48 protein-coding genes and 2 tRNA genes (1 of these 50 only partly in view) are annotated in these 57,671 nt (G+C 44.9%); 13 read left to right on the top strand and 37 right to left on the bottom strand.

The features are described from left to right. Positions 1-3 precede the first annotated feature (3 nt). From PL85_RS01580 to PL85_RS01485, 20 genes are all read right to left on the bottom strand, one after another. Entirely contained in the window at positions 4-1,893 is a 1,890-nt protein-coding gene (locus PL85_RS01580) for a hypothetical protein (RefSeq protein WP_013856699.1), read from the bottom strand. Positions 1,894-1,908: 15 nt separating this feature from the next. Then, on the bottom strand, positions 1,909-2,541 hold the full coding sequence (locus PL85_RS01575) for a protein kinase domain-containing protein (protein WP_029189805.1): 633 nt from the start codon (positions 2,539-2,541) through the stop codon (positions 1,909-1,911). Positions 2,542-2,549: 8 nt separating this feature from the next. Then, positions 2,550-6,002, bottom strand: coding sequence for a type VI secretion system membrane subunit TssM (gene tssM, locus PL85_RS01570; RefSeq protein WP_088732547.1), 3,453 nt, complete (start codon positions 6,000-6,002; stop codon positions 2,550-2,552). 1 nt (position 6,003) lies between these two features. Continuing rightward, positions 6,004-7,146 (bottom strand): type IVB secretion system protein IcmH/DotU, encoded by a 1,143-nt coding sequence (gene icmH, locus PL85_RS01565; RefSeq protein ID WP_013856696.1) that lies wholly within the window; start codon positions 7,144-7,146, stop codon positions 6,004-6,006. Positions 7,147-7,153: 7 nt separating this feature from the next. Next, on the bottom strand, positions 7,154-8,470 hold the full coding sequence (gene tssK / locus PL85_RS01560) for a type VI secretion system baseplate subunit TssK (RefSeq protein ID WP_019282547.1): 1,317 nt from the start codon (positions 8,468-8,470) through the stop codon (positions 7,154-7,156). Beyond that, positions 8,470-8,937: a type VI secretion system lipoprotein TssJ gene (gene tssJ / locus PL85_RS01555; protein ID WP_019282548.1), complete on the bottom strand. Its 468-nt coding sequence runs from the start codon at positions 8,935-8,937 to the stop codon at positions 8,470-8,472. Before tssJ ends, tssK begins: the two co-directional genes overlap by 1 nt. Beyond that, complete coding sequence (locus tag PL85_RS01550) at positions 8,937-9,884, bottom strand: type VI secretion system-associated FHA domain protein (RefSeq protein WP_029189804.1); 948 nt, start codon at positions 9,882-9,884, stop codon at positions 8,937-8,939. Before PL85_RS01550 ends, tssJ begins: the two co-directional genes overlap by 1 nt. Positions 9,885-9,917: 33 nt before the next feature. After that, positions 9,918-10,613: a substrate-binding periplasmic protein gene (locus PL85_RS01545; protein ID WP_013856692.1), complete on the bottom strand. Its 696-nt coding sequence runs from the start codon at positions 10,611-10,613 to the stop codon at positions 9,918-9,920. Positions 10,614-10,615: 2 nt separating this feature from the next. Beyond that, the gene (locus PL85_RS01540) at positions 10,616-11,749 is read right to left on the bottom strand and encodes an ABC transporter substrate binding protein (RefSeq protein ID WP_013856691.1); all 1,134 of its coding nucleotides are present in this window, start codon (positions 11,747-11,749) and stop codon (positions 10,616-10,618) included. Then, positions 11,746-13,941, bottom strand: coding sequence for an MFS transporter (locus PL85_RS01535; protein WP_115339857.1), 2,196 nt, complete (start codon positions 13,939-13,941; stop codon positions 11,746-11,748). The genes PL85_RS01540 and PL85_RS01535 overlap by 4 nt, the downstream gene beginning before the upstream one ends. A gap of 9 nt (positions 13,942-13,950) precedes the next feature. Continuing rightward, entirely contained in the window at positions 13,951-15,105 is a 1,155-nt protein-coding gene (locus tag PL85_RS01530) for a D-alanine--D-alanine ligase family protein (protein ID WP_013856689.1), read from the bottom strand. Positions 15,106-15,247: 142 nt separating this feature from the next. After that, positions 15,248-17,854, bottom strand: coding sequence for a type VI secretion system ATPase TssH (gene tssH / locus PL85_RS01525; protein ID WP_019282551.1), 2,607 nt, complete (start codon positions 17,852-17,854; stop codon positions 15,248-15,250). A gap of 8 nt (positions 17,855-17,862) precedes the next feature. Then, positions 17,863-18,846, bottom strand: coding sequence for a type VI secretion system baseplate subunit TssG (locus PL85_RS01520; RefSeq protein WP_019282552.1), 984 nt, complete (start codon positions 18,844-18,846; stop codon positions 17,863-17,865). Next, on the bottom strand, positions 18,828-20,609 hold the full coding sequence (gene tssF, locus PL85_RS01515; protein WP_069211972.1) for a type VI secretion system baseplate subunit TssF: 1,782 nt from the start codon (positions 20,607-20,609) through the stop codon (positions 18,828-18,830). Before tssF ends, PL85_RS01520 begins: the two co-directional genes overlap by 19 nt. Next, positions 20,602-21,018, bottom strand: a complete 417-nt coding sequence (tssE, locus tag PL85_RS01510; RefSeq protein ID WP_013856685.1) for a type VI secretion system baseplate subunit TssE — start codon at positions 21,016-21,018, stop codon at positions 20,602-20,604. Before tssE ends, tssF begins: the two co-directional genes overlap by 8 nt. Then, positions 21,015-22,370 carry a type VI secretion system contractile sheath domain-containing protein gene (locus PL85_RS01505; protein ID WP_013856684.1) on the bottom strand — a complete coding sequence of 452 codons (1,356 nt, stop codon included), beginning with the start codon at positions 22,368-22,370 and terminating at the stop codon, positions 21,015-21,017. The genes tssE and PL85_RS01505 overlap by 4 nt, the downstream gene beginning before the upstream one ends. 46 nt (positions 22,371-22,416) lie before the next feature. Further along, positions 22,417-23,898 carry a type VI secretion system contractile sheath large subunit gene (tssC, locus tag PL85_RS01500; protein WP_064625423.1) on the bottom strand — a complete coding sequence of 494 codons (1,482 nt, stop codon included), beginning with the start codon at positions 23,896-23,898 and terminating at the stop codon, positions 22,417-22,419. After that, positions 23,898-24,407 (bottom strand): type VI secretion system contractile sheath small subunit, encoded by a 510-nt coding sequence (gene tssB / locus PL85_RS01495; RefSeq protein ID WP_013856682.1) that lies wholly within the window; start codon positions 24,405-24,407, stop codon positions 23,898-23,900. The genes tssC and tssB overlap by 1 nt, the downstream gene beginning before the upstream one ends. A 69-nt stretch (positions 24,408-24,476) precedes the next feature. Continuing rightward, positions 24,477-25,007: an Hcp family type VI secretion system effector gene (locus tag PL85_RS01490; protein ID WP_013856681.1), complete on the bottom strand. Its 531-nt coding sequence runs from the start codon at positions 25,005-25,007 to the stop codon at positions 24,477-24,479. A 26-nt stretch (positions 25,008-25,033) separates the two neighbouring features. Continuing rightward, positions 25,034-26,425: a type VI secretion system protein TssA gene (locus tag PL85_RS01485; RefSeq protein ID WP_029189803.1), complete on the bottom strand. Its 1,392-nt coding sequence runs from the start codon at positions 26,423-26,425 to the stop codon at positions 25,034-25,036. 675 nt (positions 26,426-27,100) lie between these two features. On the opposite strand from PL85_RS01485, the gene PL85_RS01480 reads away from it, so the two are divergent. From PL85_RS01480 to PL85_RS01470, 3 genes are read left to right on the top strand one after another with little or no spacing between them, the layout of a single operon-like run. After that, positions 27,101-29,092, top strand: coding sequence for a type VI secretion system Vgr family protein (locus PL85_RS01480; protein WP_174223837.1), 1,992 nt, complete (start codon positions 27,101-27,103; stop codon positions 29,090-29,092). Continuing rightward, positions 29,092-29,655: a DUF6931 family protein gene (locus tag PL85_RS01475; protein WP_029189801.1), complete on the top strand. Its 564-nt coding sequence runs from the start codon at positions 29,092-29,094 to the stop codon at positions 29,653-29,655. The genes PL85_RS01480 and PL85_RS01475 overlap by 1 nt, the downstream gene beginning before the upstream one ends. 9 nt (positions 29,656-29,664) lie before the next feature. Further along, complete coding sequence (locus tag PL85_RS01470; RefSeq protein WP_013856676.1) at positions 29,665-29,961, top strand: PAAR domain-containing protein; 297 nt, start codon at positions 29,665-29,667, stop codon at positions 29,959-29,961. A 1,059-nt stretch (positions 29,962-31,020) separates the two neighbouring features. Here the strand turns inward: PL85_RS01470 and PL85_RS01465 are convergent. Genes PL85_RS01465 through PL85_RS01450 form a run of 4 tightly spaced genes read right to left on the bottom strand, consistent with a single transcriptional unit; the run spans position 31,021 to position 32,945 of the window. Then, the gene (locus PL85_RS01465; protein WP_019280941.1) at positions 31,021-31,161 is read right to left on the bottom strand and encodes a hypothetical protein; all 141 of its coding nucleotides are present in this window, start codon (positions 31,159-31,161) and stop codon (positions 31,021-31,023) included. Between the two features lie 8 nt (positions 31,162-31,169). After that, positions 31,170-31,508, bottom strand: a complete 339-nt coding sequence (locus PL85_RS01460; RefSeq protein WP_013856673.1) for a hypothetical protein — start codon at positions 31,506-31,508, stop codon at positions 31,170-31,172. Further along, positions 31,505-32,716, bottom strand: coding sequence for an Arm DNA-binding domain-containing protein (locus PL85_RS01455; protein WP_115339859.1), 1,212 nt, complete (start codon positions 32,714-32,716; stop codon positions 31,505-31,507). The genes PL85_RS01460 and PL85_RS01455 overlap by 4 nt, the downstream gene beginning before the upstream one ends. After that, the gene (locus PL85_RS01450; RefSeq protein WP_013856671.1) at positions 32,709-32,945 is read right to left on the bottom strand and encodes a hypothetical protein; all 237 of its coding nucleotides are present in this window, start codon (positions 32,943-32,945) and stop codon (positions 32,709-32,711) included. Before PL85_RS01450 ends, PL85_RS01455 begins: the two co-directional genes overlap by 8 nt. Before the next feature lie 100 nt (positions 32,946-33,045). Between PL85_RS01450 and PL85_RS01445 the strand changes: the two genes are divergently transcribed. After that, a complete protein-coding gene (locus tag PL85_RS01445; protein ID WP_013856670.1) occupies positions 33,046-33,264 on the top strand; it encodes a helix-turn-helix domain-containing protein in 219 nt (72 codons plus the stop codon). A 428-nt stretch (positions 33,265-33,692) separates the two neighbouring features. Here the strand turns inward: PL85_RS01445 and PL85_RS01440 are convergent. Both PL85_RS01440 and PL85_RS01435 read right to left on the bottom strand, forming a co-directional pair. Next, a tRNA-Val gene (locus PL85_RS01440) sits at positions 33,693-33,769 on the bottom strand. Between the two features lie 26 nt (positions 33,770-33,795). Further along, positions 33,796-33,872: transfer RNA gene (locus PL85_RS01435), tRNA-Val, on the bottom strand. A gap of 272 nt (positions 33,873-34,144) precedes the next feature. On the opposite strand from PL85_RS01435, the gene PL85_RS01430 reads away from it, so the two are divergent. Next, positions 34,145-35,197 carry a GGDEF domain-containing protein gene (locus PL85_RS01430; RefSeq protein WP_115339860.1) on the top strand — a complete coding sequence of 351 codons (1,053 nt, stop codon included), beginning with the start codon at positions 34,145-34,147 and terminating at the stop codon, positions 35,195-35,197. Here the strand turns inward: PL85_RS01430 and PL85_RS01425 are convergent. The 7 genes from PL85_RS01425 to PL85_RS01395 form a co-directional block, all read right to left on the bottom strand. Continuing rightward, positions 35,194-35,865, bottom strand: a complete 672-nt coding sequence (locus PL85_RS01425) for a DUF2726 domain-containing protein (RefSeq protein ID WP_010318614.1) — start codon at positions 35,863-35,865, stop codon at positions 35,194-35,196. The genes PL85_RS01430 and PL85_RS01425 overlap by 4 nt on opposite strands. Before the next feature lie 319 nt (positions 35,866-36,184). Next, entirely contained in the window at positions 36,185-42,226 is a 6,042-nt protein-coding gene (gene pulA, locus PL85_RS01420; RefSeq protein ID WP_115339861.1) for a pullulanase-type alpha-1,6-glucosidase, read from the bottom strand. A 390-nt stretch (positions 42,227-42,616) separates the two neighbouring features. Next, on the bottom strand, positions 42,617-43,435 hold the full coding sequence (locus PL85_RS01415) for a hypothetical protein (protein ID WP_019282558.1): 819 nt from the start codon (positions 43,433-43,435) through the stop codon (positions 42,617-42,619). Positions 43,436-43,595: 160 nt separating this feature from the next. Beyond that, positions 43,596-44,570 carry a chemotaxis protein gene (locus PL85_RS01410; protein ID WP_026027355.1) on the bottom strand — a complete coding sequence of 325 codons (975 nt, stop codon included), beginning with the start codon at positions 44,568-44,570 and terminating at the stop codon, positions 43,596-43,598. Between the two features lie 24 nt (positions 44,571-44,594). Then, on the bottom strand, positions 44,595-45,374 hold the full coding sequence (locus PL85_RS01405) for a substrate-binding periplasmic protein (protein WP_115339862.1): 780 nt from the start codon (positions 45,372-45,374) through the stop codon (positions 44,595-44,597). A 157-nt stretch (positions 45,375-45,531) separates the two neighbouring features. Then, positions 45,532-46,212 carry a response regulator gene (locus tag PL85_RS01400; protein WP_115339863.1) on the bottom strand — a complete coding sequence of 227 codons (681 nt, stop codon included), beginning with the start codon at positions 46,210-46,212 and terminating at the stop codon, positions 45,532-45,534. Continuing rightward, positions 46,209-47,828, bottom strand: coding sequence for an ATP-binding protein (locus PL85_RS01395; protein ID WP_115339864.1), 1,620 nt, complete (start codon positions 47,826-47,828; stop codon positions 46,209-46,211). Before PL85_RS01395 ends, PL85_RS01400 begins: the two co-directional genes overlap by 4 nt. A gap of 360 nt (positions 47,829-48,188) precedes the next feature. Here PL85_RS01395 and PL85_RS01390 point away from each other — a divergent pair, with 360 nt between their 5' ends. The 5 genes from PL85_RS01390 to PL85_RS01370 all read left to right on the top strand — a co-directional run bounded on the left by PL85_RS01390 (position 48,189) and on the right by PL85_RS01370 (position 53,278). After that, positions 48,189-48,443, top strand: coding sequence for a hypothetical protein (locus PL85_RS01390; protein ID WP_013856662.1), 255 nt, complete (start codon positions 48,189-48,191; stop codon positions 48,441-48,443). Between the two features lie 144 nt (positions 48,444-48,587). After that, the gene (locus PL85_RS01385; protein WP_064625433.1) at positions 48,588-50,024 is read left to right on the top strand and encodes a TolC family protein; all 1,437 of its coding nucleotides are present in this window, start codon (positions 48,588-48,590) and stop codon (positions 50,022-50,024) included. Then, positions 50,021-50,995 carry an HlyD family secretion protein gene (locus PL85_RS01380; RefSeq protein WP_017042989.1) on the top strand — a complete coding sequence of 325 codons (975 nt, stop codon included), beginning with the start codon at positions 50,021-50,023 and terminating at the stop codon, positions 50,993-50,995. Before PL85_RS01385 ends, PL85_RS01380 begins: the two co-directional genes overlap by 4 nt. 5 nt (positions 50,996-51,000) lie before the next feature. Beyond that, the gene (locus tag PL85_RS01375) at positions 51,001-52,149 is read left to right on the top strand and encodes an ABC transporter permease (RefSeq protein ID WP_115339865.1); all 1,149 of its coding nucleotides are present in this window, start codon (positions 51,001-51,003) and stop codon (positions 52,147-52,149) included. Beyond that, entirely contained in the window at positions 52,142-53,278 is a 1,137-nt protein-coding gene (locus tag PL85_RS01370) for an ABC transporter permease (RefSeq protein WP_013856658.1), read from the top strand. The genes PL85_RS01375 and PL85_RS01370 overlap by 8 nt, the downstream gene beginning before the upstream one ends. 4 nt (positions 53,279-53,282) lie before the next feature. Here PL85_RS01370 and PL85_RS01365 read toward each other — a convergent pair whose 3' ends face one another. Continuing rightward, positions 53,283-53,657, bottom strand: a complete 375-nt coding sequence (locus PL85_RS01365) for an ATP-binding protein (RefSeq protein WP_029388298.1) — start codon at positions 53,655-53,657, stop codon at positions 53,283-53,285. A 137-nt stretch (positions 53,658-53,794) separates the two neighbouring features. Between PL85_RS01365 and metA the strand changes: the two genes are divergently transcribed. Then, positions 53,795-54,736 (top strand): homoserine O-acetyltransferase MetA, encoded by a 942-nt coding sequence (gene metA / locus PL85_RS01360; RefSeq protein ID WP_013856656.1) that lies wholly within the window; start codon positions 53,795-53,797, stop codon positions 54,734-54,736. A gap of 145 nt (positions 54,737-54,881) precedes the next feature. Beyond that, on the top strand, positions 54,882-55,595 hold the full coding sequence (gene pilW, locus PL85_RS01355) for a type IV pilus biogenesis/stability protein PilW (RefSeq protein WP_064625441.1): 714 nt from the start codon (positions 54,882-54,884) through the stop codon (positions 55,593-55,595). A 22-nt stretch (positions 55,596-55,617) separates the two neighbouring features. Here pilW and PL85_RS01350 read toward each other — a convergent pair whose 3' ends face one another. The 3 genes from PL85_RS01350 to PL85_RS01340 form a co-directional block, all read right to left on the bottom strand. Then, positions 55,618-55,839 (bottom strand): hypothetical protein, encoded by a 222-nt coding sequence (locus PL85_RS01350; RefSeq protein WP_017042994.1) that lies wholly within the window; start codon positions 55,837-55,839, stop codon positions 55,618-55,620. A 62-nt stretch (positions 55,840-55,901) separates the two neighbouring features. Then, positions 55,902-56,936, bottom strand: coding sequence for a 23S rRNA (adenine(1618)-N(6))-methyltransferase RlmF (rlmF, locus tag PL85_RS01345; protein WP_115339866.1), 1,035 nt, complete (start codon positions 56,934-56,936; stop codon positions 55,902-55,904). Beyond that, entirely contained in the window at positions 56,936-57,439 is a 504-nt protein-coding gene (locus PL85_RS01340; RefSeq protein WP_094145566.1) for a M48 metallopeptidase family protein, read from the bottom strand. The genes rlmF and PL85_RS01340 overlap by 1 nt, the downstream gene beginning before the upstream one ends. Before the next feature lie 165 nt (positions 57,440-57,604). Here PL85_RS01340 and PL85_RS01335 point away from each other — a divergent pair, with 165 nt between their 5' ends. Beyond that, positions 57,605-57,671 carry the start of a glutaredoxin family protein gene (locus tag PL85_RS01335; protein WP_010318599.1) on the top strand. Its footprint extends 161 nt past the window's final position, so the window shows 67 of its 228 coding nt (coding positions 1-67); its start codon is at positions 57,605-57,607; the stop codon falls past the right edge of the window.

Here is a 57,671-nt window from a genome sequence, read left to right as displayed (position 1 = left end):
TGATTAAGGTTTGACCGCTAGTAACCCCATTGCTGGGTTCATAACATTCATTCCCGCTAAAGCCAGCCCACCAGAGAGTGACTTAGCTCCCCTCTTCGAAGCCGCTTTCTTCGCTTGCTTCATAAGCATGTTTTGCGATTGATTGAAGCGTGCTTGATTATCCATATCCACGGCCGCTTGAGTGATATCCTCAGGACTCATATTGATAGCATCAGTGACACCAAGCGTTTCTAGGTACTTATCCATAACATTTCTATCAGGGCTCGCGATACGGTCATGCATCGTAGTGACTTCGTCCTTAGTAGACATGTTTGTGAAGGTTGGAATACGCCAGAGCTCTTCCGCTAAGACTCGGTAGTCCGCTTCAATCATGTTCAACGAAGACATGATACTTTCTTCACAACGGCTCACTGCCACTTGGTTAACGTTTCTGTTGTATTTAATTCCCGTTTTGCGTTTTGTCTGCTTTGAACGCAGGTGCTTACCAAATGAATCCCACAGGAGCACTTTGAGTAACATCGGGTTAACCATAGTTCCAAACTCTACGCCGGTCCCTACCCCCATCGTTGCACCTGCACCCGCTTTAAATGTGAAGTCTCCAGAACCTTTAACAATGGCTTCCAAAGCAGCAGATGCGCCTAAACCAACCGATGCAGAACCAGTCACACAACCAGACAACATACTCATGCCGCGAGCTTTCAAGGTAAAGGTGCTTGTTCCACTCGCCTTAGCACCAACAAAGGCACTTGCACCAATTTTGGTTTTAATGACTTCATTTTCAGAAAACATGCTGGCACTGTTTATTGCACCTGTGAACTGAACTTTTGCTGTCGCACCAACAAACAGTTCTCCCTCGCTCTTTAGTGCCATAAAGTCAGCCACAGAAAGTTCATGGGAAACTGTTAACTTCATTCCCATTTCGGCAGCGAGCATCGCATCAATTTCTAAATCGATACCCGGTATAATTTGAGTTGTTACTACAGAATCATCAATGCTATAAGTTGCATTTCCTGTTACCTTATTAACCTCAAATTCAGATTTAACACTTTTCTCCTTGTTTCCACTAAAAAGCTCTCGGCTATGCCCAATGCCATCCAATGCGCCTTTATTGATCTTAGCACTAGCACTAAATTTGCTGCTCTCACGGGCCCCAATTTCAGCGGATGCTTTGATTTGGTTTTTCATTTTCCCGAAGTCCCAAGTTTTTTCAAACTCGACTTTTGCTTCGGCAAATAGTGCTTGTGAGGCTTCAAATGTCACTGAACCGTCTTCAAGGTTTACTTTGCCCTCAACAGAGCGGGTATTTCCTTTTTGGAACAGAGCATTAATAGCAGGCCAAAGTTCAGCATTACATTTGGCATGATTAAAGTAGGCATCTCGTAAAGCATTAACTTGCGCATCCAGAATTTCCACCTTGGCTTGGCCAAGCTCACCGGATGCTAAGATACTGCTATGAGAACGCTTCAAAACTTCATGCTTGTTATGCAGCATCTGGAAGAAAGTACGGTTAATCAATTTCGAACGGACAGATTCCGTTGGTGAGCGGTGTGGTTGAATCACCTTAACGACACTGCCAAACTTTTTCGTCACTCGTTCTACAAAAAACTGCCATACAGGATGCTTAGTCACTGCGCTAGCTTCGTAGGCGCTAGTGTTGTTTCCTGATTGGCGATACAATTCCGCCTCAACCTCAGAATAGATAACATCTATCGCTTTCTCTAAATAAGGCAAGGCTCTGTTAGAGTGCCTTCTCCCGCATGCGAGAGACAGTTTTTTCAACCATTGCTCAATTTCTATCGCGCATCCTAAGTTTGGGATTAATTTTCCATCCGTCCCTTTGATTGATGACACATCGAAGTCGAGATTGGCTGCAGCAAGCTGTTTTTTATTCATTAGCTTTCCTTCTATCTAAATCTCAAGGCTCAGGGCTTTTCGCCACTGGATAAGCGTTGAGTTTATTGAGTAGTCATGCGCATATGGCATGACCTGATCGATGATTTGAATCAGTGAAAACCAGTCATCCCCCGTTTCTACCAGACCTTCCCCACCCTTTTGATTTGGCGAAGCAAAAATAGGCGTTGCTTGCCAATCGGAGAGTGCTTCCCGAGAAGTTCCAGTCCGACAACTGGCACCGAAATCAATCAATCGAATATGTTGTAATTGAGGTACATAAAGCAGATTAGATGGCTTGATATCGCCATGTACCCATCCCTTGCTATGACAGTGTTTGAGCGCCTGAACCACGCTAGGCAAAAGCGAAGCAAATAAAGCCAAATCCTTAGGTTCAAACTCAATCAACGGTATCGCACTTTGATCAAACTCCAGCGTTAGCTGCAATTTGCTCCAGTCGACATCCACTACTTTTTGTATTTGAGCACCCTGACACTCTTGCAAAGCAACCCACTCTCTTTGCAGGCTCTCTGCAGCATCAAAATGCTTAGTGTAGTGGGTCAACTCGTTACTGATTTCGTGTGCACGAGAGTGAGTCGCCAAAACTTGGCAACGCACTCGCTCCTGCGGTTCAATCACTGCTTTCAACATCGACAACCTTAAAGCTGCTTAGGCAACGAGAATTGAACAAATAAAGATTTATCCAATGGTTGTTTGGAATCACGCAACGTGTAATCCAATACGATGTTGTTTTGGTTAATTTTGTAGTTGAGCTTACGAATCAAACGGCTCGATGTAGCGCTGCTCTTATTCGCAAAAAGAGCGCGCAACAACGCCCACTGACCGGTAAATGATTGTTGTGCGACTCGATTCTGACCGCTGTAGAATTCTGCACTCAAATAGCCATCCACTCCTGCGGTTGGCCAAGTTATCTCGCGCCACACTCTTGGACCATGTTTGTAGTCGTAAATCGTTTCAGCCTCTCGTAGGCGGAATTCCGTCACGTCAGTACTCATTGAGCTCGCTTTTACTTCAAGCCTTAACCCAAGATCATCTCCTGAAGAACCGAAGAAAATGCCACTCAGTTTTTGAACTAATTCAAGTTGCTTACGAGTGTTTGAGTTTATTGGTAGCGCTAGGCCGTCAACTTCGTTTAGCTTGAGCATGCCGTTATCCCAGTAAACAAACGGCTTCAAGGTTTCTTCTATGTAGCGAGCCACACGGCCACTTGGTTTAAAGAATTGAGAAAAGTCATCTAAGCTCACTTCTCCACGGCCATGTTGATCAAATGGGAATCGCCCTTCAATGGCAGACACATAAAACTGGTAAACTTGCTCATCCCACTGTGTATTTAGATACACCACGCTGCCATTCACCACTTGCTTCCAAACTTGTTCACTGAGACTCTTCGTCCAAGACGCGACGATGTTTGGAGCCTTGCTACCAGCTTGACGGAAGTTCACGATAGGGTCGCTACTACCTTGCGCATGGGCGATGGCATAAGCATGGAATGATTTACCGGGGTTTGAACTAGACAATGCGGCATCGAAAAACGAGTTAACTTCATCAACTTGAACGATCAACTGCTCCAGTGGTGTATCCTTGTCTTTACCATTCCCATTCACAAACCTAGAGAAAGGTAAAAATGCTTCATTTACGACGAATGAAGGTTGCAGCCTCAACAGGTTATCGCCAACTGCTCGGTTCACCTTGTCGGCTTTGTTCAACACCTTTTTCGCTTTCTTCAATCCTAGTTGACCGGCTGCACGCTTTTGTCCTTTCGTATCTGGTTGGTCTGCGACAGCCAATGTTGTGTTCACCACAACTGCATCCAATACATCAAGTAGTGGACTCGTAGCCGGAGAACGTGTGTTCCTTAGTGCATAGCTGAGTCCTGAAGCATCGCCAAACTGCTTGATTTGAATGTTGTTGACCAAGTCTTTCCAGTAGTAGATGTAATCGGCAAAATACAGACGTTGAACCTGTTTGCTCAGTTCTCTAAGCTCAATGACTGATGCGCCAGACATATCACCTTGAATCGCTTTAAACTCGCTCATCAAGCTTCTAAGCAGAGGCGACTTTGCCGTCAAATCAATTTGGCTATAGCCCTGCTTAGTAAAGATTTCTGGGATCAGATAGCCATGGAAATCATTAGTAAACTCAAACAAACTATCGAACTTCTCACCGAGCTGGCTTCGGAGATCCACTTGAGTACGGTACTCTGGCATCTCTTTAATACGCGCATAAATCAGTCGCTCTGGTGACAAGCCTTCAAGGTTGTTCGTTGCAACAGCTATCAGGTCTAGGTTCGGTTGTAGCTGCTTGTCGTACTGACTTTTAAACAGGTCTTCGATTAAAAGAGAAAAAGAGTAAAGCTCGTCCGGAGAAAGCTCACCTTGGTCTTTCAAGTTATCAAGTAAGTAAGTTTGTAGTTCCGCAAAGTTCAGTTGCTCTCGGTCAAACAACATCTGGTAGTAACGCAAAATCTCAAAGATTCGGCTTGGATTACCAAGGTTCACATAAACATACAGCTCGCTGCTGATCAGCTCTTCTAGCTTTGGCAGCATTATCTGGTGCAACTGTTTTTCATAAGCAGAGTAAACACTCTCGGCCGTATCTGTTTGCTTAATACTGACTTTCTCATGCCACGGTTTAGGTTGAACGCCCTCAGCAACCACGTCGCCGAGTTCTCTTAATACCGCCACAACCTCCGACATCGAATTGTCATTGCTCAGCTTTTGAACATCGTTTTGATAAAAACGAATTTGAGATAGAGCCGTTGTGCGCCAATCTTCATCAACATTCCAGTTTTCTTGTAACTTCAGACCTGCAATAGAAATCAGCCCAACCACGGAGACTAGAACAGCGGTTCGAAATACAAGATAACCCGCATGACGCCATTCATTAACACCGACGATATTCTTCTCCGGCAAGATGACCTTATTGAACAAACGTTGCGTAAAGAAACCACGACGATTTGGCTGCTGTTCAACTTGATTATTGGTGTTGAACTCAGCACGTTCGGCCACTACCTGTGTTAGTAAATCGTGCTCAATGCCTTTTTGTCCGGATGACATTAAATAAGCGCCGCGGATCCATACGGCTTCTCGGACACGGTTCTCGCGACCAATGTCGCTCAAAGACTCGTTGACGCGCTCTAGGAAAATTCTTAGCTGATAAGGCCAAGCGATAATAGAGCCCGACTTGTCACTGCTGACGTTTCTCAGTAACTCAAACTGCTGCCCCGCAATGGATTGAATCAACGCGTGGCTTTCTGCCTCAAACTGCTGTTTGTCATAACGACGTGAAACATCGCATTCAAAGGTAATACCAAAAGGATTTTCTGAGTCACATGCAGTGAAGCTCTCAAAGAAACCAGTGAAGTCTGCTATCGAGTCAGCTTTAGAGAAAGCGGCATAAACAGGCAAGTTTAAGCTAAGCTCTGCGCCCATCGACAACACAGCCTCCTGATAGATGCCTGAGAGCCTAGTGCGTTCTTTTTTGTCTCCTGTCATTAGGCGATCACACCCAATAACCGTCACAATGCCGTTCAGCCCTTGCCTCGGACGGTATTTAAGTAGTTGCTTCGCCAGTACCTGCCAAAGCGACTCGTCAATACCGTCGTTATCAAATATACGATGACCGACTTCTACAACGACTGCGTTATCGTTGCTCCAAAAACGCAGGTACTGTTCCGTATCACTTTCATCCAAGTAGCGCTCGTTAACTGGCTCAAAACCATTCTGTAGCAAAATGGCACTTTTCGCGTCTTTTTCACCACCTAGAACTAGGTACCAAGGCAGACTGTAAAGGCTTTCTAGCTTGTTACGAGCTTGTCCCTGTATCTTTTTCGTTGCGATACGAAACAGCTGCTGGATCACACGCGTGTCTTGTTTAAGCAGTACGTGTTGATCATGCTCTTCTTTCTCTGTTTGATTAAGCTTGCGCTGTTTCCACCACCAAACACATGTAAAGAAGACAATAACGACGGTGACAGCGAGCATTCCCCACTTTATCCAGACTGGTTGCTCTTCTGATGCTGTAAGCCAAAATGCGAGCGTCCCTAAAATGGCAGTAATCACCAAGAAAATAGAAAATATCTTTTTAAACATCTTATTTCAGCGCTCTTTTAATCGTGGCGTTCAAACCAAAGCGAACATTGAGTTCATTTTTCAACTTACGAATGGTGTTTAAGTCGTCACCTGCGTGAAGATAAAGCTCAACGCCATGTTCCATCTCACGAGTAAAAGACTCATAGCCTGCCTGTTTGAGTTCTGTCGATAAACGAAGTGCGTCGCTCGCCCGAGAAAATACCGCGAGAATGATCTCCCATTGCTGAGTGACCACTTTTCCTTTCATTCCAGTTTCTTCCTCTAGGCTTTCACTCTGTCGCCCCAAATCCGCATCGGAACTTAAGTACACTAAGTCACTGCTGTTTTTCTTCAGGTTGACGTCTGACATATCGATCGCGCTAAACTGTGCCAACAACGGCTGCACGCGGCTGTTGTACCAATATTCAGTAAAACCATACCCGGATGCCAGAACCAAACAAGCCAAGCCTAACGTTTTGCCCATACTGATCATTAGCCACGGGCGTTTACCTTCGATTAGCGTTGGTGTTTGCGGTACCGGAAAAGGACTTTCACTGCGATAGTGGCGAATGAGACCGTACGCACGAGCGGTAATATCATGCAATTGGCTCTCGTCTTCATGGCGAAAGCGCCCTTTGAAACCCAAAGCCAAAAGCACGTACTGAAGCTCAATAAAATCAACAAGTTTATTCGGCTGCTGGCTGGCCTTATCTAGCAACACAAAAAAGGCCTCTCCGCCATCGCGCTGTGAAAACACCTTGCTCAACAACGAATGATTTTCCCAACGAGCACGCTCTCCCCAAGCGGTGTACAGCACAGCTTCATCAAATGCCGCGCACAACACAAAGCAGCTTTTTTCAATCACGCTTGGGTGGTAATCCAAGTGCAAACCACGCAAACGAAACGCATCAATGGCGTACAAAAGTTTTTGACGAAAACGGTTGATGTCTCTCGGTGTGCCTTGACGCTTAATCGTCACTAAAATACCCAACAGTTCCGTGGCGGCATTCAATAAAGGGCTACCATAAATGGCAAGATCCTCAATCAATCGCTCTGTGCCTGAAGTATCCGCTTTGGGTGGCAACAGATGCTGCTTGTGAGCTGATTCGGTCGATGTCACTCGTCGAATTTGAACCGTCGGTTCTTCGTTAAATAATCCGCCCATCCGTTACCTACCTGATCACATGAAAATCGACGTGGAGATCATCAATTCTTTCATCAATATGAAGAGCGATCGCCTCATCACGTTTGATCAACGCTTGCCACAATTCAGACTTAGTATCGATTTCGAAGTAAGCGGCGTCATTCAAAGACTTCAACTCAGAAGGTGCATAAGGAAGATGGCGCAAAGGAACACCTGAAAGTGCATTACGCACTAAACCGGCAATATCACTGTTCCCTGCTAGCTTCGCAGCACGAGGAAACTCTTCACTGAGTCGAGTGGCACCGATAGACGAGGAAACGGCCAACACAAAACGGCCTTGATTGTATAGGCTGCGATCATCAACCAGTGTGCGCAGTAAGCGGCGGCTAACGAACAGCTGTTTGTCCCAGTTCAATGTTGATACGTTATCTATCTGAACCTCACGCAGTAACACCAGTAACTCAGAAAACACGGTCGAAAAAATGCTGTATAGCGCATCTTGGTTCCATGCAGGGAAAGACTTTGGCATCTTCCCTTCTAAACCCTGCATCTGCCCAGCCATCGAAACACACTCTAAATAAAGATGACGTGTCAGCAACGAGCCATCTAGACTCCATTGTTCAAGCTTTGGCATCCAAGCCCCCAGTACTTGCAGCCACAAGTAGTCACGCATCAACGACTGATAGCTTTTACTGCTGGACTCCGCTTGTAAACGAGTATGAATCGCTCGGGAACGGTATTGTACTTGTGCAAATAGATCAGCAACGTTATCGGTTAGGTAGTTAGATACGGAAAACTGCAAGCATTGGGGAACGAATGCTTGGTTCAACACAACAACACCTTCAGATTTGTGTTCACTGATTTCAGCAACGGATATCAACACAAAATCTTTTAGCTCATCCCCTTCCAAACGCAGCTGAATGTTCAACGTTGCTAGCTCTAATTGAACCGGGTCACTGTGCTCTCGGCTGGTATCGTAAACGGGGTGTTCTTGTGAAGAGTGTCTAAGACGCGCGTCTTCTCCCACATCAATAGTGCCCGGTCTTGAAACCGGAAGAGCCAGATACACTTTCTTATGACTGGTATTTTTCGGCACATCGAGCACGAGTGCTTGCTCAATTTCAAATGGTGTTCCATCTGGGAAAATGCCTTTAGCGCGACGCACCGAAACCTTACCAATGTTCAACATCGAACGGTCAAGCTCTAGCGAGGTCAATCCATAAGCATTAGGGCTAATTTGTCCGGCGAACTCACGAGTAAAATGTTCAACATAGCGCTCTTGCTGTTGAAAGTGCTGAGGGGAAAGGAACATCCCCTCACTCCACACGACTTTATTATTATCCATTATTCTTCTTCCCCTGACACAGACAGATTAATGCCATCAATTTCAATACTGATAACCGCTGAATTCACAATTAGCGGCTTATAAATCACCTTGTTTTTCGCCTCTCTGTAATCAGCAAAACCCGCAATCACACCGATGTACTTAACACCACTACCAAGTGGGATAATTTCCTGACGAGTTTCGCCCGGCAAAATGCTGGGTAGCTGGCGAGAAACGGCCAACTCGGCCTTTAAAACGCCTTGGTCATCATTATAAATTTGAATAAAATCAGAAATTTCAAACGCATTATTATTCGTCAATTGATAAATTCGGAGCTCTACCGGAGAAGGCTTACCCTCAACATTAGGGTTAATATTGGTCGCAGCTTTAATATCAACGACCAGTTTTGGCTCAACCATATCATAGCTCCATAAACTGCACCCTGACATAATAAGGACGATACACATTAGGCATAAACGACGTACCATTACTGATCCCCTTCGAAGTTTTTTTGCATACGCATTGCATCTCTGAAGTACGCTTGAAACTTAATTTGCCAATCGCGATTCTCTACTTGTCGGTTGAAATAGCGTTTGTACATATCCCAGTACTTCGGTTTACGAGACCAAAAACCGTTGCCCGACAAATCATCAAACATCGACTCCATCGCATTCGGTGAAATGTCAGACAACAACCTTGCCAATGCCATCTCTAATGCTTTGTCCGTACGTTCCTGTAAGCGCTGCCCATGATTCTTAAACTCAGTGATAGCAAACTGAGAGTGGTTCAGTGGTGACTCTTCTTGAGCGAAAGAGGAGGTCGCCATCACTTCATGGTTTGGAAATGACGTACGAAAATCACTGTCTTTCAGTGGGTCATCCTCAGCCGTCTGAAAATCAAGATTAAAGTGAGGCGCTAGTTCTTGCTTAACTGAGGCATCACTCGCAAATGGGTCATCCCCCACCACATCTGTCGTCGAGATGGTGAACCCAGGCGCTTCATCTACTTCAGGAATACTTTGAATAAAAGGTGTTGATTCAGTACTAAACGGATCATCACCTAATCGACAACTATCTGAGTGAGGCTGCTGGATTTGCGCTTTCGCTGTTTCAGGGAAGAAACAAGAAACCAGCAATCGGTAGCGGCCAATATCAAGAACATCACCATCACTTAGTGTAGATTGGTTACCCTTGCCCAAAGGCACATCAGATCCATTGATGTAAAGGCCATTGGTGCTGTTGTCCATGATTTGGTATCCACGCGAGGTCTTACGAATCATTGCATGGGTACTTGAAATCTCACGACTTGCGTCATTAAGTTGTAGCGTCGCGCCAAACGCACGCCCGATATCTCCGCCATCGTCTGGAAATGCTTGATTCCATTGGGCGATGCTTTCACCATCTGGAGAGCTAATAATTCTAATCGATAGAGGCATTTGACTGACCTTCAATAAATTCAATATTTGGAGTTAACGACACTGAGCAACCGCCTCGTTAAATTCATTAAGAAAGTTGGGGTATTTCTTTGTAAATGCTTTGGAGAAATACACGCCCAATGGATTCGATTTGACCCGTGTCCGAGAAATCGCTCGATAACTGATACCCATTTTTTTTATCGTCTCGTCAATGACAGCGTCATTGCCCAATACCGCTCCGACTTCCCCATTCAGCATCAACTCAATTAGGGCTTTTGGCGTCCTTGGTTTTTTGCTTACGCGGTAACCGTTTTTCTGTAGCCAAAACCAATTATTTGAGCCAAATAGTGCAGCGACTTCGACCTGAGACTTGAACATTGCGTTGTCTAACTCTGTTGAATCAGATAGAGAGAACCAACTCCAATTCTGTTGATCAAGTGGCGCAGAATAATCGGCATACTCATCACGCTTGCTGTTGAGAGACGCAAGAAAGAAACCATGCTGTGAGCCAACTTCTGTCATGAGCTGAGCTCTATCCCAGTTAGTCATCGTAAGCTGATACGGCTGGTCCATCACTCTCATGACACACTTCACTCGTTCTATCCCCGGCCCTTTCATTTCCCCATTTTCTTGGTACTGATAAGGAAACCATTCTTGGGTAGCGAGCAATAATCGCTCTGGACGCTGATAGGCCAAAGCAGGTTGGCTAAGCACGGTCAACATAACGGCAATGAAAATGACACGTATCATGGTTAATAGCTCTCCATGCTCATTCCAGCAGAACGCACTAGCTTGCCATCTTGCGAATAGATATCGCTGGCCATTTCAATCAATACAAACGGAAGCTGCGTATCAACGCGGCCTGCTTGTTTAAAGCTGATCGAGATGTCTGGTGGAGACAGCACTCCCACAGGCAGAGAGCCAGGATCTACGCCCTTTTTAAGTACTTCAATGCCGTAAAATGCCGCTTGGTGGGCGTTGTTTTCAAACCCTACGCCAACAGACATCAGCGCACTTTGTTGCGTGCCATTAACCGCATCAGGCACTGCAGTTAACAGAGGAAGCGGCTCTGAATGCAGGTTGATCTCATCAAGTCGGTTAAGAAGACTTGAACTACCCGTAAGCCAAAGCAAGGATTGACATAAATTACCATCGTTGACCTTCATCGATTCAATGGTGGTCTGCATAACGTGTTGAAGAGCAAGTTCAGGATTATTCTCGTCAACTTCGATAGGAAAGACTTTCACTCCTTGCTTCTCAGCCTCTTTTTGAAGTGGCAAAAACTGGGTGAGATAAGCACTGGTGTTCGACTTGGCGTACAGCACACCAATTTGAGTCAGACTTGGTTTAAAGCGACGTAAAAAGCTCAGCGTAATATCAGCAGGCAAATTCAAGGAGGTGTAAGCAAAGTTGTTGCCACTTGAGTGGTAGTTATCCGTCAGGCCCAGTAACACCGGATCTTTTGCGTTCACCGATACAACCGGAAGCTTACCTCCAGCGTAAATCTTATGCAGTGAGACGGTCGCACTAGAGCCAACCGTGTAGATCATGTTCGCCTTTTTATCCGCAGCTTTCGTCCAAGCGACCAGTTCCTCTTGGCTTTTAGGCAAAAGGAAAGCACGAAATGAAACGTTAGGCATTTCTCTGCGAAACACTTTTAAGATGGTCGACAACGCAACATCATACGCGTCCGCTTTTCGAGAGACCAAAACCCAAACCATAGGATATTCACCTCGCGGGGCGAACAACACATCGTTGTCGTTGGCATTAATTTCCCACTGCACCACCTTTTCTGCTTGCAAGCGTTCGCCCAACCACTCTGGCCAATCTGCCAAACTCACCGATGAGAATGCAGTCAGTGCCAAAAGTAAAATCAATCGAATCATGCTACCACCTCCTTTTGTACTGCACGGTCAAACAACCACATCAACAAGCCAGCTAAAGTAAAGAATGCTGAAAGCGCAAAGAATGCGTAGTCCGTTCCAAGATGAGTAAGCAAAGTACTGACAACGACCGAACCCAACACATGACCTAGCCTTTCCAAAAAGCGATAAGTAGAAGCAACTGAGTTAGCATTAACACCTTGAGTCGTGGTCACCACATGAGTCACAACTGGGGCATTAATAAAGCCATGTGAAACACCCATCACTAGCATTGCGAACGTTGCGACGAAGACAAGATAGGTTATATCTTTAAATAAGAAGGCAGCAGAAAGAATAGCCAAAGCAACAGCGCCAACAATGCTTCCTAAGCAAAGCGCCCATTTTGCAGAGCCAATACGGTCAATCATTGGCGAAACTTTTCCACTAATGAAAAGCACAGAGAATGCATAAGCCATCAGCACCTGACCGATACTTTCACGCTCGACGCCTACATCAGAAAGAAGGATTGGCACAGCGAAGAATACGACACCAGTTAGCATCATTTTGGTTGGTATACCAACGAGCAACATGGTGCGCATGAATGACGGTACACGTATCAAAGTAGCGGAATCTTTTAACATCATCGTAAGGTTCTCTTTAAGTGAACCTTGTGCATTCCTCTGAGGAATCATCGACGGTAGCGACAACGCGAACAGATACATTAGACCACCAACTAACGCCGACAACATGAAGATACCTTGCACGCCTACGGTATCAGCTAGCAGAGCACCGATTGCCGCACCAGAGATGAATCCAGCATTGAAACAAAATACGATGATACCTGCGGCTTGTGTCTTGTTAGACTGGTCACTGCAACGCAGAATATAACCTTGAACAGCAATAAAGATCGTCGCTTGCCCAACACCAGACGTGAATCGAGCAATAAGCACCATTGCTAACTGGGACTCGTACGCTAGCAACATACAACCAACCGCTGATAGCAGAATACCCACGCCAAGTACTTTGCGAATATCAAACACTTCAACTAAACGCGAAACAGGCAATAGCGTCGCAGCAAAGCCAACAAAGTAGAGTGTAAAGAAGTAAGACGACCAACTTTCTCCTGCGCCATTTTCTACCGCGATTTGCGTTAAGTACTGAGGTAAAACCGGCGCCATTAACGATTCCATCAGCACCGTGACCAACAGCAGCGGCTTAACCTGCGCCAGTACGGTGTCGTTTTTTGGCTGTTGCTCCGAGTGACTCAGTAAGCGAATAAAAGCAAAGCAAATGAACGCACAACCAGCAAATAGAATGGCAAAGTTCTTTAGTATACGAACCAACTGCGCAAACAGTACTTTGGGGGAAAAAGCGATCGTCACCTCGTTCCCTTTCGTATCGCTTACTAGAAATTCGGCCATCTCATCGACTGACACACTGTTCTGCGCTTTACTCTTGGCGATCAACTCAGTTCCCTGAGCAACTGCAATGGAAGAGACTTCTGGGTTTGACTGACGAAAGCTGTCTAGCATCTCATCGATACCACTCACTTGATGATAGCTTATCCCTGCATTCAGTACCGGGGCTAAACGTTGAGTAACAATCTTCGCCATAGAATCCGCCTTGTGCTCCAAGCCGGCTTTGTACAATGCACCGACCATCAATAGCACGCTCGCCGACATGGCTAAGAACACACCACCAAATGCAGTGAAGTAGATCTTGGGGTTTTGACTACGTAAAACAAAGAAAATAAACGCAGCGATCAGTAAAACGACCAGCAGCACCATCGGCTGGAAGTTCCTATCGATGCTCCTTTCTATTTCTTCATCACTCAGCCAGATCTCCAAAGCACCAACTTGAGCGAATTTATTGCTCAAAGGGATGGTGACTAAGCTGCCAACAAAGTTGTCATCGGTGTAGCGATATAGCTCTTGCTGCCCAGAAATTACTCGGATATCAACCACAGAAGAATCCGCTTTCGCGATTGGCGATAGCACTTTTTCAAGACCAGCAAAGTCCTGAAGCGGCACACCAGAACTGAGAACTTGTTCTATACCGATTCGGGCGGCTTCGGTTTGGGCTAAAATCGCATCACGGCTCTGCTGTTGATAGCTTTTCAATGCTTGTGCATAACCAACAACAAAGATCAGCATTAGTGATAACAGAACCAGTAATGCTCCGAGCAACAAGCGGCTATATTGCTTAAAAGAGTTCAAAGTTCACTCCTAACACACGCTTAGAGCGTCGAATTGCTCATTGAGGCAATGCGCAACCGACATTGGGCGTTTTTGCTTAAGGAAAGATAATCGGTTAAACACCAACGACTGAACTAGGTCTGTGTAATCCATACCTTCACGAGCCAGATCATGGCAAACCAAACTTACCTTCTCTCCCTCCGGACGTTTGAGATCCGGTTTTGGATTGGTTTCCAGCACATAAAGGTTGCCTTCTTTGTCCATGCGTAAGTCCACTCTCACTAAGGTTTGAAGACCAAGCAGGCGATAAATCTTCTGACCGATCAGTGCTAACTGATTGCGTAGCCCCTCTTCATTAACAGCAACCAAACGGTCTTGAGTGATCGGCTTTACATCCATGGAAGTAAAAATAGGCTCGTCAGCATCCAGTACACGTTCAGTAATTGAGAAAGCCATAGGCATTTCAGACTGCGTCAGTTTACCTTCTTTAAAGACATACTCTCCCGCAACAGCAACAACAAACTCTCGGCCACCAAGGAAAGGTTCAATCATTACTGTATTCCCCGTCGCTTGACGTACATGCTCTACAACACCCGCGAGATCATTACGCTTAAAAACAGGATAAACATGGATTGAAGCTCGGCCAGACACTGGCTTAACAATGAAGCCGTCTTTGAACTGTGCTTCAATTTGATCGATCGCATCTTGCTTTGCTACATCTTCAAAATGCTCATCAATACCAATGGTGATAAATGGCGCAGTCGGCAGTCCAGCGGCTTTAATTTCATGCTTAAACAGGTGCTTGTTATCCAAGATCCCTGCCGTCATTGGCGAGTGCCCTACATAAGGCACGCCCAGCATTTCCAATGTAGAAGGCAAATGACACATGGAGTCAAAACCTTGCAAACCACCACTGTTCGTGATCACCAAGTCAATACCTTTATCTTTCAGGCACTGCGCTAAGTTAATGTCTTCAGCTAACACCTCAACGAATTGGAAATTAGATTCACGCAGTGCATTAGCAATATCGTGTGCAACAGGTGCATACGTTTTAGTTGAGCGAGGGCTCAAGTTTTCAAAGATAAAACTGCCCTCCTGCTCTTTATCACCACCGTGAATCACTGCGATTTTTAAGTTCTTACGAATCCATTCCAATTGTTGCGTAGAAAAAACTGAATGCGTCATCTGTTAGTACTCATAATGTTGTGCTGCTAAAAGGGCGCGTTAAACACGGCCTGCAACAAAAAGCGTTAATAAAATTACGTTATTGTTTTAGTTGGATTGATATACAACCCATTGTTTTTTTGAGGTCTATCGCCTCTTAATGCTATTGAATCTGAATCTTAAATTTGCCTTCTTCAACGTGAACAGTGACCGCTTCTACCGGCTTGCTCTCGCTCATGCGGACAATGCATTGATTCGCTAAATCCGGCATAAGTTGACGATTGATCAGTTGCTCAACGGCACGAGCGCCTGTTTCAGGTGAATCGTTCATATTGACCAGCAGATCAATCACATCAGGGTGAAATTCAAAACTTGCTTTGTAGTGGGATTGAACGCGCTTACGAATGCGGTTCAGAGACAAGGTTGCAATTTGCGCCATTTCTTCATCGTTCAAAGGGAAATAAGGCACGATGGTCGCACGGCCAAGAAATGCGGGTTTAAAGTGTTTTTGCAGCTCAGGGAAAATAGACTGAGTCAGCGTCGGAACATCCGGTCGACCATTTTCACACGCATTAACAACAGCACTGTCGGCCGCGTTTGATGTCATGATGATGATCGTATTACGAAAATCGATGTGTCGACCTTCACTGTCCGAGATCGAGCCTTTATCAAAGATTTGATAGAAGATGTCGTGCACACCAGGGTGGGCTTTTTCCATTTCATCCAGCAGCAGTACAGAATATGGGTTCTTACGTACCGCTTCTGTTAAGACACCGCCTTTACCGTAGCCAACATAACCCGCAGGAGAGCCTAAAAGCATCGACACTTTGTGCTCTTCTTTAAATTCCGTCATGTTGATGGTGGTGATATTTCGCTCGCCACCGTATAGCAAATCGGTAAGCGCCAATGCAGTTTCGGTTTTACCCACACCACTTGGACCACACATCAGGAATACCCCAACAGGTTTGCGTGGGTCGGTTAAACCTGCACGCGACAAGCGAATTGCTTGTGAAAGCTCTGCTATCGGCGTTGTCTGACCAATCACTCGCTCACCGATACGAGTCTCTAGGTGCATCAACTTCTCAACTTCTTGGCTAAGCATGTTGCCCACTGGAATACCCGTCCATAGCGCCACCACTTCAGCGATGGTTTGCTCTGTTACCTGTGGCAGGACTAATGGCTGCTCACCCTGGATCTCACGCAGGGCTGCCATTTTGTCTGCTAACATGCTTTTCGCTTCATGCGATATCACCGAGCCATTTTCTTTTAGCTCAGCGTCTAAGCCAGACTGCAACTCAATGATCTCTTCCACCAAGAGGCGCTCTGAGTTCCAAGAGCGTTCAAGTGACTGATGCTCTTGTTCTAAAGCCGCCAATCGCTGTTTTGCTTCTTCCAAGCGTACGCTTTCAATCGACCACAATGCCGACTCATGATGTAACGTTTCGATCTCGTTGTTGGTGTAGCGGATTTTTTCTGCAATGGCTTCCAACTGTCTAGGTGCCGCACTTTGGCTCAATCCAATGCGTGAACATGCCGTATCCAACAGACTAATTGCTTTATCAGGTAACTTACGCTCAGGAAGGTAACGAATAGAGAGAGCGACTGCGGCATCAATGGCTTCTTGCATGACTTTAACGCCATGGTGCTTTTCAAGGCTGCGCTTCACGCCGCGAAGCATGTGAATAGCATCTTCTTCGTTGGGTTCATTAACCGCAACAACTTGAAAACGACGAGTCAACGCGGCATCCGATTCAAAGTACTGTTTGTATTCCGCCCATGTGGTCGCCGCAAGAGAACGAAACTCGCCACGCGCAAGCGCTGGTTTCAGAATATTCGCAGCATCATTCTGGCCCGCTGTGCCACCCGCCCCAATCAGCGTATGTGCTTCATCGATAAACATGATGATCGGCGTCGTTGACTGCTTGATCTCATTGATCACATCTTTAAGGCGGTTTTCAAACTCACCTTTGATGCTCGCGCCTGCTTGCAAAAGGGACAAATCAAGGCTGCGCAGCTCAACGTTCGCAAGCGCAGGTGGAACATTGCCATTCACGATTTCTTGGGCAAGACCTTCAACAATGGCCGTTTTACCTACACCTGGGTCACCGACGAGGATCGGGCTGTTTTGACGGCGGCGGCACAAAATATCAATGGATTTGCGAATTTCATCTCCGCGTCCTGTAATAGGGTCCAACTCGCCATTACGCGCTGCCTCTGTCAGGTTTTGCGAGAATTTGTCCAAAGCTGGCGTCGCTGAGTCACCACCGGTTGGGGCCATGCTCTCGGTAGACGATGAGACTTCACTGGGTCCGCTGATCACCATCGACTGACTGCGTAACCATTCAGAAGACAAGACTGACACCCACGAGCTCAACACGCCGTTGTAAGCGCTTTGGTCCAGACGCTGCTTCAGCACCATAAGCAGATGAAATTCATTCACCACCGATTGCTGATTGTTTAATGAAGCAAGCATCCATGCATCTTTAAGTAACTCAACCAACTCAGGGGACAAAGAAGGTGAAGAGTCATTACCACGAGCCAAATGCATCAGACGGTCATTACAACGCTCCAACATCGACTCTTTGGCCATTGATGCTTGCTGCAAAGCGGCTTCCCAGCCTTTGGACTGTTGTAACAACTGAACAAACCAATGCTCAGCTTCTATCGCAAAGTGTCCTTTACTTACACAATCTCCAGCAGCCGTTTCCAGGGCACTTTTTAGTAACGGAGTAAGCCTTTTGACCAAGCTTTGTAGTTCAATATTTATCATTCTGTTTCCTAACTTTTCGTCAGTGGCATTTCAACAAACTGTTGACGATCTGATTGATGACTCATCCACGCGGATTGGCCAATTCTTAACGCTTTTTGGTGACTGCTTGATAGCTTCACTCTCGGCAGATACTGGCTATTTACCTTCATATAGAGTGCATACTTGCTATTCACTCCCATATAGCTTCTAACCATATGGTCCAGCGCAAGAACCATCTCTTTGTCACTGCGTATTTTTAAGTAATGCTGATAGTCTTGAGGGCACATTTTTATGTTGAGTTTCTGCCCCGTCATTGGCGTCGACATCCCGACCAACGCGCCCATACCCAATTGATGATTGTTTCCGGCTTGGCCAATTTGAGTTAACGAACACTCTGTTAGAGGCAAATACTCTAGGCCACTGCGTTCAACCTCAAACTCCGACTCGAAGTAATCTTCTAGCATCGACTTAAGCGCCAATGGGCAGGTTAATTTCAACCCTAATAAGCCGGTGTATTGCACCAAATGAGATTCCGGCATTGGTGCCTTATCTCCAGTCTGTCCAGCTAAACTGGAAAGCATTTCAGTAATAGATTGACGGTCACGATTCCAATGAAACGCCTCTTCCTCAATCTGATACGTCAGCTCATGCTTTTGCTTTGTTTCGCAGTACAAGCGGTAGTAACGGTTATTAAACATGTCGAAAAAGTCGAGTGGTGCTTCATCACCAAGTTCAAAACGCGCTTTTAGTGCATCGCCATACATCGCTCTTGGCATCGAACCAGAGTTGCCAGACAAAGCCGCCAATGATGTCTTTACCGTAAATTCACCCTCTCGCTCCGAAGTAACCATAGAGACTTCTGCTTGATAGTAAGCTGGGAGAATTTCCGCACTAAACCTCACTTCAGGTCGCTGCCCCTTTAAATGAGCCTGATGCTTGAAGATCTGCCACGCTTTTTCTAGCTGTCCCTCAAACGCACCATAAGCGAAACGGCTTACAACAAACTCTTGCACCCAGTTCTCCTCGGGAAGGACAGGTAAACACCGTCTTGGCCTTCCAAATAAATATCCACTTGAGTAAAGCTGTTGAAGCCTGCAAAATAAGCAAAGAAGTGGTCAAGCAAATGACCAAAGAGCGATACGCCTCCGTTGACATTACTTGCGTCTAACGTCACCGAAATTTTTGTGCCGTAAGCAAAACATGTTTTTCCTGACACACGGATCGGAGCCACCACTTGCTCCTGCTCGATATTTTGCAGGGACTCGATATAGATGTGGTTTTGCACCGCTTGGTTGTGGTTATACAAATCAAACACATTTTTCAGCGTAGCGGTTGGGTCATCCGTCCCTAGAATTGCGTGATAGTTAAAGTGCAAATGGCAAAGCAGTGCCCATACATTCTTATTTGCATCACGACTGCGCACTGGCAAGGTTGGGCGGCGCAGCAAGTTCATAGTCGCTGGAATCGTAAGAGATTCCCGACATGTCACTTGGCTGTTTACAGGCAATGAACCTGCTCGAATGCCGTCAGTCGCAGTTGTCGTCACCGACCAAACTCTGGACGACGTCGTGGCACTAACATGCCCAATATCAGCCACTTTTAAGCCACTGCGAAGCACGCCTCTTTCGTGGGTATCCTGTACGAGCTGCCAACGGAGTGCAGTCTCTGTACTGTTGTACTTGTCTCCGTAGATCTGACAGACCTTAAACGGTTCACCTTCCGTCACGTCTAGCACTTCATCAACAGAAAACACTTCCAAATCATTACCCTGGCTTGCATCAAGATAAATTGGGTACTGCTTTTGGGTGAAGTCGATTTGCAGAGGTTCTGACACTTTGGTTTGTAGGTTCACCAATGGCGTACAAAACAGAGAAAAATGCTGTGCTTGAATGCTACGAGCTTGCACCACACTCATCTCATTCAAGAAAATCTGAATACGAAACTCTGAGCCGATTGCGTGTTGCATGATGTTGCCAAGGTCTAATTTGAATCCTTGAAATCTTTCAGGGAACATGAAGAACTCGGTCAATAACTTAAAGCCACCAAAGCTTGCTGCTTGATACGGTAAAATAGTGTCGTTCACATCGAAGCCGATTGGTTGTAGCGCAGACTTCCCTAGTGAGTAGCTCTTACCATTATTCTGGATACACACCTGACAGCGACCATCGGCGAGTACATCATACAAACGCAATGCAAAGTGGCTTTCACCTTTGAGATGCAGTTTCAACTGGTCAATATCCAGATCACGCAACTCGATACCGCTATCGGTTGCCTCAATCGTCAGCTCCAGCATCGCTTTTGCGTTCTCTGCACCCACAGGCTTAGCCAGTTCAAATGGCGCAAACAGCACTTCTGCCGAAGCAACTTGAATTGGAAGCAGCGCTATATTTTCGGAAGTGCGAAACACCACTGGCTCGCCAGATTCGCTCGCGACATCGAACTCAGTGCCTTTAGGAATACTGTGCTTTGCATTCGCTTCTTCAAAAATAGCGAAGTCCAACATGCTGTATGACGGTATTGGCCTCAGATAATGCGGGAACAACAAGTTCACCAAGCTTTCTGTCAGCTCTGGGTAAGACTCATCCAAACGCTGCTGAAGTTTGCCGTTCATCAAGGCAACACTTTCAATCAAACGCGCGATCTGAGGATCATCAATACTGTCTTTACGCATTCCCAATGCACGAGCCGTCCCCGGATGACGTTCCGCGAACTGAGAGGTTTCATTGCGAATAAAGCGCAGTTCCTGTTCAAAATAGGAAAGCAATGAATCAGACAAAATTCGACTTCCTTACATCTAGTTTGTTGCTGCTCAAATCCAAAAAAGAATCCAGTACGATCGCTTCATCACCAAGCTCTGAATGCACCACGGCGGAAAGGCGAAAGCTCAATTGGTTGCTACCCAGTTCCCCTTCTTGAACATCAATCTCTACCTGGCTCAGGCGAGGTTCGAAGTTTCGGACCAGCACTTCAATTTCTGCGACAATGTCACTGGTGTTGTTTTTACTTTGAGCGCGAGCCATGTTGCGCATACCGAGCTCGGCAATCGTTCCTTTTTCCGATAAAAGCATCTCTGAACACAGAGGTGCTCGGCTGGAAATAAGATCACAGACGTTATCAACAATTGCATCTCGAACACTATCGATATCGTCATTCCAGCTTTGGGTTAACTTAGCCATTAAGCTCATGATGTCTCTCCAACCTCACTGCCAGATACCGAAGTTGTTAACACCACTTTCGCATCCATCATTTCGTATTGATATTGAGGCTGAAGCATGATCTCGCATAGGTAGCGGGTTTTATCATGAGGAACCTCTTCAATGCGTACATAGCAAGACCGCAGTGGATATCGGGCAAGTACGGCATCCTCACCATAATTGACGTTGCTTATGAACTGCTCTAGCCATCGCTCTAGACTGCGTCGACAAGTTTCTGCACTGTCATATCGACCAACTTGATCACGAATTTGGACCTTGATGTAATGGGCAAATCGGCAAGCCATCAGGTTGGTTTGGAGCATACCGAGCTGACGTTGAGCTTCATCAGGCGCTTGCCAAACGGATTGATTGCTGAAGAAACCTTTATGGCCACTTATGTAAATACTGGTTAAAGGCATGAACCCCTGAGACGACCAAAAGCCATCATCTTCACTGTAGATCTCTACCTTGGTCTTAAGTTCTTTTGAGTCCTGAACGATAGCCCCATACGAACCTGTCTCATCGTAAGAACGCAGGAATCCAAACCAACTGATTCGATCAAACTCTCGCATCACATTACCTAGCAAGAGGTAAGCGCTGCTGCCCCACAAGGCATATTTCTCTTGCTGGCGCTCGTTAAAAACAAATCCAGCCTGATATTGACAGTATGGTTGACGAATCAAATGTTCAGGCATGACCAAGTGCAAAAATCGTGATGAGTTTTTTTCTCGTAGCAACTGCCAAGAAACAAAATCTCGACTAGTAAGAATGCGCTCAATTCTCGCGCTGTCATGAAGCTGCCTTCTTGGTTCATCACCAAAGAAAAACTCGTCAGTTCCGAGCACCATTGGGCAAAAACAGAGCTCCCCCAGCTCAGAGAGCAGTTGAAGGGTGTAGAGATCGTCATACTCCTGATCATCGGCGTAATCAGCCGAGACCTTGTGATCGACCATCACCATGCCAAATGGGCTGCCACCGGCGGTATCCAGCTCATTTGAATACAGTTTTCGGTATAGGGATGACTGCTTTAGATCGAAAGAGTAATTGAGATCTGCCGAAACCATACTCCAACTCAAGTCGAGCATTTTGATTTTTACTCGACGCTGGGATACTTGCAGCTGCGCTAACGATTTGAGCCCCGTCCAAGAGGCTTCTAACTGCTTAAAGTTAGGGTGTTGAATAACGTCTGACAACTGTTCACTTATTGACGTATCAATCTCGGAGATCAAACGAACCAACGATGCTTTGAATTGAACCACCGACCGACTTTTCGCGCACACTAATATCTCCTGCCAGGCAGGATTCTCAGCTAAAATGCGATCGAATTCGGAATTTGTATACATCAGCGACTCAGTTCAAAACATTCGGGGACAGCGTCCCCGAATAGGATTAGCCAGGAATGTTCGCAACCATTCGTAGTGAAGTGGTTAGCTCTTCCATTTGCAGCCAAGGGCGTAAGTAAGCCACTGCAGAGTAAGCACCTGGGCGTCCAGCTTGCTCTTCTACCGTCACTTTCGCTTCAACCAATGGATGTGTTGCTTTCGCATCGTTACCAATCGCATTTGGGTTAACGTATTGATTAATCCAAGAGTTCAGCTCTTTCTCAACGTCATTTGGAGCTAGGTTTGAACCAATACGATCACGGCCCATGATTTTTAGGTACTGTGCGATTCGGCTGCTTGCCATTGTGTATGGCAGACGCGCTGAAATTGCCGCGTTTGCCGTTGCATCTGGATCTGTGTACGTTTTTGGTTTATGCGCAGTCTGAGCACCCATAAACACTGCGTAGTTGGTGCTTTTGTAGTGAACCAGTGGCAAGAAGCCAAGATCACTCAGCTCTTTCTCACGCTCATCCGTTAGGTTAACTTCTGTCGGGCATTGCTGTAGCAATTCACCGGCCTCAGAGTAGTGAGTGAAGTTTGGCAGGTTCTCTACTTTACCGCCGTTCTCAGTACCTCGGATCGCCGTGCACCAACCGTACTTGGTATATGCTTGAGTCATCAGAAGACCAAACTCATACGCCGCATTGCTCCAAACAAAATCGCAGTCTGAAGACACAATTTGCTGACCGTTGTCCCGAATTTGAAGTTCTTCAAATGCAAATGATTTAACTGGAACGGTTGCTGCACCGTAAGGAAGGCGAGCCATCGTTTTCGGTAGAGTCAGAGCAACGTAGCGCGAGTCATCGCTTTCACGGAATGCATTCCAGCTTGCATATGCTGGCGAATCAAAGCCTGCTGCAACTGGTTTGCCTTCAGAAAAGCTACTGAATGCCTTGAAGTCGAACATACTTGCATTCGCTGCAGCGACGAAAGGTGCGTGAGATGCAGAAGCGACTTCAGCCATGTAACGCAACAGGGCAACGTCTTCATCACCGTAACCGAATCCGTAGTCACCTAGCAATGCACCGTATGGCTGACCGCCCGCTGTTCCAAATTCTTCTTGATAAACCATATTGAAGAAACGGCTGCGATCGATCGCTGGTGCATCTTCAAACTGCTCTAGCAATTCGTCTTTGGTGTAATCCGCCAGTTTGATTTTCAGATCTGATCCTAGCTCGCTGTTTTTTACAAGCTTTTGCAAACCTAGCCATGAACCTTCCATTTTTTGGAACTCATCGTTTTGCATCACCGTTGACAACTGCTCAGAGATTTTGCTGTCTAGCGCGCTGATTGCTTTTTCAATCGTCAACGTTAGGTTCTTATCCCAAGTCACTGTACCTTCCAGTGCTTGAGAAGCCATGACGCTCAATAGCTCTTTTGTCGTATCTACTGGTGTTTGTGCTGTCGCGTTGATCGCTCGGTCAAGAAAGCTCTGCTTTGCTTCTGCTTCAGTAGTAGTACCTTGTACTGCTTGTTGTTCTACAGACATTATTCCGCTCCCTCTCTGCTCAAACCTAGTTCTTGAGCTAAACCATTGATGGCATCTGCGCTTTGCAGAACTTCTTTCAGTAGACGCTCAAGATCTCTCGAACGATCGGCTTTGCTTAAGAGTACTTTTAGCTGGTTACGTGTTTCAACCAACTGCTTAAGCGGCTCAATTTGATCAACTAAGTTCTCTGGGTGGAAATCTTTCATCGAACGGAAGCTCAAGTTCACTTCAAACTGGCTATCATCATTAGCAAGCTTGTTATCAACCTTGTACGAAAGACGCGGGTGAATTTGCCCCATCACTGTATCGAAGTTGTCTTTATCGATACCCGTGAACTCTCGCTCTTCTAAATCAACTTTTTCTGATTCTGGTTTGTGTCCTGAAAAGTCGCCAATGACGCCAACAACAAACGGCAGCTCTTTCGTCTCTACGGCGCCATTCGTTTCAACGTCATAGGTGATGCTGACACGGTTCTTACTAACGCGCTTATGTTGTGAGTTCAATGCCATAACGGTGTCCTAAAATGAGATATTCATGAAATAGACATGCCAATTAACGTGGCATGTCTAATGAAAGAATTACTTACCAGAAGTCATTTTCCCGGTCGGTAGGTCGTAAGTCACAACACCACCGCTTTGTAGTTCACCACCTTCTTTCTCATAGTGATGCTTCTGAGAAATAGAAGTGTAAGAAAGAGATAGGCTCTCGTACGGTTGAGATCCGTCAGTCCCGCTCACGTTGTAAGAAACTAAACGTGCTTTTTCTAGCTTAACTTGGAAGTAAACGTCTGCACCTTGACCATCGTTAGAAGGCTTAGTAAATGCAACCTCAACAGTTTTACCGTCTTTACCTGGGTTGAATAAATAAGACAGTAGGTCTTCAGAAGCACCATCGACTTCTTTAGTTACGCTAACTTCGCTTACGCCAACCATGCCTGAATCCGCATTGGTGCCGTTACCGATGTCCATAGCAACGTTACGAGCGCCACCCCAAGAGTAAGAGTTGATTGCAAACCAACCGTCATTTTTACCTTCAGCCGTTTCTAGCTGACCGATAGTCGCTGCGCCCTCAACTTGAAGACCGCTTACACGCATGTAAATACTTGCCATGATTTTTCCTTATTTTTTAAACACAATTACCAACTCAGAGCCGACGTAGCGGATGATTGTGGTTTTTGATCTTGCTTAGATTGGGTATCTACAGGGGAAGTCTGAGATACATGCTCTTCAACACTTCGCGGATCCGAAACGGAAGGCTTCGCTTGAGGTGTTTGGGGGCTTTCAATGCCCACCGTTGGAGTACTCACCTCCGGCAGCAAAACCTGATCGAGATGATTCAATCCGGCGGCATTAAAAATCGTACTAAGAGCGTCACCGTTTTGTTCCGACATCATTTCTCGCAGCAACTCAGGTAAGGATAAATATCCCCATCGAATCGCTTTTTCTAACAAAAATGAAATTGGGCTATGCGGTTCGCTCTGGCGAAAATAATCAGAGACTTCTCTCAACAAATGGAAAGCTAAGTCTCGGTTCATATTGTTTAAATTACCCAGTTCAGAGAGGTTTCCTGCGTGTAAGTGTTGGCTTACGGTCTGAGCCTGCTCTGATGCCATCGGTATTCGCTCTATATGTTTTGTATCCATATGGCTTGGCAGCTCCCCTTCAGAAACTGAACTTTCGGCAACCTCTTGCTCTACTGTCTTGGCCTCCGCTTTCGGTGCTAACTTAATTCCACTTAGATGAACCAAAGCGTTTTCAACACGGGTAAGCAGTGACTTCGCAAATCCGAAGTTGGTACTTTGACTGCCTAGAGAATGACACTTAGTGCTCACCAACGCTGACAAACGATCTAATTGGGTGACACAACGTTTGGCGTTTTCCATCTTGAATTGAATTGCGAAACGCTCTTGCGCCACCGTGGTCGTAAGCATAGATTTCAGTTGGCTGATTTCGCCTTTTCTCTCTGCACTTTGAAAGTCAAAAAACGTCACTTCCCCGACTAAGGGCAGTTGCAGCACCGGCGCATAGAGAATCGAGCTTTCCTCGCTATCGCCGACTAGTTGGAAAAATGCTTTAACTTTCGCATCTGCTTGCTCTCTTTCTTTGCCCTTATCATCATCAGATTTGAGCGTTTCAACTGGTAGTACAGGGTTGAGGTGATCCCAGTGCTTCTCACTTAAATCCGCTAACCACTCAAGGCTATTCGCAGCACTTTCTAATGTGGTATCGAGAAGGAATTGAGCAGCAACAAACCATGAGATGAGCTCGATATCTCTGGTTGTTTTTGAAAACTGTTCGTACAAACTGTCAGAGAGAATCTTCCACTTATTTAGACATGCCTCTTGTAACGCATCTCTCTCGTCAGCACTAGGGTTTTGACTTAGCTTACGCAGCGCAGTTTGCGCGACATTAAATTCATTACGTAATGGGCGAAAAGCACTTTTTTCCAGTTTAAGATAAACGCCACAGATCGAATCATCACTCAGAGGTTTAGAAAGTTGCTCAATTTGATGCTTTGACAAAGGCATAGGTTCCTGCTCTGTTAGGTTGACTATTTGCTTAAGTGTCAATTAACTTCAATCGCTATTTCCTGTATTTTAAGATAAAGGAAAACGCTAGAGGCCTTGAGTTATTTCAACCAGAAAAATTTTTATTTTTGCAGCAAAAACAACATCTACTAATATTGTTTCATACGAAGTGACATATTTGTCAATTTGCCAATAGTGTATCTTTGAGGTGAATTATAGCAATGGCAATTTACGCCATATTTAGGCGACCTTTAGGTCATCCTACCTCTTTAAAAGAACACTATAAAAAGACACAAAATAACATATATTGTTGATTTTATTATGATTTAATATAAAAAATACACGCAAACCCCTCATGCATTAACAATATCTTAAATACTTCATCAAAGATGTTGTCATCATAAAAAATATGAATGCACAAGCTCACCGTCATTAAAAATGAAACAAACATAAAAATAACCACAAAGCAATCGATTACATATTATTCAGATAATAATTAAATAGACAAATTACCTTGAATTAAGGTCTAACTCGAAATATATTACATGTATAGAGCATGAAAGTTGATACCAATACAGCAAGTAATAATAGCATCAATTATTATGTGATAATTTCGAATATTCATCCAATAAACAGCCTTTTAGAACTGTTTATTTAATAGTGAATTAATTGAATATGAGCAGTAACGAATTAAAGCACCAAACCCGCTCCCTCACCATTAAGCTTTCAGATAGCAAAAGTTATATTGTCACGCAATTAATCGGAGAGGAAAGCGTATCCGGCGGGTGTCAGTTTTCCGTTTCCATCGCGGCAAACATGGAGATCGATACCAAAAACCTAGGTAAAGCTGTTTGTGTGTCTTACGAATTAGATTCTGGAAAGCGTTTTTTTTCAGGTATATGTAGCACTCTGCAATTCACAGGATATAGCAAAGACAAGCAGCAGTTTTATTATCAAATAGAGATATTGGATCCACTTAGCTTGTTGCAATACAAACGCAGTCGTCAGATTTTTCAAAACGTAACGACGAAAAAGATCATTGAAAAGCTGCTAGAACAGGCTGATCTCAAAAGCTATTTTCACTTTTCCCTTTCCGGAAGTGGGAAAAATCATGAGTATTGTGTTCAACTTGATGAAACCGACCAAGCTTTTATACAACGCTTGTTAGCAAACGAAGGATGGCACTACCATGTACGCCATCAATGCAATAAGTCGACAGTCTGCATTGGCGATTCAAATCAACGATTTGAGAAAATACCGGATCCAAAGTTAAGTTATCAAATAGGTGGCAACAATCAGCAGCACGTACTAACCACGTGGAGTCAAGCCCACCATGTTGGCAGTGGAAAGGTATCTGTCGCCGATCATACTCAAAACCTGGCTGAATTTTTTGATAGCGGCCCCCGAAAAAGCACCGAAAGTTACGCGCCGACTTCATTGACACAAGAACTCTTTGCATTTGGTCACGAGAATAAAAATGAAGTCCGTGACGCAGCAAAAATGCATATGGAAGCGTTAGATCTTAGGAAGTCAGCCTCTCACTCATCATCGAATTTAGCGACGCTTGCTTGCGGCTATAAATTTGAACTAACGTACCATCCTCTCAGTTCAATGAACCAAGAGTACATCATCACTCATCTATCACATCGCCTATCCAGAGAAGAATCGAACAACGAAGTCGCTTATCAGAACCAGTTTTCTTGTATCCCTTCGTCACTGATTTTCCGTCCAGAAATATTTGACAAACCGCGTGTCCATAGCTTACATACCGCAACCGTCACCGGGCCTAAGGGAGAAGAGATTTACCGAGATAAATGGGGTCGAGTAAAAGTGCAATTTCACTGGGATAGAGGCGGAAAAAATGACGAAAACAGTTCATGTTGGTTGCCAGTATCGCAAGGGTTCGCCAGTAAGGGGTTCGGTTCTCAATTCACACCGCGCATTGGTGATGAAGTGATTGTGCAATACATTGATGGCGACCCCAATCGCCCTATCGTGACCGGCTCTTTATACAACAAAAACAGCGCAGCCCCTTACAGCTCGAATACTCAAAATGGCATCAAAACTCGTTCAACGCCTAAGGGCAGTAGCAAGCAAGGAAACGAACTGCGGTTTGAAGATCAAAAAGACAAAGAACAAGTGTATTTACATGCTGAAAAAGATTTGCTACTTGACGTAAATAACGACAGCCAGTCAACGATTAAAGGCATTAAAAAGACCCAAGTTGAGAAGAGTGCCACCTTAAGCGTTAAAGAACACATACAAGTCGAAAGTGATAAAACACTTACCGCCAAAAGTAAAGATAACTGGACGGGTGACAGTGAGAAAGATCTAAGCCTCAATGCCGCTTCCAACATCAATATTGCGGCTAAATCGACGGTCAGCGTTGATGGCAACCAAGTGTCGATCTGCGGTAAATCGAAGATCGAACTCAAAGTGGGCACGAGCAAAATCGAGATCAGCGCTAGTGGTATTAAGATCGACGCTCCTCAAGTCTCTGTTTCAGGTAAAGCAAAAGCAGAGGTGAAAGCCGCAATGATCAATATTGAAGGCCAAGGGAAGGTCGATGTAAAAGCAGCGTTAGTGTCGGTTAACGGCAGCGCCATGACACAAATAAAAGCCGGGGCCATGGTGCAAATTCAAGGCGCAATTACAAAGGTAAATTGATGATGTTGATAAAGGTTCCCCACCAATCCGCGCAAGACATCTTAAGTGTCTACGAGCCGAATGCCGCATTCGCAGAGTTAGCAGGCGAAAATACTACACCTATCGATTTGATTTCTGTGGCGATGGAGCAAGAGCTGTTTGCCGATGCTGTGACTTTTCTTGCGCATGCTCTCCCAGTTCGTGAATCCATTTGGTGGAGCGTAACCTGCGCCGCTTCTCTGCATCACTGGAAAGAAGACGAAGCCAATGCCATTCGCGCAGCAAAAGCTTGGGTTTATACACCTGATGAAACAAGCCGCCGTTTTGCTGAACAAATGGCAGAAAAAGCGGGATTAGAAACCGGTGCTGGCTGGGCAGCTCAAGCGGCCTTTTGGAGTGGCGGCAGTATGATTAAACCAGAAGATCCTACCGTTCCCCCTCCCCCATACTTGTACGCACAAGCAGTCGCAGGATGCATTAACCTTTCAGCAGTCTTACCTGACGGTGAAGAAGCAAAAGAGCGCTATCAACAGTTTGTAGAAATGGGTCTAAACATCGCCTCCGGTGGAAACGGTCAACAATAGGGAAAGAACATGCTTCCAGCAGCCAGAGCAACAGACATGCACATGTGCCCGATGCAAACACCAGCAGTGGTGCCAATCCCTCACGTAGGCGGGCCATTACTCCCTCTGCCAACAACAGTATTAATCGGCAACCTACCAGCTGCCACTCTAGGACAGATATGTGTTTGTGTCGGCCCTCCAGATAGCATAGTTAAAGGAAGTGCAACCGTGCTGATTAACAATAAACCCTCAGCGCGCATGGGCGACCTAACTGCCCACGGTGGGACTATCGTGATGGGGATGCCAACTGTCTTGATTGGAGGGTAATTACATTTCACTCTAGTTAAATAGGTGGATGAACCGCACCATTTACACTCAACATCAATTAAAACAAGGTTGAAAAATGTAAAGTTTAATGAAGTGTGTGATTCATAGACATTCTTTCAACTACAATGGATTTCGATGAAAAGAGAAATCCAACAAAGATTACCATGGGTAAATTTGTATGAGGAATGTTGTGATGTAAACCTTGTCTGCTACCGCTTTGGTATTTCCAGACAGACATTACTACCGTGGCATCAGGATATGTGCAGTGCAGAATCACTGGTCTGGAAAATCGGAGCAAGCGTCCTCATTCTTCTCTAGGTGCCGAGCTAAGAGAATTGATACTTGAGAGACGTGGAGAACGTAATATAGGGACTACACGTTTACGAATGAAATTAATCCGACTTCACCCGCCACTGAGGGTCGCATTATACCGTTCTGCCAACTCCTTGATTGAGACCCTTGTCGAACGATGGACCCTCCACGATTGAGCCGTCTTAGTGATTTTCTTCATCGCTTTCTTTGAAGCTCCTGGTGCACATTTTCGAACCAGTTCACCCTTGAAATTTTTCAACGTTCGCACCCTAAAGTCATACCCCTGAAACGTGAATACTTTCTTCACATTCCAACGTAGGAAGGTATCTATGTAGACAATATTTGTCTTGCTTTCATATACGAGCAGTAACACACCAGATCATCCCAGAGAAAAAAGAAGAAATGCGGGCGGCATAAAATTTAACTTGAGGCGACAACTAGCTTGAAAAACTCCGTCGTGAAGTAGTCTCTGTGGTCGTCTTTAGTGATCCCTGTGTCTTCTCTGTAATAGGTTGACGGATTTCGCCATTCCAGCTAGGCGGACAAGTAACCTCTGAATTGGCGCAATCCGCCATACGGGTTTGGCCCAAACAACCAATCAAGTTTGGCTCATCAATCCAGTAGTAAATCCGGTACGACACCCCTGTTTTTTTCTCCATCAGAATACCCAGTCTTCTCAACTTGGAACAAGCCGTATCTATCTCTCGGCGGGTCATTCCCATTTTTTCGCCCCACTCTTTAATCGATTTAATCAAACCACCGATCAGCATCTTTGGTGCGTTTTGACCAGTACAACGCCTGACTGAACAGTAAAGCACCGGTAATACCGATGCCCAACTGAACAAACGTACGATGAAAAGCTATGGGACGGTCTAAGTAGTCCAACATATGCTCACCTACCCAAACATACCCTGAGTATCACGTCGGCCTTTCCACTCTTTGAAAAAATTATCGAGCCGATGTTGTATCAAATCCATGATTAAATCCGGTGACACACGCCCGGCTGTAAAATGATAATGTAGTAACACATTCATCACCCCAGACGCCAACGCTTCAATCATTCCCTCTTCATCCTGTATGGCACTGGATACCGGCTCTAGTCGTACACGGATTTGTATTTTCACTTCTGACTTAAACGCCAGAATATCGGGCGTGGTGTAGCGAAAGAAATGACCCTGATTTAATACATCCAGACATAAACTGGTGCAATGAACGGTCATGGTGTTGTATTTCATTGATTTCTCTCCTTCAACTGCGTCAGTAAGCGTTCAAATGCTGAACCATCCTGACGAGTCAGGTTAGGAACGTAACGACTGTAGATTTCGAACAACATTTTTGTGTTGGAATGCCCCATCTGACGAGCTATCCATTCTGACGCTTCCCCTGCTGCTAACCAGAGTGTCGCGGCAGTATGTCGAGTTTCGTAGGGACGACGATAAGGTAAACCCATTTTCTTTAAAGTTGGCTTCCAGACCCGATCTCGAATGTTACCTTTATCTAATGGATTACCTTCGGCGTTACAAAAAACGAACTCTCCTGCCCCAGTGACTTCTTTCTGACTTTTGAGCGCTTCTAACACTATACTCGACATATGAATATCACGAGCGGAGCCCAGAGTTTTGGTGGTATCCATCTTCCCCTGGACATAGGTTTCACGAACACTAATAACCCCAAGACGAAAATCCACATATCGCCATTTCAGACCATCGATTTCAGAAGTGCGCATGCCGGTAAAAAAGCGCACCAGAAAGTAATTGCGATAGTCAACTTTCACCGCATTTAAGAAATCCATCACTTCTTCCAAAGTAAACGGATTCACGTCGCGCTTTTCTACTCGCAATGGTTTGATGTTTTCAAACTGGGAACGAAACCCATAACGATCTGCAGCTTCACGTAGAATCATCCTAAGAGGTGTCATTACATGATTGACAAAGTCAGTAGACAGCTTGGTTCCATCCGGTTTAGTCTGCATTAACTTTGCGCGGTACTTGAGGATGTCTGGCCGCTGAATTTGATCGACATCCACATCACCAAACTCTGGCACTAGATAACCAAACAGATACACTTTCATGCTATTTACATAACTCGTTTTCCAACGGACCTCATTTTCTCCGAACCATTCATGGGCAAAATCTTCGAATGGAATGCTGGTAATTCCCTGCAGCCCCTGCGAAGCCGTTTTATAAGCACCGAGCAACTCTTCCTTCTTCCGCCGAGCTTGGATATCTTGTTTAACAAACTTTGATGCATTTTTTGACTCTGGAAAGTATTCACTGTAAACAAAACAGCCTAAACGGATATCTGCATCGATCTGGTTTAGAAGTTTAGTTAATTTTCGGCGATTGTTAGGGTTATCAGCCAAAAGTGTCTGCTCACGACAGCGAATATTATGATGACGGAAATCCATAAATAGCTTATCACCACGAGCCCTAATACTAGCCATAACATACCCTCCCCGCTGCCATTGGAATATAAACGGCATTTCGTGTCGCACTTTGATATAATTCCGCTTCAACCTCTTCCCATATGTAAAGAATTTTTCTACCATTGAAAGGTCGAATGTAATGTTTACCTTCGATGAATACTGAGTCTCGCAGCCTTGAATTGATGTAGTTGCCGCTAAATTTAATCCGAGCTGCGAGTTCTTTTACTGTGAGTAGTGTTTGGTCCATATTGACCTCCATTTTTGTGTTTTATCAGGACACATAGTCAATATAGATGAATCAAGGTGTCCCATCAAGACACTAAAATAAATCATTTTGGAATATCACATTGATTCGTTATAACCTAAAACAATTAATAGAAAAAAAATCTCTGCAAGAAGGGCGAAAAGTTTCTGGAGCTGAGATAGCCAATGAGATCGGCATTCAAAGATCTACGATGGCCAAAATGATTCGTGATGAAGGGTATATAACGACAACCAAAACTCTTGATTCTCTATGTCGGTATTTTGGTTGCCGTATCGAAGAATTAGTGACTTACGAAGATTAAATGCTGATTGATATTCGTGGCATCTTCTTTAGGGGTGGCCTGGGGACTATAGCTCAAAAATAATTTTTGGTAAAAATACAAGCAAAGTGAAATCACGCCGTAAATTCAACCTGTGCACATATCTCCTCAAAACGCCATCCTATATACTATGTCAGTTTAGGTACTTAAGCTAAAAATTGTTCGGTCAAACAAAATCCAGATCTTACTAAATCAAACCACATTTCCAGCGAGGAAAAAACGGCGAGGGCACCGAATAGGCACAATGGTGCCCACAGGTGCCCATGGCGACAATAGTCAATAAAATTTACGTGAATAAAACAGAATAAATATTTGAGTAAAAGAAGAGAAATAACAGAGAGTGTACAAGTATACTTTACAGGCTTCAGAAACAATAAAACCCGCTAATATGCGGGTTTTATTGAGAAATTTGGTGGGTCCGGGCGAACTCGAATCGCCGACCCCCGCCATGTCAAGGCGATACTCTAACCAACTGAGCTACGGACCCAAATTTACATATATATTCAATTTTGATGGTGCGTCCGAGTGAACTCGAATCACCGACCCCCACCATGTCAAGGTGGTGCTCTAACCAACTGAGCTACGGACGCATATCTTCAGAACGGAGTGGATATTAACGGCTGTTTTTGCTGTGTGCAAGTCTATTTTCTTTGTTTTTGAGCCAGTTGGCTTATCTATCACCAGCTTGTCTGTTTTTTATTCACAACTCTGGGTTTAAGTACAATAACCGGATTAACAATAGGTGTAAGCTGTCCAATTTATTTCATTATATAAGTTATGTGAGATTATCCATTGATTCGGACCAATTATCTCGTACTATAAGCTTTATCAATATCTTCGATATGCAATACGGTGACGTAACATGGATGTGCGATTATTCAATCATTCCCATCATTTGAGAGCCTCTGTACTTTGTGGGTTAAGCTTACTGCTGACCGCTATTGCATTTTTCTTCGTCCTATTTAACGTTTTTTACACTTACAGCTACGGGCTAGCAGCATTAGAATTTGTCTTCATGTGTTACTCCTATTACGTTTACTTGATTGCAAAGCAACAAACACATTCAGCTACTCATATTCGTGTCTACGTTTATTTTCTAATCTTTATTATCAGCGCAGGGACTTTTATCCAGCCTTTAAGTAATGGTCTATTTTTATGGACCACCTTTTTTCCAGTACTTTTTTACCTATTGCTAGGGGTTAAGCATGGCCGCCTCGCTACGGGCATCGCACTCATTCCGCAACTGTTCAACATTTATTATCAAGCCTTATGGAATGAAGCTTATGATCCAATCCCGTTGATGATCAATCTGCTTCTTTGCTACTGCGGAATTTGGACAGTGGCTCATATTTTTGAATCTAGCCGTAAAAAAACCGAAAACTCACTACGCTATCTTGCTTCTCGTGATGCGTTGACGGGCTCTCACAATCGTTTAGCACTCACTCATGCCTTCGCTCACTTTGTGCAAAATAAGGTAGATACCACTTTATGTCTTCTGGTGATTGACCTTGATTATTTTAAGCAAGTCAATGACACCCATGGGCATGATGCCGGTGATAAGGTGCTGATCGATACGGCGCAGGTAATGTCTCAAATTGTGGGCGACGATAACCTCTACCGTATCGGCGGGGAGGAGTTTTGTGTGACTTTGTTTAATAACAGTATCGCGCAAGCCGAACATGTGGGAGAAAAATTACGCGAAGCGATTAATCAACATTTGTACGCTTATGGCTCGAAGCGAATCCAACTGACCTTAAGTGTCGGTATTTGTGAATACCGTGAAGGTGACAAGTTGGATATGCTACTGAAATTAGCTGATGTAGAGCTTTATAATGCAAAGAAGAATGGACGTAATCAAGTTCGCATTTGCCAAATCAATGACAGCAAAAATGATGCGACACTTTGGGCTTCTTAGAGTTCTTGATCCTCTCCTAATTCATACACCACATTATAATTTTCGGTATAGGTACACTGCGGTTGACGGCTACAAGTGAAGAATCGTCGGCCTTTGAAGTCGCCTTGACTGGCAATTTTTATCACCATTGGGCTACCGCATTTTTTGCAAAAACGCACTTCTTTATCGGTTTCAATCAAATCGATATGTGCAGCCAGTAACCTTCTAAGTTTGCTCACTTGATAGCTGTGTTTGATGTTTGCACCAATCAATGGAATGTTGGCAGACTTACATACATGCATCAGCAGTTTTTCACGCTCTACCTTGCCTTTATGCAGTTCTTTTCCGTTATCCAATTCGATGATGACTCGCGGCTCTAAGGTTCTTGCATCACACACCACAAAATCAAAATAGTTTTTGGCGATTCGGTTATTGGCGATAAACCACTGCTTTTTATTCAAGTTCGCCGCTGGGGTAACCACGTTGGCCATTGAAACTTTAGCCAACACCACACCGTGTTCCCCTACTGCAGATTTCAGCGCGTTATGAAAGGCGCCTTCCGACATATTGAGTAACGCCCCTTTCTTCTTATAAGCGTAGTCTTTGGTATCGTCGTGTTTGATCACGTACTTTTGGATAAAGACAAAAAACAGCACCAGCAGTGCAACAATGATAAAAATGTTGGTCATACGATAAAAACCATGTTGAAGTAATTAGCTAACTCGCTAATTAATAAACGAAGTACCGCCCAAAGGCCAGTTTATTACTATGGATTTGTTGAAGAGGGTGACCTAATCCACATGGCAGCAGGCTCTCTTGTAAGCTGAATCTAGAATGTGTACCAGAGTGCCATTCAGGTTGATAAGCTACGCCAATGAGTGAAATGTCGCAACTTGTGTTTTCTGTCAATGGACAATGACCAAACGAGAGGCTCATTAATGAGAGTCTTAGTAGGAAAAAGTAGAGAAGGAAAAAGCTCGCCGTAGCGAGCTTTTATTGCTTTAACGATTAATCCAGTCGAAGTAAGCGACCAGTTAAAGCCGGAACGATGATTGTCGTTGTACCGATTTGCGTGGCGATCGTCTCTTCAGTCATTAAATCCTTCAATTGAGTCGCAGCTTTTACGCTTCCCATATCAAGAGATAATCTCCGCTCCGCAGTGCTGGTGTTCAGCACATAGAGGATCTGCTCATCACCGTACACTTTGAGATCCGCGTACAAACTCTCGTCAATCCACACATTACGCCGCTCCCCTTTAGCCAGGGACGGGTATTGGCTGCGCAGTCGCATTAATTGACTGACGCTGTTTTTCAGCGCTTGCTGTTGTGGTGATAAGCTTGAACCATCTACTTTGCCACTAGAACGAGCAACGTGATCATCACACAAACCAACGGCAGCACAATTTTGTGTCACTTGCGCTGCAAAGTTTTCGACTTCATCCCCAATCTCTTCACCATAGTAAAGCGTGATTGGCCCAGAATAAGCAGCAAGAAAACTGAACGCGGCAAGATGTCGCGCATAATAATCGCCTAAATTACCTCGTTGGATCAGGTCACCAAAACGAACCAAATCATGATTACCTAACATTAGATTTGGCATGGCGTGATAAGGCGATTTCGCTCGGTTATTCCAACTGGCTTCTAGACTCAGAGCATTGCCGCTTGCGCCAGATTCTTCCACTGCTAATGCTTGCATCACACCATAGCGTAAAGGAAAGTTGAAGGCTGAGGAGAGCGCTGGGTTTGCATCACTGCCATACGCAGTTAGGGTAATGTCATCAGCCCCTTGCCACACTTCACCGACCATATAGCCTAATGTACCCCATGATTTCCCTGCATTGAGGTTATCTTGCGATGCTTGTTCAACCGCCGCGCGCAGCGAACGCCAACTCTTAAGCGGGACTTGATACGCTTGGTCTAAACGCCAGCCATCAATGCCAAACTCACGGATCCAGTAGCTGGCAACTTCAGTGAAAAATGCCTCACTCGCTTGGCTAGGATAAGTGACCAACTTGCCCGGATAACCACTTTCCCCGTCATGAAGCTGAGGCAACTTGCCGCTCGGTGACGCTTTCACGCCAACAGAGCTTGTGTGACCAAATACGCCATCCAATAACACGTACAGCCCTTTGTCATGCGCACGATCGATCAGCTCTTTTAGCTTAGCGTTGCTGCCAAAGTTAGGATCTACGTTGAAATAATCACACGCAAAATAGCCAGTAGCGTCAAGCTTATCATCGCCATTTTGACCCGCACAGGAATCAAATACTGGCGTTAACCACAACGCATTAACGTTCAAGCTAGCAATATAATCCAAGCTATTGATGATGCCTTGCAAATCACCACGGTGGTGCGAGTTGCCGTAACCAACGCCGTAATCAGCGTTTGAATCTCCATCAACAAAGGATTCCACCATCACTTGATAAATTCGCAAATCACAAGCGGGGTTATTGTCTTGATAACACGCGTAGTCAACACCCGTATCCACAACGCCAACCACCAGTTGCGATGTGTTGGATGCATCCAGTGTGAACTTCCAAACACCTTGCTCTGTTACGGTAAGCTTGATATTGCCATTTCCTGCATTTTCCAATGTAGCGGAACCGCTAGCGATACTAAAGCCACCAAAACCCAGGTTTAGTGTGCTCCAATCTTCAGAAGCAATTTTGAATTCATACACTCCGGGAGTCAGATAACCTTCAAACGTGTAGAGACCATTTTGCTGATAGGATAATGGATTTGAAACTCCCCAACCGTTCATCGAACCACGCACGTACACCGTGGTTGAACCATAAGGTGCAACATCAATTGGTGGCGCATCAATGCTTAAGCCGGCACCCTGCTCGCCCTGCTGCGGCATCACAAACACTGCCGCCGTTAAGGCTGGAACGGTAAAGCGGCCATTGTTAAACTGGCTCTCTTTGACGCGCACATCTTGTGCTGTGCGTAAAACAGGATGTAATTCAAAGCGCTGCGCGTTCGGAATAACCACACTTTGCTCAACGCTATTGGCGTTGATGGCGACAACAATGGCCTCAACGTTAGGGTCGAGATCCGTTCCGGCTGAAACACCATCATTAACCGACATAACAATCATGCCAGGCTGCGCATTTGGCCCCGGATTATGGAAACGAACACGATTTAACACTTCTTGCTCAGAGATTAGCTTAAGCAACGGTGTTTGCGCACGAATCGCCAGCAAGGCTTTGAAGGCATTGTCTGTCCATGCGATATCTTGCGCGGAAGCCACCGTATTGGGGTTGGCTATCACACTTTGAATCGCACTCCAGTTGGCCTGATCTTTATCTGCTCTTGGCAAGCCGACATTCCAGTTGTTGGTCTGCTTGCTAAAGTCAACACGGTTGTACCAATCACCACTGTCGTAACTGTCGCGCGCCATCGATTTTGAGCGAAGTAGTTCTGACCCCATATGGAAGAAAGGAACACCTTGCCCAAGCATTACTGGCGCAAGACCAATGATCTGCATGCGCGCTCGATCCGCTGAGCTGGTTTCTGCTTTTGCTTTATATTGGTTGAAGTCCCACAGGGTTTGATTGTCGTGTTTAGAGACGTAGTTAATCGACTCTTGTGGGTCAAGTGTATAGGCCGCGCCTTGACCACCGTATTGGAAATCACGGCCAAGTACTGTCATGCCGCTGGCGGTTTGCAATGGATAGGCTTGTAAATTGCCAGCCATGCCATAGCGAATTAGGTCCATTTTCGATTTCAGATCATCACTAAAACGATCACCGGCATTGGCAAAACCTGGGGTGGTTAATAACGCCTCACCGCTATCAAATGGACCACCGCCACGCACACCGTCACGTAAGCGATCGTTATAAGTCCCTATTCCCGTTCCAGCCATTGGCCATTGCGTGGCATTTTCACCTCTGGCACCGTTGGCGACTTCACCAAAGTTCCAGCCTTCACCATAGAACCAAGTGTCAGGATCAACCGTTTTCGCCGCCTCATAAATCTTGAGCATGCTTGATTTCATCAAGTGTCCCATAAGATCGAAACGGAAACCGTCGATTTTGTAATCTTGCGCCCACATCGTGACGCTATCGGCCACCAGTTTCTCGAACATACGGTTTTCTGAAGCGGTATTGTCACAGCAGCTAGAATTTTCAACCGCACCTGTGATGGGGTTCAAGCGGTGGTAATAACCGGGCACGGTTTTATCCAGTACTGATTTGTCATACAAACCTGACGAGTAGGTATGGTTGTAGACCACATCTTGCACGACTCGAAAACCAAGCTGATGCAGTTTTTGCACCATTTGGCGGTACTCTTTCATCCGTGACACACCATCACTTTGCACTGCATAACTGCCTTCTGGCGCGCTGTAATGGAATGGATCATAACCCCAGTTGAAGCTGTCAAGCGGCCGCACATTCGCAAGTAATGCCTGTGCTTGCGGTGTATTCGGGTCGGTTTTTTCCAACAGAGAAAGTATGGTCGCGCTCATCGACGTGCCATCAGAACAGAGCGACGCTTGCGGGTTAATACCACACAGTTTTGCGACCGTATCATTAAGATCGACCCGCTTTTGCTCATCTTCCGGAACCGACGCTAAATCATAGCTTGGCAGTAAGTGAATGGTGGTTAACCCCGCTTGTTTTAAACTTTTCAGGTGCGCAACACTGTCACGTTCTTCTTCCAAGAAGGCAAGGTACTTACCGTTGTATTCCGCTGTTCCTTTGCTATCACTGTTGCTGAAGTCACGAATGTGTACTTCATAAAGAATGTTATCTTCAGGATGACTCAGTTCAGGAATAATTTGAGTATCCCAATCGTCCGGTTTTGACTCTGCTGCGGTTAAATCCACCAATTGAGAATAAAGGCTGGATGTGCTGAGCGATTGCGAATACGGGTCGGTCGTCATCATCCATTCAAGTTGCGCCGTTTTAGGATGGTAGGCCTGCACGCGGTAACGATAGAAACTGTTTTTCAGCGAGCGCTCACCTTGATAGTGCCAAACTCCGGTGTTGGGATCTTCAACCATCAGCTGAGGGGAGGTACTGCGAAGGGTTTTATCTTGATCATACAGATACAACTCCACTTGCTGCGCGGTCGGAGCCCATAGCGCAAAATGCGCGCTATCACCGTCTATCCAAGCGCCAAGTTTCACTTCATCAGCATCATCGCTGCCCGCCGTGTAAAGATTATCGACTATTCCTGGGATCTGTACTTTTGTTGCAACCAGTACTTTACCTTCAGCATCTCTCGCCACTGTCAGTAGCTGAGTTTTCAACAGCGCTTTAGCTTGTTCATTGCTCACATCCAATGTGAAGGCGGTACGACCGGCTAAATGTGGGAAATGCGCATTATTTGTCACGCCTGACAAGGCTAATGGGTAATGAATGAATTGTTCAGGATGGGCGATATCACCATTGCCTTGCGCGCGGCTCCAAAGCTCATAGCTTGCCGCTTCGCTGTGATCGAACCACGCCAGTTGATTTACCGCAAGCCAATGTGCAGCTGCGCCCTCAATGGCAACTTGAATTTGATCATTCGGAGAGTAGTTCAACACCGCACTACCGTGGCGCGTATAAAGCGTATTGCCTTTGACAAAATCCAGCACTAAATCATCGCCGCCCAGCGCTTTATCATTGCCACTGTGCACAATAAAATTCATGCAGTTGCCATGTTCTGCTTTAAGTGGAATGCGATATATCGCTCCATAAATCGGGTCGATTTCTGAGGCTAAGTAAGGATTTCCCCAATCCACGCCATTAAGCGCAGATTCAGAAACAGAATCACAGCTACCGTTGTTCCAAAGGTGTAGTCCCCAGCCGTCATAATTATTGTCATCACGCAGGTAGTAAATAATCGCTTCTTGATAAGTTGGGGTCGGCTCGGTTGTCGAGTTATCCGCCTGTTTCGGTTGTGGATCAATGCTGTCGGGGATGCCATCACCGTCATCGTCGCTTGAGGCAAAATCCCCTAGCCCATCGTTATTGGTATCAAGGCTTTCTAAGCGATCTCGTGGGAATACATCCTGCGCGTTGATCACACCGTCACCATCAATATCGTCATCTTCGCTATCGGCAATACCGTCACTATCAAGATCAGCAGGAACGCTTGAAACATCATTGGCGTCCGTTCCTAAACGCGCTTCATCGGCGTTGCTCCACCCATCACCATCAATATCATCATCTTCGACATCCGCAATGCCATCGCCATCGAGATCGGCAACAAAGCTTAAGGCGTCATAAGGATCTGTCCCTAATCGCAATTCAGTTTCATCAGGCCAGCCATCGTTGTCATCGTCTAGGTCTGCGTGATCGCCAATGCCATCATTATCGGAGTCAATACTCTCTTGGATGTCGTAAGGAAAGTGGTCAATCAAATCGGCTACGCCATCTCTATCGCTATCAAAGCCAATAACAGGCTCACCATTTTCAAGCATCAGTGTTTTATCGCGAATATCGCTCTTTTCTCGCTGTGCTTTTTTGATCTCATCGCCAAACCGTTTACTGGCTTTTTTCAAGGTATTGGCCAATTCAGGCAAGCTGGAGTCATCGATAGTAGCAGGTAGCAGTTGCGCTAGCGCTTTAGCAGATTGAGCAACCAAGATGTGGTTATCGACATAATCCGCTTTGACATCCAGAGTTGGAATACGCAGCGCCTTTTTCAGCTCAGCCAATGCTTTACTCTCTCGCTTACCATTTTGCATCTGCACGCTGAGGTAAGTCGTAAAAGGGCTGATCACTGGATAATTTGCTGGCGCCATCATTAAATAATTGCGCGCCGCTTTGACGGTGGGAATATCTTGGTCAACGGTTTTTCCCTTGATGACAGAAGCCATCAGATAATAATTTTTGACGTCACCACGCAGCCCCGCCACGTTAATTTTTGCGATACCTTTTTGGTCGGTATACGCTTGAGGTTCGTTTTGTTCAAATTGACGATTGCCGTTCACATCCAGCCAAACTTGGGCATTGGTTAAATACCCATCCATGACTTGAACGTCTAACGAGTCATTACAACCCGCTAGCATACCAATTGAAGCAAACGCTAAAGTCATTCTCGTTAGGTTTGTTTTCATTGTTGTAATCCGTTTTATAACGTTAGTGCTCGTCCTGCTCTCACTGCTGGCAGAAAACCTATAAATCAGTAGACATATGCCTATATCTACCTAAGCTAACGTTATAATTTTGACACTGCCAATTACCTCCCCCTTGCCATTTTGCTCTCAGGGCGTAGAGCCAAGGGAGGAGAAGAAAAACACAGAGTTCACTCACGCTCAGGGTAAATGAGATGAAAGGAAAGCAGAGAGAGCAAGATAAAAACGTGATCGGAAAGACAAAGCGTAGAATGAGGAATGATAAAGTGTGAAAGAATATTACATTTTGACCAATCTAATAGAGTTTGATCTTAGTCCCATAGCTAAGTCCTGAACATAAAAAAATAGCCAAGTATTGAACCTAAAAATAGCCTATTGAGGGATATCTAAATGAATGATGGTACGACTTTCAGGGTGCAGTGCTTCTAAACTGTTACCCCAATGTTTTTCAATCAATTTATCCATTAAGCCACTGTTTTGAGCTTTGCGTAGAGCGCGATCAATGATCGGCTGGTAGCGTTCTGTTTCTTGGCTAAGATAAAAAATGAAATCGCTTTGATATTGCAATATCAAGCGCTGTTCAATGGCCAGATACGGAAGTGATTTAGCTTCATCGGAAATTTCATTCATACCTCTTGGAAAATAGTGAATCGGCCCTTCTGCAGATAGTTTTTGATAGAGATTTCGCCATTCACCGTCTTGTTGATACACTTTTAAGCTATTATTGCGCCAGACCTCAACATCATACCAATTAACGCCTAACCCAGCGGTTAATCCCGCTTTTTGTAAATCATTAAGCGAATGAATAGTATCAAACGTTCGTTGTAATTGAGGTGGAATCAACAAAATACGTTTACCAATCAGTCCTTTGGTCAATGGAACATTTATGCCCGCATAACGCTCATCTCGTTCTTGAGTTTGTAAAAACCACATCAGTGATAATTGATTATTTTCAACCATTTTACTAATTCGTTTTTGAGGTACATGATCCGGCGTAATAATTATATTAACCTTAACCCCCTGCTCCTCAAGCGATTTTTGCAATAACTCATGATAATAAACATGAGTATTATTTTGTAGTGTTGGCAAATGTAAGGTTAACGACATTTCTGATGCAAATACTTGGGTGTGTAAAGCAATAGAACCCAAGAAAATCAGCATAGTAATTCGCATATTACTTGTTCGCTTCATACTGCCTACCTCCAAAATATTTTCCTATCTAAACTATAGCCCCTTTGATTGGTTTATGTGCGGTGGTATTCGATTGCAAATAAAAGATGTGGCTGGTGATAAGTAAAAAGAGCCTCATATGAGGCTCTCCTTTACTGACTAAAGATAGGCAACTCTAACATCAAGCAAACACATACTTATCCATCAGGGTGACCATTTTGCCAATTTCGGGTTTGGTCAAGGTATCATCAGCACCCAGTGCTAATGCTTTTGCTCGGTTATCATCACTCATGATCGAGGAGAACATCACTATCGGCGTTGTTTTATAAGTTTCGCTGTCACGCAAGCGCTTCAACAAGTGCATACCATCCATGCGCGGCATTTCTACATCCGTTACGATCGCATTCACTAACTCTGTCACGGGTACGTTTTCGGACTTGGCTACTTTTTCAATTTCCATCAATTTCTCATAGGCTTCACCACCGTCTTTACACGCAATAATGTTGTAGCCTGCAGAGCTTAATGTATCTTGTATTAAGCTTCGGATAAACGCCGAATCATCCACCACCATGATGGTTTTCGCATTACGTTTGCTGATCATTTTTTGGTTGAGGTCGACCGATCTGTCCACCGTGACATCGTATTTTTCCATACTCAATTCAGGGTTGATGTCAGCGATGATTTTCTCAAAATCCAAAATCATGATCAGGTTGCCGTCTTTGCGAACAACCGCCACGACGCAATCTTGCTCACCCGCTTCTAAAAACTGACTCGGCGATTCAACATCGTTCCAAGAAATGCGGTGAATACGACTAATGCTGTCAATCAAAAAGCCATTGGTCATACGGTTAAAATCCGTCACGATAACAAACTTTCGATCAAGGCTTGGATTAGTAGGCACACCAAGCCAACCGGCAAGATCAACTAACGGCGTCAGTACATCACGTGATGAAAACACACCGATCATATGCGGCTGAGCATTAGGATAATCAGTGGTATCAGGAACTTGTATCACTTCCCTAACTTTCGCAACGTTAATGCCGTAATAGCAGGTTTTCGTGCGTCCATCTGGCAGTACCTTTTCTAAATGAAACTCGATAATCTCAAGTTCGTTGGTACCACTCTCTGTCAAAATTGTACTACTTGGGTTGCTCATACTGGTCACTAATCTTCAGAATGGTTATTGGTATTTGTTTAATATGGCTTGATATCGATTAACACCGTCTTCATTAACTGTGTTCTTTACTTTATCAATACCCATTTGTAAATCGTCTAGTAGGGCTTGGTCTACATTTTTGTTAAAAGCATAGTAAAGTAATCCCTGCTTTAACACATAAATCGTTTCAAATTGATCGGGTACATACCCTGCTTGCTTTATCCACCAATGAGCTGAGCGATCATCGTAAGCGATCAAATCAATACGTTTTTTCACTAACTGCTCTGCAAGCATAGTGACATCGGTCGCTTCTTGCATGGAATCTCTTGGGACACCATACTGCAATAGCATCTGTTCACCGACATCGTCTTTTATTACCCCAATTTTATAAGAGGTAATTTCTAAAGGCTCTCCAAGTTTGATATTACTACCTTTACGAGCAATTACCGCCACTTTAATCTCATCAATTGGACCTACCCAATGAAATAACTCTTCTCTATGTGACGTCCTTGTTGTTGAGAAAAGTACCCCGTCTTTTTTCAAGATGGCAGAGCGGTAAGAACGAGCCCACGGTTGCAATACGATTTGGCTCAATAACACCTCATGCCCTGAGAATGTAGCGGCTTCTTGAAGTAAATCAACCGAAATTCCAGTGATTTTGCCCTGATTCATAAAATTAAAAGGGGGGTAGGCCTCTGTATAATACGTTAGTGTTTCAAGACTAGCGGGATAAGCAGGTGATGATGCCAACACACTGATTAACCACATAGGTAGAATAGTACGCAGATATTTGATTACGTTCATCCTCTCTCCTACATGATGTTATCTGCCTTTTGTCCTTAAACTTTAGATGGGGTTTGAAACGCCGTCTAGTTGATCGCAAGCATTCATCATCAACAATACGAACGACGTGATTAAATAGCATTAAATTTCATGCGGTTAACCCATTAAATCTCTCGGCCTAACGTACAACTTTTTTATAGCAACGCTCCGAGCGACCAACCGTGCCGTAATTTAAGTCGGCGGTTAGCTCACCACTGCTGATTAAATATTCCAGATAACGCCTTGCCGTGGTTCGACTTGCGCCAATTTTTTCTCCCGCTTCGTCCGCGGTCAAACTGCATGGTGTGTTAAAAAGATGGCGTATTTTGTCTAGCGTAACCCCATCAATTCCTTTAGGAAGACGCAGATGAGTGGGAAGCTCACTGGTATTGGCTGTCAACATTTTATCAACTACGTTTTGGTCAACATCAGCCACGGAACCCAGCTCTAATTGTTGGGTTTGGTATTTCTTCAATGCCGATTCAAGACGAGGAAACATGACTGGCTTGAGCAAGTAATCAACTACGCCACCACGCATTGCCTGTTGTAGCGTCTCAACATCGCGCGCTGCAGTAATCAAAATTACATCACAGCCTTGGTTGTTGCCTCGAACTTTCTGTAAGAGATCGAGCCCCGTACCATCCGGTAGATAAACATCCAGCAATACTAAATCGGGTTTGAGGATATCTAACTGCAATTGGGCATCGGCGTGAGTCGTTGCAATGCCAATGACTTCAAATCCCTCAATTTGTGTCAGGTAACGATGATGTAATTGCGCAATCGCGATATCATCTTCAATGATCATGACACGGGTATTCATACTTGTTCTTCCTTAGGCAGATAAACCGTAACTCTTGTTCCAACATCTTGATTACTTTTCATTTCTAACTGCCCTTGATAGCGATCAGCTAACTGTTTTACCAGGTGTAAACCCACACCTCGGTTATGTTTTGCTTTGCTAGAGACTCCCTTTTGCCATAATTGCTGTGGCGACATTTGTTCGGGTAAACCACACCCTTTATCATCCACTTCAAGAATAATTTCGGCACCATAATCGCTGAGTGACACTTCAATGATGCGTCGTTCTTGTGTCACCCGTTTTTCATTGCGGATCATCGTGAGTGTCGCATCAAATGCATTGTCAATCAGGTTACCCAAGATAGTGACGATATCTTCGGCATTGATACGCTGCGGCAAAGGTTCTAGACGCGATCCCTCTTCAACGACTAACTCCAAACCAAGTTCACGAGCCCGCTCAGTTTTACCCAGCAGCATTCCAGCAATGAGTGGATCTCTAACTGTCTCGCGTAGAAATTCAATGAGCAATTGGTAATGAGCCGTTTCTTGGCCGATTAAATGCTGAACCGCTTCCAGCTCTCCCATCTGTACAAGCCCACTGATGGTGTTGAGTTTGTTGCGATGTTCGTGAGTTTGAGAGCGAAGCATTTCAGCATACTCTTTGGTTTGGGAGAGTTGCTCGGTTAACTCGTTGATTTCATCTCGGAGGCGGAAGCTGGACACCGCCCCAACCACTTTACCGTCAACAATAATCGGACTTCGATTGGCGATCAGACGCTGTTGATTGAGGTACAGCTCGATGTCGTGATCAGGCGTGCCACTTTCAATAACACTCATGAGATCACTTTCAGGCAGAAACAGAGAAAGTGGTTGATTAAGCGCTTTCTCTCGGTTAATCGCCAAAATCTCACACGCACTTTTATTAATGGAACGAAGAATACCCGCCTCATCAATACTTAAAATGCCTTCCTTTAAGGTACTCATGGTGACATCGAGTTCGACATACAATCGGCCAATCTCTTCTGGTTCAAAACCGAGTATCGCTTTCTGAAAACGGCGTGAGGCGTAGCTGGAAAGTACAGCATTCGCCAGCACTACCAGCAGTGCCATCCCAATTAGGTAGATGAGAAAAGGTTCAATTTTATCTTGTAGTCGTTCTATTAAGTAACCAACTGACACCACACCAACGATTTGTCCTTGGGCATTTTTTACCGCCGATTTTCCACGCACGGATTTGCCCAATGAACCCTGAGCAAAAGAAACGTATGACTCACCATGTAGCAAAGCTTGATCATTATCTCCCCCTTTCATGGGAAGACCAATTCGTTCATCAACAGGATGGACTAAGCGGATCCCATGTTGATCGCCGATAACAATGAAGGTTGCACCGATTAATTTTGTTAACTCTCGATAACGCTGTTGGTGATCCACCCCACTACCAGATTCAAGCATATCGACCACTGATGGAGTTTGTGCAAGAAATGAAGCAACCCCCAAAGCCTTTAAGCCCATCTCTTCTTCTTGAGAATGTTTGATGTACACAAAACCAGCGGCAACTAACAGCAGTAATTCAATCAACCCTGAAAGGGTCATTATGATCAGCATACGCTTACGAAAACTGATACTACTCCACACCATAAATCCCTCTTTAACTCTGCATACAAGCTAACACTTATTTAACATTTGAGCGAAGAGAGAAACGAATAACTGTGAACAATACTACGCATTCCACGCACCATTTTGGTTCGTTTTATTGCAATCTATTTCGAAGACTTGCCAAGCAGAATATGCACAAGGTTTTATAAAAAATTATCATGGTTATTTCGTGATCTATATCACGCCTATTTTAGAAAAATTTTATCTTATAATGCCAAAGCATTTGTATACTAATTGTGCAGTGAAGAAGATGATGAGGAAACCTCACAAAAAGATAGCCCTATAATAACCATACCAATTGCTATCGATTCCATTCATAACATTGTCAGAAGGACACTTACAATGAAACGCGATGCCTTTGGAATTTGCCTTTCCCGAGATATGCTGTTTAACCATTTACAGTCAACCTTTACTCACGTTCGGGCTTATGAAGAAATAGCGACTGAGTCAAATGATGACCTGAGAGTGCTGCTCGCTTTCCCGCAGATGTCGGGTAAGGACGTACTGACCACGATGCAAGGCAGTACAAACGTGAGAGGTAGTAAAAAATTGGTTTGGCGGGCCGATTATCTCTGCCCTTCTTACCATAAGTATTAAATTTAAATATTGAATTTTGATGATATGCGCTTCATGCTAGCGCATATCACTTGCTGTTGTTTCGACATTTCAACCCATCACACTGTTGACTTCCGCAGCAAAAAACTAGAGCATTAACTCTAATTATTATTACTCGAGCTTAGCATGAAAGCGAAAACACTCAGCCTATTCGTCTTTACTCTGCTTGGTGCAGCCCCTTCTTTCGCCGCGCCGATTTCCTTTCAACAAGCATGGGATCTTTTGCAACAGAGCAATAATTCACTTGCCGCTGGGCGGGCAAATGTCGAACGCTATCAGCATATTGAAAATTCCACAGACAGTCTCAATTTGCCTGCTGTTTCTATTGGTGCAAACTACACGCGTTTAGACCAAGATGTCACTTTGTCAGGAAAGCAGATATTCGATAGCACTGGGCAATCTATCCCATCATCTTTGGGGCCAGTTTTAGGACCGATACTCGCCAGTGCTGGCTCCATCACATCAACCATCACCGAACGTGATATTTTCAGCTCTTCGATTCGCGCTATTTGGCCCATTTTTACAGGCGGACGGATCAGCGCCGCACAAGCCGCTGCGGAAGGTAAAAAAGAAGAAGCACAAAGCCAGCTCGCAATGGAAACACAAGCGCGCTATGAAGACTTGAGCAAATATTACTTTAGTGTTCTTTTGGCAAAAGAGGTTTTAGTGACTCGCCAAGCCGTTGAGCAAGGGTTAACCAAGCACCGTGATAATGCACTAAAGTTAGAGCAACAAGGACAAATTGCCCATGTGGAACGGCTACAAGCTGAAGCCTCATTAGATAAAGCAACGGTTGAACGCAAAAAAGCACAAAAAACCTTAGATATTGCCCAAAGCGCACTAACCCAAATTCTAGGTCAAACAGAAAAAGTCGAGCCAAGTGGTTCACTGTTTGTCAATGACCGTTTACCGCCGCTCTCTGTTTTTGTGGAGCAAACGCTCAATACCTATCCGGGCTTGGCACTACTTGAAGCAAAAGAAAAGCAAGCAAGCAGCTTGATCAAAGCTGAACAAGGCAAATACTATCCAGAAGTCTACCTTTACGGTGATTACAGCCTACATGAAGACGATTCGCTGGCCAACCAAATGAAACCGGATTGGTTAGTGGGTGTTGGGGTCAACATTCCGTTAATTGAAACATCGGGTCGCAGCGATCAAGTCAAAGCCGCGCACAGCGCAGTCTCACAAGTACGTTACTTAAAGGCGCAAGCTAAGCAAGATTTGAGCGTGTTGGTGGAAAAAACCTATTTGGAAGCCGAACAAGCATTGGAAGAAGTGATGGGACTAAACTCAAGTCTCACACTGGCTAATGAAAACCTGAACCTGCGCCAAAAGGCATTCAGTCAGGGTTTAGCAACGTCTTTAGATGTAGTGGATGCAGAGCTCTACCTTGCGAGTATAAAAACGCAACAGTCATTAGCCAGCTTCAACTACTTACTTTCTTTAAATAAGTTACTGGCATTGACCAGTGAAATGAATACTTTCCCTATCTACACACAATCAGCGATTTTGTTGCACTCATCAATGACTCACGAATCACCTGCTCAAAAGGATGCCTTATGAAAGCCGTAAAACCAACACTGATTGCTCTTGCTGCTGTGGTGGCGATCTCTTGGGTAGGCTATCGCTTTTACCAAGCATCTCAACCTAAACCTGTTCGCTTACAAGGACAGATTGAATCTCAACAATACAGTATTTCTTCAAAAGTTCCCGGCCGTATTGATCAGGTACTGGTGCGCAAAGGCGATAGCGTTGAACGTGGCCAGCTCATTTTCACGCTGCACAGCCCTGAAATTGAAGCTAAATTAGATCAAGCGATTGCGGGTCAAAAAGCGGCGGGCGCACTGGCTAAAGAAGCAGAAACAGGCGCACGCGATCAGCAGATCCAAGCGGCAAAAGATCAATGGCTTAAAGCCAAAGCCGCAGCGGATTTAATGGAAAAAACCTATTTGCGTGTCAATAATCTTTACCGTGATGGTGTCGTCGCTGAACAAAAGCGTGATGAAGCGAATACCCAATGGCAGGCCGCTAAATATACTGAAAGCGCCGCTTTTCAGATGTATCAAATGACCAAAGAAGGCGCACGCTCTGAAACTAAACTCGCTGCCGCGGAAAAAGAACGTATGGCTGCTGGTGCCGTAGCGGAAGTTGAAGCTTATGCCGCGGATACTAAAATTGAGAGTTGGTTTGACGGTGAAGTGTCCCAAGTACTGCTGCAAAGCGGCGAACTGGCTCCACAGGGCTTCCCTGTCGTCACTGTCGTGGATACCCAAGACTCATGGGCGGTGCTCAACGTACGCGAAGATCAACTCAAGCATTTTACGAAAGGCACAACATTTACGGCTTACTTACCTGCTTTAGAAGCCAAAGTAGAATTTATCGTTTCCCACATTGCAGTGATGGGTGATTTCGCCACATGGCGATCAACAGACGCCTCACAAGGGTTTGATTTACGCACCTTTGAAATCGAAGCTCGCCCTACCACACCTGTCGAAGGTTTGCGTATGGGAATGAGTTTAGTGGTTGAGCTATAAGCCTTATGTCGATTCAGGTTCGCCCTCAATGGCCTCTGCTGCGCCATGATCCTTGGCTATTGTCTAGCCTAAGCTGGATACCAATAGTATTGGCATTCAGTATTTGGTGGATTTTCTCACAAGGGATAGTGCGCGATCTGCCGATTGGCGTGGTCGATTTGTCTCACAGCCAATTGTCACGTCAATTGATAAGAGATTTCGATGCAACCTCGACCATGGCAGTCACGCACCAGTTCCAAGATGTCAATCAAGCCAAAACTGCGTTAATTGAAAGTGACATTTACGCGTACGTTGTCATTCCATATCAATTTGATAAATCAATATTTCGTGGTGAGCAGCCACAAGTATCGACCTTCTTCAATAGCCAATACATTTTGGTTGGACGATTGATCAACTCTGCTATTGTTCAAGCACAAAGTACGTTCAATGCCCAAGTGGATGTCGTAAAAAACCTAGCGACTAGCCAACAAACCACATTGAGTGCGATGGGGCGAGCCGTACCAATCAGGACACAGATTACGCCCCTGTTTAATCTCAATACAAACTATGCGCAATTTTTAGTCTCGGCGGTTGTACCCGCTCTTTGGCAAATCGTTGTCGTGGTCAGTACCATTATGATTTTGGCAGCAAACCATCGTCACTTTGGTTTGCAAATGTGGCTTGGAGAAAAGCCATTACGAATTTTAACGCTAACATTGATGCGTTATCTGCCGATTTTTATGCTGCAAGGGATTGGTTTTTTAATCTGGTTTTATCAAATATTAATGTGGCCAATGCACGGCAGTTTTGCTCTATTGATTATCGCACAACTTGCAATGACGCTCGCCTGTATGATCATGGGCGCACTCTTTTTCTTTCTAACACTCGATCCGGCAAGAGCGATGAGTTTTGCTGGCGCTTTTACCGCACCAAGTTTTGCGTTTATGGGCATTACGTTCCCAGTGACGGATATGAATACTCTAGCGCAGTGGTGGCGAAGCCTGCTACCAGTGAGTCACTACATTGAAGTGCAAGTAAGCCAAGTGAGTTATAACGCTGAATTGCTGTCATCACTGAAGTATTTAGTGCCAATGCTGGGCTATGCATTGCCGCTGCTGCTCACTTTGATTCTTATCCGTAAACACAAGCAAGCCGAGCGAATCAACCATGACTGAAACTACGCGATTCATTGCTCTACTTAAAGCAGAGCTAAAAGCGCTATTCACTAACCCTGTGGTGCTGTTGACTGTCTTTGGTGGCGTGGTTTTTTACTCCTTTTTATACCCTTTGCCTTATACGCAGCAAACTCCACGCGAGCAGACACTCTCGATTGTCAATCTCGATAAAAGCCAAGCCAGTTACCAACTAGAACGCATGGTTGACGCAACGCCACAAGTCAAAGTGATTCAACGAGACAGTACCATTGAAGATGCCAAGCAGGCTTTTCTTAACCGCAAAGTTAGCGGTATTTTAGTGATTCCTGAACATTTTTATAAAGACCTACTACTTGGAAAAAGTCCAACACTGGCCTACGCTGGCGATGCCTCTTACTTTCTAGTGTACGGCACCATCGTTGAGGGCTTATCGCAAGCTGGTGGAACCTTAGCTGCGAAAAGTAAAGTGTCACGTTTAGTGATGGAAGGAGAACCGCTTTCTCTGGCCGCTCAGCACTATTCCGCCACAAGCATCAACCTAAAACCGACCTTTAACCCACGCATGGGTTATGTTGATTACGTTGTCCCAGCGGTGTTTGTTTTGATCTTACAACAAACCATGATCATGGCGGCAGGATTAATGGGCGGAACACAAAAGCACGGAAATGGCTATTGGAGTCATACCACACCGCTACGATTAATATTGGTACGCAGCATTGTCCTTGTTGCTGTTTATTATCTACTCAGCATGTACTACTTTGGTGCCAGTTTTACCTCACATGGTGTCAACACCCTCGCCAGTGCGGGGCATTTATTGCTACTTCTACTGCCTTTCTTACTGGCCTCTTGCCTATGCGGCATTTGGCTTGGTTCAGTTACACCGCGGCGAGAATTGGTGACGTTAGTGGTATTAATCAGCTCAATGCCACTGATTTTTTCAGCTGGTTTTATTTGGCCGTTAGAAGCAATTCCACGCCCTATCATTTGGATATCCAACCTCTTTCCAAGTACGCCTGCCATTCAGAGTTTTCTCAGTTTGAACCAAATGGGCGCATCATGGGATCAAATCAGCACTCAGTGGGGGATCTTGTGGGTGCAAGTGTTTGGTTGGGGAGCCCTTGCTTTTTACCAACTCCAGCGGAAGCGTTAATTAATCATTCCTGCCACTGCTGACGCATACGCTCAACAGTGGCATCATCGATACCATGAACATTCTGGTATTGCGCACGGCAAACATTAATCACTAAGGTTGCATGGTAACGTTTAGCCAACTGCTGGTAAGCTCGCATCTCCCAATGTCGAACAAAAGTATTCGCCACAACAACGTCCTCACCTTGCGCTAAGCAGCGCTCCACTTGCTGTTGACACCACCGATGAGCTTGCTCGATTTTATCTGGCTGATAACAATAGTTGCCTTTCTCATTGATAAAATACATATCCGCTTCAAAATGTTTTGCATGTAGCGTCCTTGCTAAGGTGCTTTTGCCTGAGCCGGGTAATCCCCTGATCAAAGTTAAGGTTAGCGCCATGTGTATCCAACAGGTAAGTAAACGGATATCCAATAGTAACCAATTTCACAGCAAGATTCATTTTGCTATCGACATCTGGTTTTGATTGAGTTAAGTTCGGCAGTATAGACGTCCAAAAATAGCTTAGGGAGAAAGCTGTGCCGATTAAGATCCCCGACCAACTGCCTGCCGGTGATGTACTGCGTCATGAGAACATTTTCGTGATGTCAGAAACACGTGCCGCCACACAGGGCATCCGTCCACTGAAAGTTTTGATTTTGAATTTAATGCCGAAGAAAATCGAAACCGAGACTCAGTTTTTGCGCCTGTTATCCAATACTCCGCTGCAAGTGGATATTGAATTACTGAGAATTGATGAGCGCCCAAGTAAAAATACCCCCACTGAGCATTTGGAGAACTTTTACCGTCAATTTGAGATGGTAAAAAATCGCAACTTCGACGGACTCATCATCACTGGAGCGCCTTTGGGGTTGGTTCAATTTGAAGATGTGATTTATTGGGAACACTTAAAAAGCGTGATGGAATGGGCTAAAAATCACGTCACTTCCACACTCTACGTTTGCTGGGCAGCGCAAGCGGGGCTAAAACTGCTCTACAATCTGCCCAAACGAACTCGCAAAGAAAAATTATCGGGCGTTTATCATCATGAAATCCACCATCCCTTTCATCCGATATTACGCGGCTTTGACGACACCTTTTTAGCGCCCCATTCTCGTTATGCTGATTTCTCACCAGAATACTTAGCCGAACATACGAATTTAGATATTCTCGCCACCTCTGATGTGGCGGGTGTGTACTTAGCCTCAACCAAAGACAAACGTAACGTGTTTGTCACAGGTCACCCTGAGTACGACGCACATACACTGCATGGTGAATATATTCGAGATTTAGGTGAAGGGATGGAACCCGCAATCCCAGTCAACTACTACCCCAATGATAATCCAGATAATAAACCAGTCGCCAGTTGGCGAAGCCACGGTCACTTGCTGTTTGCAAACTGGTTAAACTACTGTGTTTACCAACAAACACCTTACGATCTTGAACACTTTAGCGAAGATAAATTTACCAAAGACGATTAGTGTTTCATGCCTGATCATCTCAGTAATGAGGTGTTCAGGTTTTCATCAAACATAGTGCATACTGACTCGCATTCTTCTCTCCTCTTTCTCCCTCGATCTTCTGATTTCCTTATCATGCGTCTAAGCCATTTAGGAGCTGCAGATAATGAAAAAAGTACTGATGATATTGATAATGTTCACGTTATCGGCCTGTGTCACCGTGAACGAAAAGGGTGAGCCTGAAGTAAAAGCGGATCCGGTTGAAATGGCCGAATCTCGCATTGCGCTCGGCCTAGGCTATTTAGAAAATGGCAACATGAGCAAAGCGCGTGAGAACCTAGAAAAAGCCACACAACATGCGCCGACTTACTATCGCTCGCAACTTGCGATGGCTCACTACTACCAAACTGTCGGTGAAACAGAGGCCGCACGTAAAACCTATCAAACCGCGCTTCGCGCCCATCCCAAAAACGGCAATATTCTCAATAACTACGGTACATTTTTGTGTAAGCAGGGCGAATATCAAAAAGCCGATCAATATTTTAACCGCGCCATTGCTCAACCCTATTATTACCTTGTCCCTGCAAGCTATGAGAACGCAGCCTTTTGCGCGTTAAAATCTGGCGATAAAGAACAAGCGCGCTACTATTTTGCAAAAACATTAGACCATGACCCTAATCGAGTTCGTTCATTGCTGCAATTAGCTAAATTGGAAATTGACGCTCAACAATACACGCAAGCTCGCATCCGCTTGATGCAATTTAATCAGCGCTACGGTAACCAAAAAACATCGCTTCAATTATTGGTAGAGTTAGAGAAAAAGGCAGGAAATAAAGCGTTAGAGAAAAAATATCAAGCGGCGCTCGATACCTTTTCCTAACATCGTATTACTAGGGTAAGGGTTATTTGATATTGGTGGGTCTACCGTCTTTGCCACCATTACGGTCACGATAGTGGATACGGCGAAGACGTCTGACTTTCTGAGCGCGCTGAATTTTTTGATATTCTCGATAGATAATACGAATAAAAAACCCAAGCCCAATCATCGCAAGCAAGGCAAACAGATAAGCGAAGGGCTGGCAGATCCAGTCAGGTTGGCAAGGTAAATAAAGGTCAAAGTCCATACCTTACTCCTTCTATTGCTATCTCAACTCACTGACCAATATAGTCAATCAACGAAGTCAGCCTAGCACTTTGCCGCTAACCATTGTTTGCGTTGGCTGTCATTTTGGAAACTCCATGCGATGAATCGACTCACTTTTTGCCCTTGTTGCATTTCAACAACCTTCACCACTGCAGCACCCACTTTATCTAACTGTTTTTGCATCCAACGTACATTCTCTTTTTTAGAGATCAATGTGGTGAACCACAGCACTTGCTGAGCGTAGTGTTGACTTTCAAAGGCCATGTTTTTAATAAAGGCAGCTTCACCACCGGGGCACCATAACTCAGCTTTTTGTCCACCAAAGTTGAGCGTAACCGCCTTACTTCTGTTAGCGTCTTGCCCCGCAATTTCTTGACCTTTTTTGACTCGATTACGCTGTAAATTTTTCAACTTACGTTCGCTGCCTTGCTGCGCCTGTAGTTGTGATGCATGAAAAGGCGGGTTGCACGTGGTGAGATCGTAACGCTCATTTTCTTGAATAATCTGCTTAAAAATGTGTTTTGCATCACTCTGCAAACGGCATTCAATACGCCCATTAAGTGAAGCATTGCCATTAACCACCAGATTGGCGGATTGGATAGAGATAGGATCAATATCGCTACCAACATAGCGCCAGCCGTACTCTGCCACGCCCACTATCGGATAAATACAGTTCGCTCCGACCCCAATATCAAGTGCTTGAACCTTTTCATGCTTGATTGCTGAGCACTCATCTAGCAGCAGATCGGCCACGCGATGGATATAATCAGCTCGACCGGGGATCGGCGGGCACAAATACCCAGCGGGAATATCCCAATGGGCCACATGATAATGATGTGCCAATAACGCTTTGTTGAGCATTTTCACCGCCATCGCATCGGAGAAATTGATGCTCGGCTCACCACTCGGGTTGCGAATAACAAAAGGCTTCAAAGAAGGCAGTGTATTAATCAGCGCGGGGAAATCGTATTGTCCTTGATGCTGATTACGAGGATGTAACCCCTGCTTTGCTTTTAACGCAGGTTTTTTATGGCTCGCTTCAGGTTGGCTTTTCTGCGGCTTCGCTTTGGCTGACATTACTGATCCTCTTTTAAATCGAGATACATCATAAATAATCGTGCATCAAACTCGAGCTGATGATAATTCGGTTCCATATGGCAACACAGTTGATAGAAAGCCTTGTTGTGCTCTTTCTCTTTGATGTGAGCCAGCTCATGTACCACTAGCATGCGCAACAGCGGCTCCGGTGCTTCTTTAAACATGCTCGCTATGCGGATCTCATTTTTAGATTTGATTTTCCCACCATGCACTTTGGCAACATAGCTGTGCAACCCTAGTGCGTTATTGATAATGTGGATTTTATTGTCGTACACCACTTTACTGATCGGCGCCGTTTTTTTCATGTATTGATTTTTGAGATCAATCGCGTAGTTAAACAACGCTTTTTCACTTTGAATCGAATGGCGCTGTGGGTAGCGTTGCTCAAACCAACTAACGAATTTACCGGCCGTGATCAACTGTTCAACTTGTGAAACGAGATGAGGTGGATAGTTTTGTATGTAACGAAAAGATGGATGCATAGCCCAGCAACTGACTCATAAAAAAGGCGCTAAGTGTAACTGAATCAAGCCTGCGTTTCATCTTTCCAATCACAAGGAGCAAGGCTTCGCATCCGAGAGAGTTGAAACTCAGCGCCTCGGTGGGTAAACTTGCCGCCCTTTATGTTCGGTTAATGAGTGAATTGGATGAAACGTATTGTGCTCTACGTCAAAGATAAATGCCCGCACTGTAAAGATGCTCAGCGCTATCTTG

This window comes from Vibrio anguillarum, from assembly GCF_001989995.2.
GTDB lineage: Bacteria > Pseudomonadota > Gammaproteobacteria > Enterobacterales > Vibrionaceae > Vibrio > Vibrio anguillarum.
Note: the sequence above shows the minus strand (reverse complement) of the source record. Positions and strands in the feature narration are given on the sequence as shown.

What these genes read in the sequence shown, in the direction of transcription:
- PL85_RS01580 (WP_013856699.1), bottom strand. Translation starts at nt 1,893, where the DNA reads ATGAATAAAAAACAGCTTGCTGCAGCCAATCTCGACTTCGATGTGTCA.
- PL85_RS01575 (WP_029189805.1), bottom strand. Translation starts at nt 2,541, where the DNA reads ATGTTGAAAGCAGTGATTGAACCGCAGGAGCGAGTGCGTTGCCAAGTT.
- tssM (WP_088732547.1), bottom strand. Translation starts at nt 6,002, where the DNA reads ATGTTTAAAAAGATATTTTCTATTTTCTTGGTGATTACTGCCATTTTA.
- icmH (WP_013856696.1), bottom strand. Translation starts at nt 7,146, where the DNA reads ATGGGCGGATTATTTAACGAAGAACCGACGGTTCAAATTCGACGAGTG.
- tssK (WP_019282547.1), bottom strand. Translation starts at nt 8,470, where the DNA reads ATGGATAATAATAAAGTCGTGTGGAGTGAGGGGATGTTCCTTTCCCCT.
- tssJ (WP_019282548.1), bottom strand. Translation starts at nt 8,937, where the DNA reads ATGGTACGTCGTTTATGCCTAATGTGTATCGTCCTTATTATGTCAGGG.
- PL85_RS01550 (WP_029189804.1), bottom strand. Translation starts at nt 9,884, where the DNA reads ATGCCTCTATCGATTAGAATTATTAGCTCTCCAGATGGTGAAAGCATC.
- PL85_RS01545 (WP_013856692.1), bottom strand. Translation starts at nt 10,613, where the DNA reads ATGATACGTGTCATTTTCATTGCCGTTATGTTGACCGTGCTTAGCCAA.
- PL85_RS01540 (WP_013856691.1), bottom strand. Translation starts at nt 11,749, where the DNA reads ATGATTCGATTGATTTTACTTTTGGCACTGACTGCATTCTCATCGGTG.
- PL85_RS01530 (WP_013856689.1), bottom strand. Translation starts at nt 15,105, where the DNA reads ATGACGCATTCAGTTTTTTCTACGCAACAATTGGAATGGATTCGTAAG.
- tssH (WP_019282551.1), bottom strand. Translation starts at nt 17,854, where the DNA reads ATGATAAATATTGAACTACAAAGCTTGGTCAAAAGGCTTACTCCGTTA.
- tssE (WP_013856685.1), bottom strand. Translation starts at nt 21,018, where the DNA reads ATGAGCTTAATGGCTAAGTTAACCCAAAGCTGGAATGACGATATCGAT.
- PL85_RS01505 (WP_013856684.1), bottom strand. Translation starts at nt 22,370, where the DNA reads ATGTATACAAATTCCGAATTCGATCGCATTTTAGCTGAGAATCCTGCC.
- tssC (WP_064625423.1), bottom strand. Translation starts at nt 23,898, where the DNA reads ATGTCTGTAGAACAACAAGCAGTACAAGGTACTACTACTGAAGCAGAA.
- tssB (WP_013856682.1), bottom strand. Translation starts at nt 24,407, where the DNA reads ATGGCATTGAACTCACAACATAAGCGCGTTAGTAAGAACCGTGTCAGC.
- PL85_RS01490 (WP_013856681.1), bottom strand. Translation starts at nt 25,007, where the DNA reads ATGGCAAGTATTTACATGCGTGTAAGCGGTCTTCAAGTTGAGGGCGCA.
- PL85_RS01485 (WP_029189803.1), bottom strand. Translation starts at nt 26,425, where the DNA reads ATGCCTTTGTCAAAGCATCAAATTGAGCAACTTTCTAAACCTCTGAGT.
- PL85_RS01480 (WP_174223837.1), top strand. Translation starts at nt 27,101, where the DNA reads ATGAGCAGTAACGAATTAAAGCACCAAACCCGCTCCCTCACCATTAAG.
- PL85_RS01475 (WP_029189801.1), top strand. Translation starts at nt 29,092, where the DNA reads ATGATGTTGATAAAGGTTCCCCACCAATCCGCGCAAGACATCTTAAGT.
- PL85_RS01470 (WP_013856676.1), top strand. Translation starts at nt 29,665, where the DNA reads ATGCTTCCAGCAGCCAGAGCAACAGACATGCACATGTGCCCGATGCAA.
- PL85_RS01465 (WP_019280941.1), bottom strand. Translation starts at nt 31,161, where the DNA reads ATGTTGGACTACTTAGACCGTCCCATAGCTTTTCATCGTACGTTTGTT.
- PL85_RS01460 (WP_013856673.1), bottom strand. Translation starts at nt 31,508, where the DNA reads ATGAAATACAACACCATGACCGTTCATTGCACCAGTTTATGTCTGGAT.
- PL85_RS01455 (WP_115339859.1), bottom strand. Translation starts at nt 32,716, where the DNA reads ATGGCTAGTATTAGGGCTCGTGGTGATAAGCTATTTATGGATTTCCGT.
- PL85_RS01450 (WP_013856671.1), bottom strand. Translation starts at nt 32,945, where the DNA reads ATGGACCAAACACTACTCACAGTAAAAGAACTCGCAGCTCGGATTAAA.
- PL85_RS01430 (WP_115339860.1), top strand. Translation starts at nt 34,145, where the DNA reads ATGGATGTGCGATTATTCAATCATTCCCATCATTTGAGAGCCTCTGTA.
- PL85_RS01425 (WP_010318614.1), bottom strand. Translation starts at nt 35,865, where the DNA reads ATGACCAACATTTTTATCATTGTTGCACTGCTGGTGCTGTTTTTTGTC.
- pulA (WP_115339861.1), bottom strand. Translation starts at nt 42,226, where the DNA reads ATGAAAACAAACCTAACGAGAATGACTTTAGCGTTTGCTTCAATTGGT.
- PL85_RS01415 (WP_019282558.1), bottom strand. Translation starts at nt 43,435, where the DNA reads ATGAAGCGAACAAGTAATATGCGAATTACTATGCTGATTTTCTTGGGT.
- PL85_RS01410 (WP_026027355.1), bottom strand. Translation starts at nt 44,570, where the DNA reads ATGAGCAACCCAAGTAGTACAATTTTGACAGAGAGTGGTACCAACGAA.
- PL85_RS01405 (WP_115339862.1), bottom strand. Translation starts at nt 45,374, where the DNA reads ATGAACGTAATCAAATATCTGCGTACTATTCTACCTATGTGGTTAATC.
- PL85_RS01400 (WP_115339863.1), bottom strand. Translation starts at nt 46,212, where the DNA reads ATGAATACCCGTGTCATGATCATTGAAGATGATATCGCGATTGCGCAA.
- PL85_RS01395 (WP_115339864.1), bottom strand. Translation starts at nt 47,828, where the DNA reads ATGGTGTGGAGTAGTATCAGTTTTCGTAAGCGTATGCTGATCATAATG.
- PL85_RS01390 (WP_013856662.1), top strand. Translation starts at nt 48,189, where the DNA reads ATGAAACGCGATGCCTTTGGAATTTGCCTTTCCCGAGATATGCTGTTT.
- PL85_RS01385 (WP_064625433.1), top strand. Translation starts at nt 48,588, where the DNA reads ATGAAAGCGAAAACACTCAGCCTATTCGTCTTTACTCTGCTTGGTGCA.
- PL85_RS01380 (WP_017042989.1), top strand. Translation starts at nt 50,021, where the DNA reads ATGAAAGCCGTAAAACCAACACTGATTGCTCTTGCTGCTGTGGTGGCG.
- PL85_RS01375 (WP_115339865.1), top strand. Translation starts at nt 51,001, where the DNA reads ATGTCGATTCAGGTTCGCCCTCAATGGCCTCTGCTGCGCCATGATCCT.
- PL85_RS01370 (WP_013856658.1), top strand. Translation starts at nt 52,142, where the DNA reads ATGACTGAAACTACGCGATTCATTGCTCTACTTAAAGCAGAGCTAAAA.
- PL85_RS01365 (WP_029388298.1), bottom strand. Translation starts at nt 53,657, where the DNA reads ATGGCGCTAACCTTAACTTTGATCAGGGGATTACCCGGCTCAGGCAAA.
- pilW (WP_064625441.1), top strand. Translation starts at nt 54,882, where the DNA reads ATGAAAAAAGTACTGATGATATTGATAATGTTCACGTTATCGGCCTGT.
- PL85_RS01350 (WP_017042994.1), bottom strand. Translation starts at nt 55,839, where the DNA reads ATGGACTTTGACCTTTATTTACCTTGCCAACCTGACTGGATCTGCCAG.
- rlmF (WP_115339866.1), bottom strand. Translation starts at nt 56,936, where the DNA reads ATGTCAGCCAAAGCGAAGCCGCAGAAAAGCCAACCTGAAGCGAGCCAT.
- PL85_RS01340 (WP_094145566.1), bottom strand. Translation starts at nt 57,439, where the DNA reads ATGCATCCATCTTTTCGTTACATACAAAACTATCCACCTCATCTCGTT.